Annotated in this window: 54 protein-coding genes (1 of these 54 only partly in view); 20 read left to right on the top strand and 34 right to left on the bottom strand. The window is 66.3% G+C overall.

From position 1 onward, the window contains the following. Positions 1 to 433, bottom strand: partial view of an OmpO family porin gene (locus AC27VL_RS13310; protein WP_176022450.1) — the 5' portion only. The gene continues 140 nt to the left of window position 1, outside the view; 433 of the gene's 573 nt are visible here — the first part of the coding sequence; the start codon lies at positions 431 to 433; its stop codon lies off the left edge, out of view. A 513-nt stretch (positions 434 to 946) separates the two neighbouring features. Here AC27VL_RS13310 and AC27VL_RS13305 point away from each other — a divergent pair. Both AC27VL_RS13305 and AC27VL_RS13300 read left to right on the top strand, forming a co-directional pair. Beyond that, positions 947 to 1216, top strand: coding sequence for a hypothetical protein (locus tag AC27VL_RS13305; protein ID WP_488766861.1), 270 nt, complete (start codon positions 947 to 949; stop codon positions 1214 to 1216). A 156-nt stretch (positions 1217 to 1372) separates the two neighbouring features. Beyond that, complete coding sequence (locus AC27VL_RS13300; RefSeq protein WP_100554519.1) at positions 1373 to 2074, top strand: hypothetical protein; 702 nt, start codon at positions 1373 to 1375, stop codon at positions 2072 to 2074. A 55-nt stretch (positions 2075 to 2129) separates the two neighbouring features. On the opposite strand, the gene AC27VL_RS13295 is transcribed toward AC27VL_RS13300, so the two are convergent. Together AC27VL_RS13295 and AC27VL_RS13290 are read right to left on the bottom strand one after the other, a co-directional pair. Further along, a complete protein-coding gene (locus AC27VL_RS13295) occupies positions 2130 to 3326 on the bottom strand; it encodes a GAF domain-containing sensor histidine kinase (RefSeq protein WP_100554373.1) in 1197 nt (398 codons plus the stop codon). A 243-nt stretch (positions 3327 to 3569) separates the two neighbouring features. Further along, positions 3570 to 5117 carry an MFS transporter gene (locus AC27VL_RS13290; protein ID WP_488766859.1) on the bottom strand — a complete coding sequence of 516 codons (1548 nt, stop codon included), beginning with the start codon at positions 5115 to 5117 and terminating at the stop codon, positions 3570 to 3572. Positions 5118 to 5268: 151 nt separating this feature from the next. On the opposite strand from AC27VL_RS13290, the gene AC27VL_RS13285 reads away from it, so the two are divergent. The 3 genes from AC27VL_RS13285 (at position 5269) to AC27VL_RS13275 (ending at position 7556) form a co-directional block, all read left to right on the top strand. Beyond that, on the top strand, positions 5269 to 6153 hold the full coding sequence (locus AC27VL_RS13285) for a LysR family transcriptional regulator (RefSeq protein WP_488766857.1): 885 nt from the start codon (positions 5269 to 5271) through the stop codon (positions 6151 to 6153). A gap of 134 nt (positions 6154 to 6287) precedes the next feature. Beyond that, positions 6288 to 6719, top strand: a complete 432-nt coding sequence (locus AC27VL_RS13280) for an HVO_A0114 family putative DNA-binding protein (protein WP_488766856.1) — start codon at positions 6288 to 6290, stop codon at positions 6717 to 6719. Positions 6720 to 7187: 468 nt separating this feature from the next. Further along, entirely contained in the window at positions 7188 to 7556 is a 369-nt protein-coding gene (locus AC27VL_RS13275; RefSeq protein ID WP_100554370.1) for a hypothetical protein, read from the top strand. Positions 7557 to 7586: 30 nt separating this feature from the next. Here the strand turns inward: AC27VL_RS13275 and AC27VL_RS13270 are convergent, their stop codons facing one another. Beyond that, positions 7587 to 8267 carry an Ivy family c-type lysozyme inhibitor gene (locus tag AC27VL_RS13270; RefSeq protein ID WP_488766854.1) on the bottom strand — a complete coding sequence of 227 codons (681 nt, stop codon included), beginning with the start codon at positions 8265 to 8267 and terminating at the stop codon, positions 7587 to 7589. Positions 8268 to 8396: 129 nt separating this feature from the next. On the opposite strand from AC27VL_RS13270, the gene AC27VL_RS13265 reads away from it, so the two are divergent. Further along, positions 8397 to 8852, top strand: coding sequence for a YybH family protein (locus tag AC27VL_RS13265; RefSeq protein ID WP_488766852.1), 456 nt, complete (start codon positions 8397 to 8399; stop codon positions 8850 to 8852). A gap of 96 nt (positions 8853 to 8948) precedes the next feature. Here the strand turns inward: AC27VL_RS13265 and AC27VL_RS13260 are convergent, their stop codons facing one another. The 5 genes from AC27VL_RS13260 to AC27VL_RS13240 all read right to left on the bottom strand — a co-directional run bounded on the left by AC27VL_RS13260 (position 8949) and on the right by AC27VL_RS13240 (position 12039). After that, positions 8949 to 9974, bottom strand: a complete 1026-nt coding sequence (locus AC27VL_RS13260; RefSeq protein WP_025875929.1) for an NAD(P)H-dependent glycerol-3-phosphate dehydrogenase — start codon at positions 9972 to 9974, stop codon at positions 8949 to 8951. Positions 9975 to 9994: 20 nt separating this feature from the next. After that, positions 9995 to 10513 carry a protein-export chaperone SecB gene (gene secB, locus AC27VL_RS13255; protein ID WP_025875931.1) on the bottom strand — a complete coding sequence of 173 codons (519 nt, stop codon included), beginning with the start codon at positions 10511 to 10513 and terminating at the stop codon, positions 9995 to 9997. 99 nt (positions 10514 to 10612) lie between these two features. Further along, positions 10613 to 11050, bottom strand: coding sequence for a rhodanese-like domain-containing protein (locus tag AC27VL_RS13250; RefSeq protein ID WP_025875933.1), 438 nt, complete (start codon positions 11048 to 11050; stop codon positions 10613 to 10615). A 57-nt stretch (positions 11051 to 11107) separates the two neighbouring features. Further along, complete coding sequence (locus AC27VL_RS13245; RefSeq protein WP_100554367.1) at positions 11108 to 11539, bottom strand: hypothetical protein; 432 nt, start codon at positions 11537 to 11539, stop codon at positions 11108 to 11110. Between the two features lie 32 nt (positions 11540 to 11571). Then, positions 11572 to 12039 carry a YiiD C-terminal domain-containing protein gene (locus AC27VL_RS13240; RefSeq protein ID WP_089242022.1) on the bottom strand — a complete coding sequence of 156 codons (468 nt, stop codon included), beginning with the start codon at positions 12037 to 12039 and terminating at the stop codon, positions 11572 to 11574. Between the two features lie 33 nt (positions 12040 to 12072). Here AC27VL_RS13240 and AC27VL_RS13235 point away from each other — a divergent pair, with 33 nt between their 5' ends. From AC27VL_RS13235 to AC27VL_RS13225, 3 genes are all read left to right on the top strand, one after another. After that, complete coding sequence (locus tag AC27VL_RS13235; RefSeq protein ID WP_100554366.1) at positions 12073 to 12861, top strand: uroporphyrinogen-III synthase; 789 nt, start codon at positions 12073 to 12075, stop codon at positions 12859 to 12861. Between the two features lie 104 nt (positions 12862 to 12965). Beyond that, positions 12966 to 13946, top strand: coding sequence for a uroporphyrinogen-III C-methyltransferase (locus AC27VL_RS13230; RefSeq protein WP_100554365.1), 981 nt, complete (start codon positions 12966 to 12968; stop codon positions 13944 to 13946). A gap of 6 nt (positions 13947 to 13952) precedes the next feature. Beyond that, positions 13953 to 15260: a heme biosynthesis HemY N-terminal domain-containing protein gene (locus tag AC27VL_RS13225; RefSeq protein ID WP_191078490.1), complete on the top strand. Its 1308-nt coding sequence runs from the start codon at positions 13953 to 13955 to the stop codon at positions 15258 to 15260. 157 nt (positions 15261 to 15417) lie between these two features. On the opposite strand, the gene AC27VL_RS13220 is transcribed toward AC27VL_RS13225, so the two are convergent. Continuing rightward, positions 15418 to 16713: an acetyl-CoA C-acetyltransferase gene (locus AC27VL_RS13220; RefSeq protein ID WP_100461806.1), complete on the bottom strand. Its 1296-nt coding sequence runs from the start codon at positions 16711 to 16713 to the stop codon at positions 15418 to 15420. A gap of 93 nt (positions 16714 to 16806) precedes the next feature. On the opposite strand from AC27VL_RS13220, the gene AC27VL_RS13215 reads away from it, so the two are divergent. Beyond that, positions 16807 to 17694 (top strand): hypothetical protein, encoded by an 888-nt coding sequence (locus AC27VL_RS13215; protein WP_100554363.1) that lies wholly within the window; start codon positions 16807 to 16809, stop codon positions 17692 to 17694. Positions 17695 to 17835: 141 nt separating this feature from the next. Here AC27VL_RS13215 and AC27VL_RS13210 read toward each other — a convergent pair whose 3' ends face one another. From AC27VL_RS13210 to AC27VL_RS13195, 4 genes are all read right to left on the bottom strand, one after another. Further along, positions 17836 to 18468 carry a superoxide dismutase family protein gene (locus AC27VL_RS13210; RefSeq protein ID WP_100554362.1) on the bottom strand — a complete coding sequence of 211 codons (633 nt, stop codon included), beginning with the start codon at positions 18466 to 18468 and terminating at the stop codon, positions 17836 to 17838. Positions 18469 to 18501: 33 nt separating this feature from the next. Next, positions 18502 to 19071 carry a superoxide dismutase family protein gene (locus tag AC27VL_RS13205; RefSeq protein ID WP_229980014.1) on the bottom strand — a complete coding sequence of 190 codons (570 nt, stop codon included), beginning with the start codon at positions 19069 to 19071 and terminating at the stop codon, positions 18502 to 18504. Between the two features lie 93 nt (positions 19072 to 19164). Then, a complete protein-coding gene (gene ntrC / locus AC27VL_RS13200) occupies positions 19165 to 20613 on the bottom strand; it encodes a nitrogen regulation protein NR(I) (RefSeq protein ID WP_100554360.1) in 1449 nt (482 codons plus the stop codon). Next, positions 20606 to 21667: a two-component system sensor histidine kinase NtrB gene (locus tag AC27VL_RS13195; protein WP_488766846.1), complete on the bottom strand. Its 1062-nt coding sequence runs from the start codon at positions 21665 to 21667 to the stop codon at positions 20606 to 20608. The genes ntrC and AC27VL_RS13195 overlap by 8 nt, the downstream gene beginning before the upstream one ends. Positions 21668 to 21843: 176 nt before the next feature. On the opposite strand from AC27VL_RS13195, the gene AC27VL_RS13190 reads away from it, so the two are divergent. After that, positions 21844 to 22098, top strand: coding sequence for a HigA family addiction module antitoxin (locus tag AC27VL_RS13190; RefSeq protein WP_099819523.1), 255 nt, complete (start codon positions 21844 to 21846; stop codon positions 22096 to 22098). Between the two features lie 67 nt (positions 22099 to 22165). Here AC27VL_RS13190 and AC27VL_RS13185 read toward each other — a convergent pair whose 3' ends face one another. The 4 genes from AC27VL_RS13185 to AC27VL_RS13170 all read right to left on the bottom strand — a co-directional run bounded on the left by AC27VL_RS13185 (position 22166) and on the right by AC27VL_RS13170 (position 27439). After that, positions 22166 to 24211 (bottom strand): TonB-dependent receptor, encoded by a 2046-nt coding sequence (locus tag AC27VL_RS13185; RefSeq protein ID WP_488766844.1) that lies wholly within the window; start codon positions 24209 to 24211, stop codon positions 22166 to 22168. A gap of 83 nt (positions 24212 to 24294) precedes the next feature. Then, positions 24295 to 24597 carry a hypothetical protein gene (locus AC27VL_RS13180; protein ID WP_089241703.1) on the bottom strand — a complete coding sequence of 101 codons (303 nt, stop codon included), beginning with the start codon at positions 24595 to 24597 and terminating at the stop codon, positions 24295 to 24297. 108 nt (positions 24598 to 24705) lie between these two features. Beyond that, positions 24706 to 25863 carry a murein transglycosylase A gene (gene mltA / locus AC27VL_RS13175; protein WP_488766842.1) on the bottom strand — a complete coding sequence of 386 codons (1158 nt, stop codon included), beginning with the start codon at positions 25861 to 25863 and terminating at the stop codon, positions 24706 to 24708. A gap of 67 nt (positions 25864 to 25930) precedes the next feature. Next, on the bottom strand, positions 25931 to 27439 hold the full coding sequence (locus tag AC27VL_RS13170; protein WP_488766840.1) for an alpha/beta hydrolase: 1509 nt from the start codon (positions 27437 to 27439) through the stop codon (positions 25931 to 25933). A 127-nt stretch (positions 27440 to 27566) separates the two neighbouring features. Between AC27VL_RS13170 and AC27VL_RS13165 the strand changes: the two genes are divergently transcribed. Both AC27VL_RS13165 and AC27VL_RS13160 read left to right on the top strand, forming a co-directional pair. Beyond that, on the top strand, positions 27567 to 29276 hold the full coding sequence (locus AC27VL_RS13165; RefSeq protein ID WP_488766838.1) for a histidine kinase: 1710 nt from the start codon (positions 27567 to 27569) through the stop codon (positions 29274 to 29276). Beyond that, positions 29264 to 29965 (top strand): LytR/AlgR family response regulator transcription factor, encoded by a 702-nt coding sequence (locus AC27VL_RS13160; protein ID WP_100554356.1) that lies wholly within the window; start codon positions 29264 to 29266, stop codon positions 29963 to 29965. Before AC27VL_RS13165 ends, AC27VL_RS13160 begins: the two co-directional genes overlap by 13 nt. 72 nt (positions 29966 to 30037) lie before the next feature. Here AC27VL_RS13160 and AC27VL_RS13155 read toward each other — a convergent pair whose 3' ends face one another. From AC27VL_RS13155 to glnA, 5 genes are all read right to left on the bottom strand, one after another. Further along, a complete protein-coding gene (locus AC27VL_RS13155) occupies positions 30038 to 30568 on the bottom strand; it encodes a cytochrome b (protein WP_207764223.1) in 531 nt (176 codons plus the stop codon). 81 nt (positions 30569 to 30649) lie between these two features. Continuing rightward, entirely contained in the window at positions 30650 to 31396 is a 747-nt protein-coding gene (locus AC27VL_RS13150) for an N-acetylmuramoyl-L-alanine amidase (RefSeq protein ID WP_100554354.1), read from the bottom strand. 196 nt (positions 31397 to 31592) lie between these two features. Next, the gene (locus tag AC27VL_RS13145; protein WP_089241711.1) at positions 31593 to 33023 is read right to left on the bottom strand and encodes an ammonium transporter; all 1431 of its coding nucleotides are present in this window, start codon (positions 33021 to 33023) and stop codon (positions 31593 to 31595) included. Between the two features lie 22 nt (positions 33024 to 33045). Further along, positions 33046 to 33384 carry a P-II family nitrogen regulator gene (locus tag AC27VL_RS13140; RefSeq protein ID WP_004134334.1) on the bottom strand — a complete coding sequence of 113 codons (339 nt, stop codon included), beginning with the start codon at positions 33382 to 33384 and terminating at the stop codon, positions 33046 to 33048. A gap of 349 nt (positions 33385 to 33733) precedes the next feature. Then, positions 33734 to 35143: a type I glutamate--ammonia ligase gene (glnA, locus tag AC27VL_RS13135; protein WP_099819516.1), complete on the bottom strand. Its 1410-nt coding sequence runs from the start codon at positions 35141 to 35143 to the stop codon at positions 33734 to 33736. Between the two features lie 219 nt (positions 35144 to 35362). Between glnA and AC27VL_RS13130 the strand changes: the two genes are divergently transcribed. From AC27VL_RS13130 to AC27VL_RS13120, 3 genes are all read left to right on the top strand, one after another. Continuing rightward, positions 35363 to 36157 (top strand): undecaprenyl-diphosphate phosphatase, encoded by a 795-nt coding sequence (locus tag AC27VL_RS13130; protein WP_180164621.1) that lies wholly within the window; start codon positions 35363 to 35365, stop codon positions 36155 to 36157. A 73-nt stretch (positions 36158 to 36230) separates the two neighbouring features. After that, the gene (locus tag AC27VL_RS13125; protein ID WP_488766830.1) at positions 36231 to 37058 is read left to right on the top strand and encodes an META domain-containing protein; all 828 of its coding nucleotides are present in this window, start codon (positions 36231 to 36233) and stop codon (positions 37056 to 37058) included. A gap of 140 nt (positions 37059 to 37198) precedes the next feature. After that, positions 37199 to 37660, top strand: coding sequence for an META domain-containing protein (locus AC27VL_RS13120; protein WP_488766829.1), 462 nt, complete (start codon positions 37199 to 37201; stop codon positions 37658 to 37660). Positions 37661 to 37770: 110 nt separating this feature from the next. On the opposite strand, the gene AC27VL_RS13115 is transcribed toward AC27VL_RS13120, so the two are convergent. The 9 genes from AC27VL_RS13115 to AC27VL_RS13075 form a co-directional block, all read right to left on the bottom strand. Next, a complete protein-coding gene (locus AC27VL_RS13115) occupies positions 37771 to 38382 on the bottom strand; it encodes a YbhB/YbcL family Raf kinase inhibitor-like protein (RefSeq protein ID WP_488766827.1) in 612 nt (203 codons plus the stop codon). A 10-nt stretch (positions 38383 to 38392) separates the two neighbouring features. Next, a complete protein-coding gene (locus tag AC27VL_RS13110; protein WP_488766825.1) occupies positions 38393 to 40471 on the bottom strand; it encodes a tetratricopeptide repeat protein in 2079 nt (692 codons plus the stop codon). Between the two features lie 56 nt (positions 40472 to 40527). Then, positions 40528 to 41562, bottom strand: coding sequence for a YheT family hydrolase (locus AC27VL_RS13105; RefSeq protein WP_100554514.1), 1035 nt, complete (start codon positions 41560 to 41562; stop codon positions 40528 to 40530). 7 nt (positions 41563 to 41569) lie between these two features. Next, positions 41570 to 42361: a lysophospholipid acyltransferase family protein gene (locus tag AC27VL_RS13100; protein ID WP_100461795.1), complete on the bottom strand. Its 792-nt coding sequence runs from the start codon at positions 42359 to 42361 to the stop codon at positions 41570 to 41572. A 119-nt stretch (positions 42362 to 42480) separates the two neighbouring features. Next, the gene (locus AC27VL_RS13095) at positions 42481 to 42915 is read right to left on the bottom strand and encodes a hotdog fold thioesterase (protein WP_089241726.1); all 435 of its coding nucleotides are present in this window, start codon (positions 42913 to 42915) and stop codon (positions 42481 to 42483) included. Positions 42916 to 42925: 10 nt separating this feature from the next. Next, positions 42926 to 44977, bottom strand: coding sequence for a phospholipase D family protein (locus tag AC27VL_RS13090; protein ID WP_100554346.1), 2052 nt, complete (start codon positions 44975 to 44977; stop codon positions 42926 to 42928). Continuing rightward, positions 44974 to 45591 (bottom strand): YceI family protein, encoded by a 618-nt coding sequence (locus AC27VL_RS13085; protein ID WP_089241730.1) that lies wholly within the window; start codon positions 45589 to 45591, stop codon positions 44974 to 44976. The genes AC27VL_RS13090 and AC27VL_RS13085 overlap by 4 nt, the downstream gene beginning before the upstream one ends. 4 nt (positions 45592 to 45595) lie before the next feature. Then, entirely contained in the window at positions 45596 to 46072 is a 477-nt protein-coding gene (locus AC27VL_RS13080) for a SixA phosphatase family protein (RefSeq protein WP_032977995.1), read from the bottom strand. A gap of 37 nt (positions 46073 to 46109) precedes the next feature. Further along, a complete protein-coding gene (locus tag AC27VL_RS13075) occupies positions 46110 to 46739 on the bottom strand; it encodes a ParA family protein (RefSeq protein WP_100554344.1) in 630 nt (209 codons plus the stop codon). 123 nt (positions 46740 to 46862) lie between these two features. On the opposite strand from AC27VL_RS13075, the gene AC27VL_RS13070 reads away from it, so the two are divergent. Continuing rightward, the gene (locus AC27VL_RS13070) at positions 46863 to 48347 is read left to right on the top strand and encodes an AAA family ATPase (RefSeq protein WP_100554343.1); all 1485 of its coding nucleotides are present in this window, start codon (positions 46863 to 46865) and stop codon (positions 48345 to 48347) included. A 572-nt stretch (positions 48348 to 48919) separates the two neighbouring features. On the opposite strand, the gene AC27VL_RS13065 is transcribed toward AC27VL_RS13070, so the two are convergent. Further along, a complete protein-coding gene (locus tag AC27VL_RS13065; protein WP_346559012.1) occupies positions 48920 to 49555 on the bottom strand; it encodes a tetratricopeptide repeat protein in 636 nt (211 codons plus the stop codon). 171 nt (positions 49556 to 49726) lie between these two features. Between AC27VL_RS13065 and AC27VL_RS13060 the strand changes: the two genes are divergently transcribed. The 3 genes from AC27VL_RS13060 (at position 49727) to AC27VL_RS13050 (ending at position 55151) form a co-directional block, all read left to right on the top strand. After that, complete coding sequence (locus tag AC27VL_RS13060) at positions 49727 to 53413, top strand: indolepyruvate ferredoxin oxidoreductase family protein (protein ID WP_488766820.1); 3687 nt, start codon at positions 49727 to 49729, stop codon at positions 53411 to 53413. A 154-nt stretch (positions 53414 to 53567) separates the two neighbouring features. Then, on the top strand, positions 53568 to 53825 hold the full coding sequence (locus AC27VL_RS13055; RefSeq protein WP_089241740.1) for a helix-turn-helix domain-containing protein: 258 nt from the start codon (positions 53568 to 53570) through the stop codon (positions 53823 to 53825). Positions 53826 to 53828: 3 nt separating this feature from the next. Further along, a complete protein-coding gene (locus AC27VL_RS13050) occupies positions 53829 to 55151 on the top strand; it encodes a type II toxin-antitoxin system HipA family toxin (protein ID WP_100554340.1) in 1323 nt (440 codons plus the stop codon). On the opposite strand, the gene AC27VL_RS13045 is transcribed toward AC27VL_RS13050, so the two are convergent. Continuing rightward, positions 55152 to 55766: a DUF938 domain-containing protein gene (locus AC27VL_RS13045; RefSeq protein ID WP_100554339.1), complete on the bottom strand. Its 615-nt coding sequence runs from the start codon at positions 55764 to 55766 to the stop codon at positions 55152 to 55154. It abuts the gene before it with no gap. Between the last annotated feature and the right edge of the window lie 163 nt (positions 55767 to 55929).

The following is a 55929-nucleotide window of genomic DNA, read 5'->3' as shown; positions in this document are numbered from 1 at the left end:
CGTGCTTCTTGCTGTAATCCTCGTAACCGGCCAGCGCATAGCCTTCCAGGTACGGGTTGAACGCGGTGCGCACGCCCACTTCAGTGGAGTAGCCGTTGAAGTCCAGGCCGTGCTTCATATCAAACTTCTGGTACGCAACACGAGCCACCAGGTCGGTGTTCGGTGCGATGCCGTAGTTGTAGCCGGCACCGATGCGCCACTGGGCGACATCATTCTTGAAGGTGTCGGTTTCCTGCTTGCTGTAATCACCGAAGACATGGAAGTTCGGGTGCACGGCAACCGAGCCCTTCACGCCCCAGCCATCAGCGTCGCCGCCCTTGGCATCGGTGTTCACATAGCCGCCTTCAACGTAGTTGTACGACAGACCATCGGCAGCCGATGCGGCGAACGGCAGCGCGGCCAACAGACCCAGGGCAAGCAGCGAATTCTTGATCATCGGGATACACCTTTAATTATTTTGGTTTCGTCGAACGCCCCTCGGGAGGGGAGGGATAAGGGGCGTTCGACAGGTGTGAATTATCCGTTTGTTGATGAAATCAGCCCTGAATATTGAACTGACCGGTACATGAATGAGGTTCCTGTTCAGGGAACTCTCGATACGTCATGTAGTAGCCGTCGGGCGCAGGACGAAGGGCATGACCGCTTCGTGCATCTGAGAACTGCACGTGTAGCAGTGAGGTGCGGGCGTAGCTGTTGCGCGACGCTCATCTGCGCCCATTCATTAGGACAGCGTGAGCCCGCTTCATCCTGATGAATTGGCTGTATCGAAGCGGCGCAAGGGCATCGACCGATGCAGCACAGCTCGCTTGTTCCCGCTTGTTAAGGTTGGCTGCTTGCCGCACCTTCACGGCCCATCCACGTCTTCCAACTGCAGCTGAAAGCACTTCGCAGCGCCGGGAACAAACGCCGCTATATTCCAGACTCCCCAGACGAAGGAGGGAGTGGAATGTTCCTGACCAAGCAGCACATCAACGCGGCACGTGCCGTCACCGTAGCCATCGTTGCTACCGTAAGCCTCGGTGCTTGCGCCACCTACAAAGACGAATTCGCTTCGATCAACTCACGTCTCGACCAGCTCGACGTGAAGGTGCAAGGCGCGGCGCAGAGCGCCGAATCCGCCAACCAGTCCGCACAGCAGGCCAACCAGCGTCTGGATCAGATTGAAGGCCGCGTCCAGCAGCTCGAAAGGGTCCCGGGCCGCAAGCCGCGCGGGTAACCGCTCTCCCACCCACTTTGATGAACGCTTGAACCAGACACCAGTGGCCTTCGCCGGCCACTGGTGTCTTTCAACCTCTCGGTCTTCATCCGAAGGAGCCGTCCCATTCGTACGTACTCATTCCCTGCACGCCGGGCCGTGTCGGCCGCGCTGACCATCGCGCTGGCATTGGCAGGCACCAGCGTGGCCAGTGCCAAGAATGGCAAGGAAGCAAAAGAAGCACCTGCCGCGGAAACGGCGAACGCCGCCGATGAACTTCCGCAGGGCCAGGAAGTATCCGAGACCGTCATTGCACTGGCCGGCTGGGTAGTCGCCAGCAAGGACAACCAGGGCTATCCGTTCGCGATCATGGACAAGGCCGCTGCGCAGGTCCTGGTCTTCGGCGGTGACGGCAAGCTGCGTGGCGCGGCGCCGGCATTGTTTGGTTCGGCCATCGGCGATCACTCGGCGCCCGGCGTCGCCAAGCTCGCGCTGAGCGCGATTCCAGGCCACGACCGCACCACCCCGGCCGGCCGTTTCATTGGTGGCTATGGCCCGTCCGAGGACGCCGGACGCGTGCTGTGGGTGGACTACGATTCCGCCGTGTCGATGCACCCGCTCCCCCCGGGCACCCCGAAAGAGAAGCGCAGCGAACGACTGGCATCCGCCACGCCGGACGACAACCGCGTCACCCACGGTTGCATCAACGTCTCACCCGGGTTCTACGAGCAGATCGTGAACCCCACGTTCGAGAAGGGCGGTGTGTTCTACGTGCTGCCGGACAAGGACTCGATCGAGGAAACGTTCCCAGAGTTTGCGCAGAGTCGCGCGGCTGCGAAGGGCGTGGATGAAAAAGACGCGCGACACGCCCGCAAGTGAAGGACGTTGAGGGCTGAAGACGCAGTCAGGGCGGAGCGCAGCGAGACCTGCCTCTCTACGCAAGTTCCAGCCGCGGCATCTTGAACGTGAACAAGGTGCCGGTGGCCGCGCTGGACTGCACCTCCAGCGTGCCGCCATGAGCGCGCGCAATCTCCGACGCAATGTAGATGCCGAGGCCGAGGCCGGGCCGTGGCTGCTCACTCTTCTCGCGAGAGAACGGACTGAATATGGCGTCCATCCTCTCTGATGGAATGTGTCCGTCGTTGTGTACTTCGAGCGTAAGCATTTCGGGCGTGGCGTTGACGGTCAGCGCAATTGGCGACGAGCGCGCTCCGTGTTCGGCTGCATTGGTGAGCAGGTTGGCCAGGAGCTGCGCCAATCTGCTCGGATCACAGACCACGTTGTCGTCCATCTGCATGCGGACCTTGATGTCCTGGCGGCCAGTGGCGATGGCCACCTCTTCCACAACCTTTTTCAGGTCTTCTTCCAGCGTGCTGGTCAGCTGCAGCGCGATGGGAATACCGCCGCCCAGACGCCCCCTGGCGAAATCAAGCACGTCGTTGATCAGTCCATCCATTCTGGCAACGCCTGAGGCGATGTGCGCGAGCATTCGTTGCTGACCTTCAGCGTTCAGCTCACATGCCAGCGAATCCGCGGCGATGCTGATTGCCTGCAGAGGACTGCGCAGGTCATGACCCAGCACGGCAATGAACTGGTCGCGCAGGTCGGCGACGCGGTGCGCGTCGGAGAGCGCAGTTTCCGCTCGCTCGAGGCGATCTTCCTTGTCGAGGTAGCTTCCTACCAGATCGGCCAGCAGCTCCATGGATCTCTGCACGTGGGCCACGTCGAAGCTGGCCGGTGCCGAGTCAATCGCGCAGAGTGTGCCGAAGAAACTTCCGTCCGGCCGATGGATGGGAACGGACGCATAACTCTCGAGCCCGTAGATCCGCGGCGTGTGATGCGTGGCGTAAACCGGGTGCTTGCTCGCATGCGCAAATACCACCGACGTTGCCGACTGCCTGATCTCATCGCAGATGGTTGTCTCGAGCACCAGTTGGCCACCCGGAACAAGCCCAAACCCCAGGGTGTCGAACGTGGCGCACGCGGTCCAGGTGGTCTGGGTCACGCGGGCAATGGCGGTGAAGCGCGAGCCCGTGATGTGGGCTACGGTCTCCAGGATGCGCGGCACGGCCTGGATTCGACCAATCTCGGCGATGTCGTCCAGCAGATGGGGGTCCGTCAGCTTCTGCATGGTCGTTCGTCCGGTGGGCAGCGCATCATCCCATGGAACCCGGGCGAAGGCTGATGCGAGGGCGATTGCCGCCTTTTCAGGCCAAGCCGTGGCGGGCCCCTGAGGCTGTCGCCTGAGGTAAACGAGCGGTTCTAGCTGGAAGCGGTCCCTGGGTGCCTCCCCCCAAAGACCGTAGCGCTTCAGCGCAGACCTTTTGCGCCCAGGCTACGCTGCTACGAACGTTCCGCTCGTTCCCCAGGCACCTCACAGCACTTTCGATTCGTTGGTGGACGACGCCATGGAGTGACGACTGCCCCGGAACGCAAGCGCACTGGCAACTGCCAGGACACAGGCACATGCGCCCGAGTAAGCCATGGCGAGTCGATAGCCGAAAAGCAGAGACTGATGCGCGACGTCACTGGACACAACCTGGCCAGTGGCCGCCAATTCATCCAGACGCGCAGTACCCGCGGACAAGCCCTCCGCAAGCGATCGCAGATGCGAAGGGTCGCCCCAGGGCAGGTTCGTTCCAAGTGCGTAGTCGGTACCTTTCACCAGGATCAACCCCACTACGGCGATGTTGATGGCGAGGCTGATGAATCTGGCGCTGGTATCCATGCCGGACGCCATGCCGGCACGATCGCTGGGCACCGAGTTGGTCGTTGTGTTGGTGATGGGCGTATTGATCACGCCCAGGCCTGAGCCTGCAAGAACACAGCCTGGCAGCATCGTCAGCCAGCTCGCGTTGTCCGCGCCTGCACCAATCGCCATCATGAGCATTCCGCCACCCATGACAGACATCCCGACAGGGATCACACGCTCGGGCCCGAAGCGCACAGCGAGACGCTCGCCATAAGGCGGAAGCAGCAGCGACGGCAATGTGTATGCCAGGACGGATAGGCCGGTCGCGATGTTCGAGTAGCCCAGTCCGTGCTGGAAGAACAATGGCAGGTACACCATAAGTGGCCAGAAACTGAAGTTCATGCCCATCGAGCCCAGCAATGCGCCCGAAAAGCGCCGGTTGCCAAAGATGGAAAAATCGAACATCGGGTCCGGCGCCCTGCGCTCGACCGCGATGAATACCGCCAGGCTGATGACGGCAACCAGAGCGGCCGCCATGGAAGAGGCGCTTGCCAGGCCTGCAGGAATGCCCTGAGTGATGTACCAGGTGAAGGAGAAGACGGCCACCGAGAGCGAGACGATCCCCGCAAGGTCCAGTTTGCGGCGACTTGGCGCTCGGGATTCCTTGATGCCCAGAACGGCAAGAACCATCGCGCCAATTGCCAAGGGCGCATGCACCAGAAACACCCAACTCCAGTTGCTGATGACTACGACGCCAGCACCAATGACCGGGCCGAAACCCAGCCCAACGCCAAAGACCACGCCCCAGATGCCAAATGCCTTGGCTCGCTGTGCGGAATCACTGAATTGATGGGAAAGCACGGTAAACACGCAGACCAGCATTGCGCCTCCCGCCGCGCCCTGCAGCGATCGAGCCACGATCAAGGCTGGCCCGCTGCGTGCAAGGCCGCAGGCCAAGGATGTGATACCGAACAGCAGCAGGCTGACCACGAATACACGCTTGCGCCCATAGCGATCCGCCAGTGCACCAGCCGCCATCAGCACCGTCGTGCAGGCCAGGGTGTAGGCATTCATGATCCACTGCAGGCCACTGAAGCTGCTACCCAGCTCTGCCTCCAGTATCGGCAGGATGACCGGCACGCTCGAGATTTCCAGCCCGAACATCAGGGATGCCACGCATGCCGCTGAAAGCGTCAGGCGGTCTCGAGCAGCAGGTGAAAGGGAAGTCATGGGTCTCCTCAGGCAGGTCCGGGATCTGGCACGCAGCAGCGTCGAATGAAGCTGCGCGTGTCGAATGAGCTGCCATCTTGGGGAAACCTCAAAGATGATAAAAATGATTTGATTTAATAGAATTGATCAATCTTCATCATGGATCGCTCCGGTGTTCTTTGACCCCGACCTGCTACGCGCCTTTGTCGCCGTCGTAGAGACAGGTGGCTTCACCAAGGCGGGTGAGCGCATGAGCCTTAGCCAATCCGCCATCAGCCACCAGATCCGGAAGCTGGAAGAGCAGGCGGGCAGCGCCTTGCTGAAGCGGACCACGAGAAGCGTGACACTCACCGAAGACGGCGAGGACTTCCTGCGTCATGCGGAGCAGATCCTTGCTGCCCAGAGCCTGCTGGTTCGCCGATTCCAGAAGGCTCCCGTTACCGGCGCAGTGCGCCTTGGCGTGCCCGAGACCTATGCCGGCGATCTGTTGACCGCAATGCTGTCGCGCTTCTCCCGCAGATTTCCGGCGGTGCGGTTGGATGTAACCGTGGAGCCCTACGGAGCGCTGAACGAGCAGATACATGCAGGAACACTCGATCTGGCGGTGAACCTGTTTCTGCAGGAGGACGTTGACTGGCCGCTTCTGAGGCGAACGCGTTTCGTCTGGGCCATCGGTCCGGGGTTTGAGCATGAACCGGAGAAGGCGCTGCCGCTCGCCCTCGCGCCCAGTCCGTGCATGCACCGGGACGTGTGCGTTGAAGCACTTGTTGAAGCCAGCCTGGAGTGGCGCGTCGCCTTTAGTTCGGCGAGCCAGCAGGGCTTGCGATCAGCTGCAAAGTCCGGGCTCGCCATCACTATCGCGCTTGAGGATGACATCCAGGATGGCTTGGTCATTGCCGGCGATGGCTTGAGACTTCCCGCGCTCCCCGCAGCGAGCTTTCGGCTGATGCGTAGTGCGGCCGCCGGCACACCCGCGGTAGAGGCACTGGAAGAGCAGTTGATTGGCACAGGCGACGTCGCGTCTTCGATTCGTACGCTCGCTCAGCGCAGCGGCTGAAACCCAGCGAGTGACCGGTAGGCTTGTTGATGGCCGGAAATGGATATCAGCGTGAGATCAGGGTTGTTGATCGGGAGCCGGGCGGAAGTCCGCTCCTGGCCCGAAGCTGACACGGTCCTGCAGGCGCGCCCTACATGCGCCGTTTGTTCAATCCAGCGCGTGCTCGACCAGACATGATCTATCGGTCCCAATGCAATCTCGCACCGATGACAGATTCCGACACGCGCCGTTCGCCAGTCCAAAGTACCTTCCGATGTTGTGTCATCGGCGGAGAACGAAAGGACAGATCGGCCCCGCCGCAGGTAACGGATGGGGCGATAGCCTTCTCGACCCTGTCTTCCCTGGCCGCAGTATTGAGCGATGAGAACCGCCGGTTGTTGCGACTGCTGCGCGAACTTCAACCCAGGTCCCTCACCCAGCTGTCTGAGCAATGCGGGCGCAAGGTTCCGAGCCTTTCTCGTACCCTTCGGATGATGGAAGGCTATGGACTGGTTGAACTGAAGCGGGTCGGGGCGTCTGTCGTGCCATCTGCCATGGCCACGCGCTTTCTCATAGAGCTCGATTAGAACCACGTTGTGCCGCCCAATCGCGGAGTTCTGTCGTCATTGCCTCGCTGAGGCGACAGCACACTACGCAGGCAACCACGACGCATGTCGCATATTCCTCTATCGCTTAGGGCCCTTGCGCCATCGGCGTTTGGGGCGGCTTAACAGCATGCAAGAATGCCGAAAGCGTCTTGCATCAAGCGTTGAATGCAACTCTTCTGATTGGCGCTACGCGTCGGCACAGGTACAGATGACGAGCCACCTCATCTGGGGTGGCCGGGCCTCGAAAACCCGTATCGACAATGAAGTGATTGCGCTTGCCGGCCGGCGTCACCTCGCGTGGCGCCGGTCGGCAATCCGTCTGCCGGCTACGGCGGGCGGAGCGTGGAGGCCCTGTGCCTGCCGGTTCATTGTCCCGGTTTTCGAGCCACGTCTCCGCCCGCCACCTTTGTGTGGCGGCTACCGTCTGTCCTGCACGGAGCCCCAGCCATGACTACACCGGAATTCCCTCGCCCCCACCCCTATCGCGTTGCGGGCGATGAGGTATCAGAGCAACCACCTGCGCTCGACCCCACGGCTTTCATTGCCACCCTGACGCGGATCGGCAACGGCGCAGCCGCCGACGGCCAGCCGTGGCCGGAGCGTCATCAGATGCCGGGCCGTCGCATGGCACTGGCCGATGCGGACTGCGCACTGGCAGGCCTGCGCATCGCGCTGGAGATGCTGCTGGCGGCCGAGCGCGTCCGCCAGAACGGCCCGGACGACGAATACGTGGGCGATCGGGTGATGGAGGGTTTGATGATGGCGTGCCTGGCGCTGACCGCGCAGGTCAGTGCGCGGATGCGACCGGAGGAATAACGCCGGAACTTCTTCCGGCGTTAGCGCCCATCACTCGCAGGAATCGCCTTCTTCCTTCAGCATCGCTTCGTCCACCGGCCGCTCGCGATCGATCAGGGCACGCTGCTCCGCGTTCGGCTCGCCCAGCCACCACACCTTGCAGCGGGCCGTAAGGCGGCCGACCATCTTCGACTGCGTCGGCGAGTACAGCATCGCCAACGCGGTGGTCGGGCACTGGTGCGCCTGGCAGGCGGTGTAGAGCCACCACGGCTCGCCCTGCAGCACCATCAGTTCGCCAGGCCCGCTGGGACCGCTCAGCAGGCGTTCACGCAGGGAGGGGATGCTCTTGTCGGGCGATTCGGCCGCCGCAGTGTTCTTCATCAGGGCATTGAACGCGGCCAGCACCTTCGGGTCCTTGCGGCCGCAGTCGTCCACGGTGTTGCCGCCGACCAGGGTGAAGAAATAGGTGGCCAGCGGATTGTCCTTGCAGGTGAGCTCCGCGCCGGGGGTCTCAGCTTCCGGCTCACCTTCGTTGTCCCACACAGAGGGGTCCACGCCGTCTTCGATGGACGGCTCGTTTTCGACCACTGTAGCGGTGGCGGCTGGAGCTTCTGTCGCCGGTGCGGCGGCAGCGGCAGGCGTGGCAGCTGTGCCTGCGTCCGGTGCCGGTGTCTGCGTGCAGGCGGCCAGCAACGCGACCATCGCCGCGATTCCAATCATTCGAGACTTCATTCCCTGTCCTGTGTGCATTCGCCCAGCCGGCGACCGTGTGATTCTACCCGCCGGCCAAGATGGATACTCTGGCAGTCACGCCTTCCATCGCCGCCAGGATGCAGACGCATGCGCTGTTCAAGACTTGCCGTGATTCTCATCAGTGGACTGTTGCTGGCCGCGCCTGTCGTTGCGCAGCAGGCCGCTGCGCCCTCGCCTGTCGCACGCCTTGCCGATGTCACCCTGCCCGCTGCGCTGGATCGCGTGCTGCGCGATTACGAACAGGCGTGGCGAACGGGTGATGCGAAGGCATTGGCCGGGTTGTTCGCCGAGGACGGTTTCATCCTGCAGAGCAACCAGCCGCCTGTGCGCGGGCGCGCGGCGATCGAGGCAGCGTATGCCGGCCAGGGAAGCAGCCCGTTGCGGCTGCGTGCGCTTGCCTTTGCCGCAGAGGAAACCACCGGTTACATCATCGGCGCCTATGCCTACGGCAACAACGTGGGCGATACCGGGAAGTTCACGCTTACCTTGAAGCGGGTAGCGGGTGGGCCGTGGATGATCTTTTCGGACATGGACAACACCAACGCGCCGCCGCGGCCGCGATGATGGGCGTTACGGGTTCCACAGTAGATCCACGCCATGCGTGGATGGGTTTCGCGCACGCACAAAAAAAACCCCGGCGCTGGGCCGGGGTTTTTCGATTCACTTGAACAGCGTGTCCGGATACTCCGGTTTCTGTTCGCGTGCCAACAGCGCACGCAATCCTTCTTCCGGGGTCTGCTCGCCATGCAGCACGGCGCGCACGCGGTCGGAGATGGGCAGGTCGATGCCATGACGGCGCGCCTGTCGCATCACTTCGTCGGCGGTCTGCACCGACTCGACCACCTGGCCGATCTCGCGGATGGCGTCCTGCAGCGTCTGCCCGCGGCCAAGGGCCAGGCCCAGGCGACGGTTGCGTGACAGGTCGCCGGTGCAGGTCAGCACCAGATCGCCCAGGCCAGCAAGGCCCATCAGCGTTTCCGGCTTGGCACCGATCGCTGCGGCCAGGCGCAGCATTTCGTTGAGGCCGCGGGTGATCAGGCCGGCACGGGCGTTGAGGCCCAGCTGCATGCCATCGGCCACGCCGGTGGCCACGGCCAGCACGTTCTTCATCGCACCGCCCAGCTCGGCACCGACCATGTCGTCGCCGGTGTAGGCGCGGAACGCCGGACCATGCATCGCCTCGGCCACCGTCTGCGCGAACTCGGGCACGTCGCCGTGCACGGTGATCGCGGTCGGCAGGCCCAGGGTGACTTCCTTGGCGAACGACGGCCCGGTGACAACGGCCAGCGGCACGTCCTCGCCCAGCACTTCGCGCGCCACTTCATGCAGGAAGCGGCCGGAGCCGGGCTCGAAGCCCTTGGTCGCCCAGGCCACGCCGGCACCGGCCGGACGCAGCGGCGCCAGCGCGCGCACGGTTTCACCGAATGCGTGCGACGGGGTCACCACCAGGATCCAGGCGGCACCCTCCACCGCCGACGCCAGGTCGGTAGTGGCGCGCAGCGATTCCGGCAACGGAATGCCCGGCAGGTAGCGCGGATTCTCGTGGCGCTGGTCGATGGCTTCAACCACGGCGGCATCGCGTCCCCACAGCACGGTCTGGCGACCGTGCCGGGCGAGCAGCGTAGCCAGCGCGGTTCCCCAGGAACCGGCGCCGAGTACGGCAATCTTGTCAGCGGTAGTGCTCATCCGTGACGTCGCGGCCGGGATCAGGCGTTGCCGGCCGGCTCGGAGTCAGCCAGCGACGGTGCGTCGCCCTGCTCCTGGCGCTGGCGCAGGGTTTCTGCGTACAGGCCTTCGAAGTTGATCGGCTGCAGGAAGAACGGCGGGAAGCCGCCGGCCTGGATCAGGTCGCTGACCAGCTGGCGCACGTACGGGAACAGGATGTTCGGGCACTGGGTGCCGAGCAGCACGTCGATCGACTGCGGGTCCAGGCCGACCAGGCCGAACACGCCGGCCTGCTTCACTTCGGCCACGTACGCGGTGCGCTCGCCGGCCTGGCAGGTCAGGGTCACGGCCAGCACGACTTCAAAGGCATTCTCGCCCAGACGCTGGACCTGCTGGTTCAGGTTGAGCTGCAGTTCCGGCTGCACCTGGTCGTTGAAGATCGACGGAGCATTCGGCGACTCGAAGGAAACGTCCTTGACGTAGATCTTCTCGACGGTGAACGCGGGGCCGGTGGCGGCATCGACCGGCGCGACAGCGCCGTTGGTGGTCTCTTCGGACATTTCCAGTAACTCCAGTGAATGCAATGAAAACGATGGTCGAATTACTGCGATGGGGGCGGCGGAGGGCGCAAACAAGGCCACTTCCGCCACCGCCTGCGATCAGTTGCGGCCCTTGACCAGCGGCAGTTCTGCCTGCTGCCACGCGGGGATGCCGCCGTCGAGCACGAAGACCTTCTCGAAGCCGGCCTTCTTCAACGCCTTGGCGGCGGTCTCGGACGCGTTGCCGCTGCGGCACACCAATACCACCGGGGCCTGCTTGGCGTTGGCCACCAGCTTGTGCTCGGGGCCGAACGCGCTGGCCTGGGCACTGCGGCTGCCGGCGATATGGCCCTTTTCGAAATCGGCGCTGGGCGACAGATCCACCACCACCGTGCCGCCCGCATTGATCAGCTGGGTCAGTTCGGCGGGCTTGATGCCCTTGAAGCCCCGGAACAGGCGGCGGATTTCGGTGACGATGAGGGCCACGGTCAGGCCGACCAGGGCCGCGGACAGCATCGGGTTTCGGCCTGCGAAGGCCAGCAACTCTTCGTAATTCACTCAGGTCACGGGTCGATTAAGCGGGCGCCGATTGTCGCACAAGCCGGACGCGACCCGTCACTGCCCCTGCCAGAGGTCCGGCAGGCCCGCGCTTTGCCACCAGCGCTTGGCTTCCGGATCCCAGCGCCAGCGCTCGGTCACCACCACGGTGCGCTCGGCCTGGGTGTTCTGGTTGATCACCCCGATTTCCACCCGGCGCTCGACCAGGCCGCCATCCAGCGCTGCCGTGCTGCGCTCGCGGTAGGACGACACGCGCAGCTGGGCATAGCGGTTGAGTTCGAATTCGGTCGGCGGCTTGGACTTGCGCAGCTGCGGGTCCAGATAGGCGATGGCGTCGTCCATGCTGCCCCAGCGGATGGTGGCGCCGTAGGCGATCTGGGTCTCTTCCAGCAGCTTGCGCTGCTTGCGGCTGAGGTCGTCGGCGGCAGCGCCGGCGGCGGCGCTGAGCAGCAGCAGGGAACACAGGAGGATCTGGATGAGGCGGCGCATCGGTGGGTTCCGCAGGGCGTCAGCCTGCCATCCTACCCTTTGGCGAAGGCAACGAAACGACCACTGAATTCGGCCGCGGCCTTGCCATCGGCGCCCGGCTGGGTCGCGACAATGCTGATGCGGGCCTTGCCGCGCTGGCGGAACGTGGCCAGGAAGGTGTCCCAGGCGCCGCTTCCGGTGGCTTCGGCGTGGGCGTGCAGGTCTTCATAGACCGGCGCCAGGTAGCGCAGGTTGCTGTCGGCCACGTAGACCTCGGCGTCGTGGCCGGCCAGGCGCAGGCGCAGGCTGACCAGCGCCCAGCCGGACAGGGTCAGCACCGAGGCCAGGCTGCCGCCGAACGCGTTGCCCTTGTCGTTGACGTTGGCCACCAGCGGCGCGGTGATGCGCAGCACGCCGTCGGCATAGCCATCCAGGCGGATCTGCATCGCGCGGACCGCCGGCATGCAGTCCAGCACGTCCTGCAGGGCAGCCAGCGAAGAGGTCAGGGCATCAACAGCCATCAGCAGCAACCACGACAACAAAGGGCCCGCATAATGACGGGAATGGCCAACCATACGATACCCACTGGCTGGACCCTGATCTCACTGCGCCCGCAGGGTCAGCAGGCGGCGCTGCGCCACGCCGCAGCAGCGCTGGGAGGCCGTACCGTCGCGCTTTCGCCCTGGCGGCTGCAACGTCTGCAGGACATTGCCGCATTGCAGCAATTACAACGGGCGCTGACCAGCGATCGGGTGGTGTTCACCAGCCCGGCCGCTGTCGCGGCGGCGGCCAGCCTGCTACCGCTGGCGGCAGCGCAACGCAGCCCGTGGCTGACCGTGGGTGAAGGCACCGCGCGCGCGCTGCTGGCGCACGGCGTCGCCGACGTCCATGCGCCCCAGCGGATGGACAGCGAGGGCCTGCTGGCGATGCCGGTGCTGGGCGATGTACGCGGCATGCAGATCGGGCTGGTGACCGCACCGGGCGGGCGTGGGCTGATTGCCGCCGAACTGCAGGCCGCAGGCGCACAGATCATCCGCGCCGATGTTTACCGACGGCTACCGCTGCGCTTGTCGCGGCGCATGCTGGCGCGTTTGGCCCGTTCTCCGACGCCCTGGCTGCTGGCAGTCAGCAGTGGCGAGGCATTGCAGCGTTTCTGGCAGCAGTTGCCTGCACACTGGCAGCAGCGGCTGCAGGCGAACGCGATCGCACTGGTGGCCAGCGAGCGACTGGGCGCGCAGGCGCAGGCACTGGGGCTGACCCGGGTGGTGCGCAGCGAAGGCCCCACCCATCTTCAGTTGATCGCCGCTGCACACACGGCGCTCACCGGCCCGGCAGCGACCTGAACAGGCACCCGGCAGTGGCTTGCCGGTGTCGTTGGCAACAGTGATGCTGTGCACAACGCTGCCTGCCGGATCTGTTCCGGCGTTGCCGCCGACAAGGAAGCCCGATGAACGACACTCTGCCGCCCGCTCCATCGCCCCATCGCCCCGTGCGCTGGCTGCTGCCGCTTGCCGTGCTGGCGGTGCTGGGCGCGGGCGGCTATGCCGGTTACCACTATTGGCAGAAGCAGCAGAGCGACCAGCTGGCACAGGCACAGACCACCGCCGTGCAGCTGAAGGGACTGGAGGCCACGGTCGAGGCTTTGCGCCGCGACCAGCGCGCTGCCAGCCAGCGCCTGCAGGATGCGGCCACCACCAATCGGGTGCTGCGCGATGAAATGCTGGGCCTGTCGCAGCGCAGTGCCTTGCTGGAAGAAAACCTGGCCAAGCTGGCCGACAGCGCCAACCAGGGCCGCCAGGCGGTGCAGCGCGATGAGGCCGAACTGCTGCTGACCCAGGCCGCGCAGCGTCTGGCGTTCGCCGATGACGTGGATGGCTCGCGCCGGCTGTATGCGCTGGCCGCCACTGCACTGGCCGATCTTCCCGACAGCGACGGCCTGAACCTGCGCCAGGCACTGGTGCAGGAACGCAACGCGCTGGATGCGTTGGGCGCGGGCCCTCGCGTGCAGTCGCTGCAACGCCTGGACGCGCTGGGCAAGGCCCTGCAGGGCCTGCCTTCGCAGATCGCGCAGACGCCCGCCGACAACACCGCGAAACCGTGGTGGCAGGCCGCGCTGGCGCCCTTCGTGGACATCACCCCGAGCCGTCTGAACGGTCCGCTGACCACGGCCGAGCGCACCACCATCGACACGGCGCTGCAGCTGGAACTGACCCTGGCCCGCGCCGCGATCGAGCGCGGCGATGGCAGCGGCCGCGATGCCGCGCTGAACAGAATCGATCTCTGGGCGCAGCGGCGCTGGCCGGATTCACCGGACCTGCGCGCGCAACGTGCTGAACTCCATGCCCTGCGCACGCTGCCATTGCAGGCCGATGACACCGTGCTTGGCAGCACCCTGCAACAACTGCGTACCCAGACCGACCGGAGGTAAGCCCCTATGAAACCCCTGCAATCACTGGTCGTGCTGTTACTGGCAGTGGCGATTGGCGTGGTTGCCGCGCAATGGCTCGGCACCGATGACCTGAACCGCTACGGCGAAGTGACCCTGCGCTACGCCGGCTACGACTACCACAGCAACCTGCCGAAGGTGGCACTGCTGTCGGTGATCGGCGTGCTGGTGCTGTGGCTGCTGTGGAGCCTGATCGCCGCACCGTTCCGTGCCTGGGGCCGCTACCGCCGCAAGCAGGGCCGGGTACGCCTGATCGATGGCCTTCTGGCCTACGAGCATGGCCAGTGGCAGCGCGCCGAGAAGCTGCTGGACGGCGCCGCCAAGGATCCGGAAGTGAGTGGCGTTGCGCTGGCCAATGCCGTGCGCAGTGCGCAGGTCCGCGCCGATGCACCCGCTGCCGAGGCGCTGCTGCAGCGTCTGGGCGAAAGCGATGCGACGTTGCAGGCGCTGCTGCGCGCCGAACAGCTGCTGGCCAACGATCTGCCGGTGGATGCGATCAACGCACTGGATGTGGCGGCGATCCAGCCGCTGCCGCCGCGCGGTCTGTGGCTGCGTACTGAAGCGCTGGCCCGTGCTGGCCGCGCGCATGAGGCTTACGGCCAGCTGGGCGCACTGCGCCAGACCAAGGTGCTGCCGGCCGAGGCCAGCAGCGAACTGGAAGCCCGCCTGGCCGCGCAGGCACTGCTGGAAGCCGGCGACGTCAACGCACTGGCTACGCAATGGGAAGCCACGCCGAAGGCGCTGCGACCGACCCCGGACGTGGTTGCCGCCTACGCCACCCGTGCGGTTGCACTGGACTGGGACGAACCGGCACTGCTGGCGCTTGAGCAGGCGCTGGACCATCGCTGGGATGACGAACTGGTGGCGCTGTATGGCCGTCTGCCGGCCGAACGTCTGGCTACACGCCAGGCCAACCTGCAGCGCTGGCGCAACGTGCACGACGATTCGGCCGCCCTGCGCCTGGCCCAGGGCCGCATCGCGCTGGCGCAGCAGCAATGGGATGCCGCCGACGCGTTCCTGCATGAAGCCATCGCCGCTGGTGCCGGCGCCCCTGCATGGGAAGCGCTGGGCGAAGCCTTCGCACAGCGTGGCGAGCACGTGCTGGCCGCGCAGTGCCTGACCAACGCACTGCGCCTGCAGCGCGGCGAGGACAGCGTGGCGCTGGTACGGGCATCGGCAGCGGCCACTGAAACGCCGCTGCATGCGACCGTCGAAGAGCAGTCGATTGCACCGTTGCCGCCGGTGTATGACGCCAACGAAGAGCGCGACGAGTTCGGCAACCCGCGGTTGCCGTAGCCCGCTTCGGTAGACGCCAACCTTGGTTGGCGTATGGCCGCATCGGGATAACAAGAACGCCGCCCATCGGGCGGCGTTCTTGTGTGTAGATCCACGCCATGCGTGGATGCTCATCGAGCAGTGCCAAGCGAGCTTGGCATCTACCAGAGCAGTCGCATCAACGTTCGACGATCGCCACCACGCCCATGCCGCCGGCGGTGCAGATCGACACCAGCGCACGGCCACCGCCGCGCTCGGCCAGCTGCTTGGCCGCCGTGGCGATCACGCGTGCACCGGTGGCGGCGAACGGGTGACCGGTGGCCAGCGACGAACCCAGCAGGTTGATCTTGTCCGGGTCGATACGCCCCATCGGCGCATCCAGGCCCAGGCGGTTGCGGCAGTAATCCTCGCTCTCCCAAGCACGCAGGGTGCACAGCACCTGTGCGGCGAAGGCTTCGTGGATCTCGTAGATGTCGAAGTCCTGCAGGGTCAGGCCGTTGCGCTTGAGCATCTCCGGCACGGCCACGGTCGGTGCCATCAACAGGCCTTCGCCGTGCACGAAATCGACGGCCGACACGTGTGCATCGCGCAGGTATGCCTGCGGCTCGTGGCCATGCGCCCGCGCCCACTCTTCGCTGGCCAGCAGCACGGCGGCGGCGCCGTCGGTCAGCGGGGTGGAATTGGCAGCAGTCAGGGTGCCGCGGCCGGACACCTTGTCGAATGCCGGCTTCAGCGTCGCCAGCTTTTCCAGCGAGGTGTCGGCGCGCAGGATGTTGTCGCGCTCGACGCCGCGGAACGGTGCGATCAGGTCGTTGAAGAAGCCACGCTCATAGGCGGCAGCCAGCTTCTTGTGCGAGGACACCGCCCACTCGTCCTGCGAGTCACGCGAGATGTTCCACTCCTTGGCCATGTCCTCGCAGTGGTCGCCCATGCTCTTGCCGGTACGCGGCTCGGCCACGCCCGGGAACTCCGGCTTGAGCTCGGCGAACTTGAAGCCGGAGGTCAGCGCGCGGATCTTGTCGCCGGTGGTCTTGGCTCGGTTGGCGGCCAGCAGACGTGCGCGCAGCTTCTTGCCGTACACGATCGGCACGTCGGAGGTGGTGTCCGAACCGCCGCCGATGCCGGACTCGATCTGGCCCAGGGCGATCTTGTTGGCAACGGTGATGATGCTGTCCAGCGAGGTGCCGCAGGCACGCTGCAGGGTGATGCCGGGGGTCAACGGCGACAGACCCGAAGACAGCGTGGCTTCGCGGCCCAGGTTCCAGTCGCTGGAGTGCTTGATGACCGCACCCATCGCCACTTCACCCAGCTGCTGGCCGTGCAGGCCGAAGCGCTCGACCAGCGCTCCCAGCGTGCGCACCGACATGCCGAGGTTGCCGACATCCGAATACGCGGTGTTCTGGCGGCAGAACGGAATGCGGACGCCACCGAGGATGGCGACGGGACGAGCGTTGGGCATGGAGATACCTGGCATGGATGAGGGTGTCTGCAACATGGCCTGCACGACAGAGCAGGCATAATGGGGCCAAGTGTAGCTGCCGCCCTGTGATGGGCCAACCGTGGAACCATGAGCAAACCCGACCCTGCGATGAATGCCCTTGGCGTGCTGGCCCTGGAACTGGCCGGCGGCGAAATCCCCCGCCAGGCGGTGCTCAGCGCTGAACAGGCCGGTGAACTGGCCGAACGCGTCGGCCGCGACCTGTCCAAGCTGGTGCCACAGGTGGCCGAGCTGGACCTGGTGTTCGCCGCCGCCCATTTCGATCCGGCCGAAGTGCTTCGCCCGGGCTGGCCGATCCATCGCCGCCTGGAAGAACTGCAGATGCGCGCGCCCGGCCGCAACCAGGGCCCGCGCGTGCTGGCCTTCGGCGCCGATGCCAGCGGTGATGTACCGCTGCCATTCCAGGCCGACGCCACCCTGGTAGGCGGTGGCCTGCGGGTGGTGCCGTTCCTGCTGACCGGCAGTGACGTGGCAACCACGGCGGCCGTGGCCGATGCACTGGAAGAGGTGCTGCTGGCCAATGGCATGGCCCATGCCGACACCGCGCTGATGGCACAGAACACGTTCGGTGCACGCGTCGAGCACGCACGCTATTTCACCGTGAACGACCTGGCCGCGATGATGTCGATGCAGTACGACAACCAGGGTCTGGCCGCGCTGTGGCCGCTGATTGAAACCGCGATCATGGCTCCGGGCCAGGACGAGTGGCTGAGTGACGCGCCCGAGCCGTTGCTGCGCTATACGCAGGGTGAAGCGCGCATGGCGCTGTTCGATCCGGCCGGCTGGTGCGCGCATTACAACCACGGCAAGGGTGACTGCGAACGCCTGCAGGGCATCTACGAGCAGTTCCTGATGCGCCAGCGGCAGATGGCCGCAGTGCTGGAAGCGCACGGTGTGCCGGTGCTGTTCGTGCATTGCGAAGCTGGGCAGGACGCGCGCGAACTGCTGGCGCGCTGATAGGAAACGGTGGCCGCGACGTGTTGTAGAGCAGAGCCCATGTTCGGCTCAGGGCCCCGGAAGAGCAGCCGAGCGTGGGCTCGGCTCTACAGGAAGCAGTGCAAAGAAAAACGCCGGCTTGCGCCGGCGTTTTTTCATTTCTTACGGGGCCTTGCTGATCACCGCGCACGCCAGTCGCGCACCGGCGTTGCCGGTCGGCTGGGTCTTGTAGTCGTCCGCGTCGGCGTGGACGATCAGACCGCGGCCGATGATGTCGAAATCATCACCCTTGCCGATGTTGACGTTGCTCGACACCGGGCTGTCGATGGTGGCTACGCCCTTGTCGTCGGCCTTGATGTTGGGCATGTCGCCACCGTGGTGCGGGTCGGTGGCCACGTTGCCGTGGTCCTGCTTGCCCGGGTTGAAGTGGCCGCCGGCGCTCATGCCGTCCGGCGCGCTGCAGTCACCCTTCTCGTGGATGTGGAAGCCGTGCTCGCTGCCCGGCTTCAGGCCGGTGATCTGGCCGGACGCGTGAACCTTGCCGTCGACCAGCTTGAAGGTGATCGAACCCTTGGTTTCATTGCCCTGGGTCGGTGCCAGCTCGGCAGTGGCCGAGGTATTGGCTGCCGGGGCCGCTGCGGTAGCCGGTGCAGTGGCCGGATCGGCCGGTGCTGCCGAACCTTCGGCCGGGGTGGTGGCCGGGGCTTCGGCGGCCGGTGCGGCCGGTTGCTGGTTGCAGGCGGCCAGGCCCAGTGCAGCGATGGCGGCGAACAGCGAAGTGTGGATCAGACGCATGGAAACTCTCCTTGGAAAATGCCGGGGGCGTGATCAGCGGGTTACCCGGATCACGCCGCAGGCGATGCGGACGCCGGCATTGCCGGCGGGCTGGCTGCGATAGTCGTCGGCCTTGGCATGCACCACCAGTGCACGTCCGGCGATATCCGTGGCGGCGCCTCCACCCAGAGTAACGCCCTTCAGATGCACATCGATGTTGGCACGACCCTGCGCATCGGCCTGCAGGTTGTCGATGTCGCCCAGGTGGTGCTTGCCGCTGCCGGCACGACCGTGCGCGACACCGGCAGGATTGAAGTGGTTGCCGGCGCTGCTGGCATCCACCGCGCTGCAGTCGCCGCGCTCGTGGATGTGGAAACCGGCCTGCTGCATCGGCTGCAGGCCTCCCACCAGACCGGTGAGGTGCACGCCGCCCGGTTCCACCATCAACGCCAGGCGGCCACTGACGATGCTGGCCGAGGCAGGCGCCAGGTTGGCTTCGGCCTGCTTGGCGGTGCTGACCACCGTTGCCGGAGGCGGTGTGGGCTGCGGCTTCTTCGGCGCGCTGCCACAAGCGGACAGGAGCACGGCGGCGGACAAGGGCAGAAGGGCGAAGGACAAACGCATCGAGGACTCCTTGCAGGTAACACTACGGACGGCATCGTCCATGGAGGATCAACAGTTCGGCAAGCGGGTGCGAGGATCGCGTGCAGGCACCGTTCAATGGCCACCGCGGCGGCGACCGGCGCCCAGCTTGCGGGTAAGCGTATTGCGGCCGAGGCCCAGACGCGCGGCGGCTTCGGCGCGACGGCCGTGGGTGATCTGCAGCGCGGCCTCCAGCAGGGCGTGGTCGACCCGTTCGCGTACCTGTGCGTGCAGGCCCTCGGTGCCTTCGGCCAGCTGCCGGCGTGCCCATTCGGACAGCAGCGCTTCCCATTGGCCCGGATCACCAGCGGCCGTGCTGCTGCGCCGGCTGCGGGTGCGGTTGAGCGCGGTATCGACATCGGCCACGCCAATCGTGTCTGCAGCAGCCAGTGCAGCCATGCGCCAGCACACGTTTTCCAGTTCGCGGACGTTGCCCGGCCAGTCGTGCTCGCGCAGCGCCTGCAATGCGGCTGCGGTCAAGCGCTTGGGCGGCGTATCGAGCTTGCGTGCGGCCGCGGCCAGGAAGGTGGTGGCCAGCTGCGCGATGTCCTCGCGGCGCTCGCGCAGCGGCGGCAGCTGCAGACGCACCACGTCGAGGCGATGCAGCAGGTCGGCACGGAATTTTCCCTGCGCGACCAGGCCTTCCAGATCCTGATGGGTGGCGGCGACCACGCGTACATCGACGCGGATCAGTTCGCGTCCACCCACGCGGAAGAATTCGCCCTGCGCGAGCACACGCAACAGGCGCGTCTGCAGCGGCAACGGCATGTCGCCGATTTCATCGAGGAACAGGGTGCCGCCGTTGGCCTGCTCGAAGCGGCCGATGTGGCGCCGCTGCGCGCCGGTGAACGCACCCGCTTCGTGGCCGAACAGCTCGCTTTCCAGCAGTTCGGCGGGAATCGCGGCGGTGTTCAGTGCGACGAACGGATGCTGCGCACGTGGTGATTCGCGGTGCAGCGCATTGGCCACCAGTTCCTTGCCGGTGCCGGTCTCGCCGATGATCAGCACCGCCAGCGGCGCCTGCGCGAGGCGGCCGATGGCGCGGAACAGCGCGCGCATCGGTGGCGTGTCGCCCACCAGCTGCGGCGGCTGGTCGCTGGGTGCGTCTGCGGCAGGAGTGGGCGCGGCCATGGCCGGCGCCACTGCAGGCAGCACGCGCTGGGCCAGCGCCACCGCATCGTCCAGGTCGAACGGTTTGGACAGGAACTCGTGCGCACCGCCGCGGAACGCACCGGCGGTACTGGCGACATCGGTGTAGGCCGACATCACCACCACCGGCAACTGCGGCAGCGCGGCCTTCAGCTTGTCCAGGAGCACCAGGCCATCGTCGCCGGGCATGCGTACGTCGGTGAACAGCAGCGCAGGCGGCGGGCTTTCGGCCAGCGCTTTCAATGCGGGTGCGGCGCTGTCGAAGTCGACCACCTGGTAGCCGGCCTCGCGCAGCGCGGTGCACAGTACGAAGCGCACGGCGCGGTCATCGTCGACGACCCAGATGCACGGCGCGGACGAGGAAGACTCAGACATCGCGCGGGGCCTCCTCGGCGGTGGCAGTGCCGTTGCCGATCGGCAGCAGCAGGGTGAAGACGGTATGGCCCGGGCGCGACCGATAGGTCAGCGTGCCGCGATGCTCGCGCGCGACCTGCTGGGCCAGCGCCAGGCCCAGGCCGGTGCCTTCGGCGCGACCACTGACCAACGGCAGGAACAGGTGTTCGGCCAGCTCTTCGGGTACGCCACGGCCGTCATCGGCGATTTCCAGGCGCAATGCCAGGGTGTGCAGTTGTTCGGCAATGCGCACCCCGTGTTCAACGCGGGTGCGCAGGGTGATGTTGCCGGCGCCGGCCTGGATGGCATTGCGCACCAGGTTCCATACCGCCTGGGTGAGGCGGTCGGCGTCGCCGTCGAATTCGGGGATGCTGGGGTCGTAGTCGCGCTGCAGGCGCACCGCCCAGCCGGCCTCGTTCTCGGCCAGGCGCAGCACGCGCTCCAACGCGGCGTGGATGTTCAGCGCCGCATGCGGTGCGGCCGGCGCCGGTGACAGCAACTGCTCCAGCAGGCCATTGAGCCGCTCGATCTCCGAGCCGATCAGATCGATCAGCTCGCGTTCGCTGGCATCGCGCTGCACCGCGCGGCGGGCCAGCAGCTGCGCGGCGCCCTTCAACCCGGCCAGAGGATTGCGCAGTTCATGCGCCAGGCCCTTCAGCGCCGCACTGAGCGCGCTGGGCAGGGCCTGGGTCGGGTCGAGTCCGGGAAACTCATCGACCGGATGCGCCTCCAGCAGCCAGCCGCCATCGTCGCGGCGGCTCATCCAGCCTTCGGCAAAGCGCGCGCCCTCACCGGGCAAGGCCAGCGCCAGCCGGTTCAGGCGCAGGCTGTCGCGCTCGTCGCGGGCCAGGAAATGGGCCAACGCCTCACCCTGCACTTCCAGCGCGGCCAACGGCTGGCCGAGCAGGCGCCGGCCGCTGACGCCCAGCCAGCGCGCGAAAGCCGGGTTGCAGCCGGCGATGCGGCCATCGGGCCCGGCCCAGGCCAGCGGCGTGCCGAGGGCATCGAGGGACGGCGGGGGCGCGGGGTCGGACATTGCACCAATGTAGTGCAAAAACCGGGGCACGGGGTCCGGGGTCGGATCCCTTTCCACAAGGAAAGGGCTCTGACCCCATCAAGCCGAATGCGTCGAGCGTGGTCGGATTACCCGATTCCCACAGCAACACGCCGTCGACACACTGCCCTCTGCATCAGTTTTCGAGCAGCCCTCCCATGCGAACCGTTCCCTACCCCACTCCCGGCGAGATCCTGCTCCACGAATTCCTGGAGCCGCTGGGCATCACCCAGCACCGCCTGGCCAAGGCGATCGGCGTGTCGCAGCGCCGGATCGGCGAGATCGTCACTGGCCATCGCGCCGTGACGGCGGCCACCGGGCTGCGCCTGTCCCGCCACTTCGGTGTGTCCGACATGTTCTGGATCGGCCTGCAGGCCGATTTCGATGCGGTGACGAGCAAAGCAGCGACGTGAGGTTGTTCCGGGGTCAGAGCCCTTTCTTTGAAGAAAGGGATCCGACCCCTTGCACCGGCGTTGCGGATTACAGCTTCATGTTGAGCCCAACGAAGACCGCGCGGCCCGGGGCGGGCGAGAACATCGGCCGGGCGCTGTCCCAGAAGAAGCTGTCGTACCAGGCGTAGGCGTACTCACGGCCGGTGACGTTCTTCAGCTGCAGGTCCACGCTCCAGGCCGGGGTGATCTGGTACCTGGCGCTGAGGTCGAGCACGGCGAAGCCGCCGAACTTGCCCGTGACGTTGCGCTCTTCCAGGTAGTAATCACCCTGCGCACGCGCCTGCAGGCCCAGCTGCAGGGCATCGCTGGCCTGGTAGTCCAGACCGAGGTTGCTGATGTGGCGCGGCGTGGCCGCGACTTCGCGTCCCTGCAGGGACACGCCGGGCGCGCGGTCGTCGCGGGTGATCTTCGCTTCCTGGTAGGCATGCGAAGCCCACAGGGTCCACGCGTCTCCCAGCTGCGCGCTGATCTGCGCATCCACACCGCGGCGGCGGGTCTTGCCCAGCGTGACCGTGGTGCCGGTGGCCGGCATGTTGGACACTTCGTTTTCCGCATCCTGCTGCCATACCGCCAGGCGTGCCTGGCTGCCGGCAAAGGGCTGGAATTTCAGGCCCAGCTCCATGCCGGTGTTGGTGGAGGGCTGCATCGGTGCCTGCCCCGGGGTGAGGTAGGCCGGCGCGGTGGAACCGGTCAGCACCTGGAACGTGCGCCCCCAGTTGGCGTAGACGTGAGTGTGCTCACCCAGGCTGTGGATGACGCTCAGCTTGGGCTGGCCGATGCTGCCGTGATCCTGCAGGCGGCCGGTGGTGCCATTCATCAACCGGGTGTGGCCGCTGAAACGGTCCACACGGTAGGCCGGCACGATCTTCCATGCGTCGGCTGGCTGGTAGATCGCCTGCACGTAAGCGCCCCAGTTGTCGAAGCTGTGGCGGTCGTTGTTCTGCACGCGTGCCGGCGGACGGCTGAAATCGGTGGGTTCGGCGTAGGCGTAGCGCTCACGGATGTAGCCGTTGTCCTGCTGTTCGTAGTTAACCCCGCCTTCCACGGTAAGCGTGGGGCTGGCCTGCCAGGTCAACGTCCCGAGCATGCCGGCTTGGCGCTCGTCCCACACACGGCGCTGGCGCGGCAGATTACCGGTGGGCAGGTCGCTGAAGGTCACCCGGCGGTCGTCTTCATAGCGGTTGTAGTACAGCCGCGTGCCGAAGGTGACCGCGTCGCTGAGCTTCATGTCCAGGTGCGCGGCGAACTGGCGCATGTCGCGGTCATCGCCGTCATTGGCATTGCGCAGGTCGCTGCGGCGACGGCCCACATGCAGCTCTTCCGCGGTCATGAAACCAGGCTCGTCGGCCTCGTGGTGGTAGGCGCGCGCGGTCAGGCCGATGCGCAGCCCGTCCTCCAGCGAACCGAAGAACCACTTGCCGCCCAGCGAGTACTTCTTCGAGCTGTCGTGATCGCGGTAGCCGTCGCTGGCCTGGGTGCCGACGAAGTAGTTCTGCGCGAAGCCGTTGGCTTCGCGGCCCACCGCCAACTGCGCGTCGCGGGTGTTGTAGCTGCCGTAGGCCAGGCGCGCGTCGGTGTAGGTGCCGCCCTGGCGCGTGCCGAAGTTCACGTTGCCACCGATGTTGTGCAGGCCGTAGCGCGGGTCGTTGGTACCGCGCACCACTTCGATATAGCTGATTTCCAGCGGAAACAGCATGTCGATGAAGCGCTGGTTGCCGCTGTTGACGTTGCTGGGGATGCCGTCGATCAGCGTCTTGATGGCATTGAGGTAGCCCTCGCCGTTGAAGGCGCGGAAGCTGACCTTGCCCGACTCGGCGCCCTGCCGGGTTTCGGTCAGCTGGATGCCGGGCATCTGCCCAAGCAGTTCCCAGCTGTGCGACACGTTGCGGCTTTCGATCTGGTCCGCGCCCAGCACGTCCACCGAAGTCAGCACCTGGTGCGCGCTCAGCTGACCCTCGCTGTGCTGATGCACATCGACCTTGCCCAGGGTGAGCGCGGCGTCGGCGGACTGGGCGAATGCTTCAGGGGCGAACGGGGCGGCCGCGAGCGCGGCCACCAGCGTGGGAGTCTTCATCGGGAGTCGGGCGGAAGGCGAGAAATGAAACTTTATAACATTTCGATTCCGCCAGCCATCCGATGATTGCAGGCCCCTCGACCTTAAACGGGGTAGCCGGTGGCTTCCCGGGCCTTCTTCCAGGCAATCTCAAACTCGCGTGCGCTGATCTCGTCGTCTTCATCGAAATCCATGAACGACACCGGCTGGTCAGCCAGCAGGAAACGATCATCGCTGTGGGCATGCTCATCGGCCCAGACCATCTTGGTGCCGTAGATTTCGACCTGGCGCACGATCTTCTCGCCACGGGCTTCCATCAGCACGTTGCCCTTGCCCAGGCCCGACTCGGCCCAGTGCTTGTAGTACTTCTTCGTGTTGGATTTTGCGTTGTTCTTTGCGTATTTCATTGCATTTGTCCTGGCCGCAGGTGCGGCCGGAGAGATCGGAAGGGCGCCATTATCAGGCATATGGGGTCAGATCCCTTTCCTGCGGAAGGGGATCTGACCCCTGCTGACCTACTGCGGCAGCGCCACGCCCTTCGGCCACAACATCCAGATATTGCCCTTCTGCTTCATGTCGCCGGCCAGCTTGCCGGCGGCATCGCCACTGCCCCAGTACAGGTCGGCGCGTACCTCACCGGCAATGGCACCACCGGTATCCTGCGCGGCCACCGGGCGTACCACCGGCGTACCGTCGGGGCGCGTGGTCGACAGCCACAGCAGGCTGCCCAGCGGCACCACGGTGCGGTCCACCGCCACGCTGTAGCCGGCGGTCAGCGGCACGTTCAATGAACCACGCGGACCTTCCGGGCTGTCCGCGCTGCGCACGAAGAACACGTAGCTGGGATTGCTGCGCAGCAGTTCCGGTACGCGCGCCGGATGCGCCTTCGCCCACGCGCGGATCGCGTCCATGGTGACGTCTTCCTTCTTCAGCTCGCCCTGCTCCACCAGCCAGCGGCCGATCGCGCGATAGGGATGCCCGTTCTGCTCGGCATAGGCCAGCCGCACCTGTTTGCCATCAGCCAGACGCACGCGGCCCGAGCCCTGGATCTGCAGCAGCTGCAGGTCCATCGGATCGGTCAGCCAGGCCAGCACCGGCGCCTTGGCCCCCTTGCTGGCGATGCTGCCGGCATCGTCGTATGGCTTGAGCACTTTGCCCTCCACGCGACCGCGCAGGCGCTTGCCCTTCAATTCGGGGTAGAGACTCTCCAACTGCACCACCACCAGATCATCGGGTGTGCCATAGACCGGCACCGTGGCCTTGTCGGTGCGGGTGAGGCTGCCCGGGTAGATGGGCTCGTAGTAGCCGGTGATCAGGCCGTCGGCGCGATGGCCACCGGCGCGCAGGGAATAGACATCGAGATCGCGCTGCAGGAATGCGCGGATCGCGCTGGCGTCCTTGTCGGATACGGTGCTGGCGGTCGCGCAGGCCTTGGCCCAGGTCGCATCGTTCTTCAGCCGGGTGCAGCTGCTGCGCCAGGCGGCGAAGCCTGCCTGCAGGTCGGCATCGGATACGGCCGGCAACGTGTTCCAGTCGACCTTGGCGTAGGTGGCGGCAGGCGTTGCTGCGGCCGGCGCTTCGGGACGGGTGCCGGTGGTGGAACAGCCAGCAAGCACGGCAAGCGCAAGAAGGCTCCAGCACGTGCGGTTGAAGGGGGCGATGAGGTCAGTCATTGCCCCAATGTAGTGCAATCGGGCGTGGCGCAGGACCGGGATCGCATCCTGCACCACACGACGGGCCTTATCGCTTGCCGCCCAGCAGCTCACTGCTGCGGGTGGCGAACACCGGCGGCGGCACGTCCAGCACGGTATCGCGCACGACGCGACCGGCGAGGAAGTCGACAATGCTGCGGGCGATGGCCGGGTTGCCTGTCCACAACTCGTTGTGATGGCTTGCGTTGCGCACCAGCAGCGAGTGGCCGTTGCTGAAGCCCGGCCGCAGTGCCTCGGCATTGGCCGGGGGCGTACGCCCATCCAGCGTGCCGCTGATGAACAACACCGGCACTTCACTGTGCAGCGGGCCGCGGAAGCCTTCACCCAGATCGGCCAGGCCGAGGCCATCGCCGATGGCCGGGAACGGGAAGTTCAGCCCGTCGCCGAACAGGCTCTGGCGTGCCTGTGCTTCGGCCAGCGCCCGGCGCTGCGGGCTCTGTCCGGAGGCGACGTCCATCGCCAGGCCCATGGCCGGGAACTGCGCGAACTGGGCGCGCCCGATCAGCACCAGGTCGGCCAGCGGGTCGTAGTTGCCCGTCTCGGCCTCGCGCAGCACCAACGGCAGCCACTGCTGGGTGATGCGTTGCCCGAGCATGTTGGCGATGACGATCTGCGCGTCGTACAGGCCGATGCTGACCTGGCGGCCCTCATGCATGTGGCTGCGGCCCTGCCGCGGCTGCTCGCGCAGCGCCTGCAGCACGCGGGTGGTCGATCCGGCGAGGTCATCGAAGCCGTCCTTGCGGGCAAGCACCGCCAGCTCCTGCAGCAGCACATCGCTGCTCAGCGGCAGCTTCAGCGTGTCGTCGGGACCTTCGGATCCCATCAGCACCACGCGCTCAAGACCGGCACCGTGCAGGCGCACCGTGGCCAGGGCCAGATGGGTGCCATAGCTCATGCCCCACAGGCTGATCTTCGGTACGTCAAGCGCGCGCCGCAGGTCGTCGAGGTCACCGGCACTCTCTGCCGTGGTGTAAGCGCCGAGATCGACACCGGCCTGACGCCAGAACGCTACACACTTCGCCGCCGTGGCCCGCACTGCGGCCAGGGCCGTATCGCGCTGCAGCGGTTGGGCGTCGTCGAAATGTGTTTCATGCGGACATTCCGGCGGCGGCTCGGACTGGCCAGCACCGCGCTGGTCGAGCAGCAGCACGTCGGTTTCGCGCCGCACCTGGTCGAACACCGGCCAGCGCGGACCGCGCGCGGTATCGATACCAGAACCACCCGGACCACCGGCCAGGTAGACCACCGGTGCGGCGCGACCATTGCCGGCCGTTGCGCGCAGGCGCACCACCTTCAGGTGCAGGCGCGGACCGTCCGGCTCGCTGTGCCGTCGCGGCACCTCCAGCGTGGCGATCTCGGCAGCAATATCGCCATGGCCCTTGGTCTGCAGCGTGTAGGGCTCGAAGGCCAGCGCCGCCGGACCGGCCTGCGCGGGAATGGCGGCGGCGAGGGCCAGGCAGAGCGCGGCGAGGGCGACGGCCACGACGGGGCGACGAACCTGGAAACTGCCGGAAGACGTAGAGGCGCTGCGGGTCATGTTGGGCTCCGATGGAAGGATGTGCGCCGCCAGCATCTGCTCCCGCGGAGCGCTGCGGACGCGTCCATCTGCCGAACGTCTCCAGACGCCGGTCCAATGTCTCCACGCAACCGATACGATGGCCGCCATGCAGATCCCACGAACCCTGGCTGTCCTTGCTGTACTGCTTGCGGCCGTGGCTGCGTGGCTGATCGTGTCGACGCCGCCACCGGAAATGAGGGTTGTGCAGGGAGCACAGATGGCACCTGCGAATGTCGGGGTATCCGGCGGTCTGCCAACGCACCCACCGCAGCACCTGGCTTGGCGGCCGCTGGACCAGCAGCAGCTGGCGGAGTGGCGTGGCCCGTACTGGCTGCGCTGGCAGGTGCCAGCGCCGGAAAGCGGTGACGATCATGGACGTACAGTGAGGCTGTCGTTGCGCGCTGCCAGCCAGCTGTACTGGAACGGGATGCCATGGATCAGCAATGGCGCTGTTGGTCGCACGCCGGAAGAAGAGAAGCCGGGGCGCGTAGACGTCGTGCGCGTGCTACCGCCGCCGTCGGGCAACGCCACCGATGAACTGCTGGTGCTTGCATCCAGCCAGCAGCAGCGTTTCGCCCTGCATGGCGCGGATGCGATGGTGCTGATCGCGCCAGCCCCCGTGCTGTACGGGCAGATCATCCTGCCATGGCTGATTGCGGCCTTCGCCACCGGTGCGCTGGCAGCCGCATGCCTGTATTTCCTGGCGGTACTGCGTGGGCAGACACGCACGCCCGGCGCGCGCCTGCTGCTGGCACTGGGTGTGGTGGGGCTGGCGCTGCCCGCGGTCGAGGCGTGGCGATCATTGCTGGGCTACACCTATCCTTGGCATGGTGTTCGCCTGGTCGCGCTGCTGGCCCTGCATGTGGCCGCTGCAGTGCTGCTACCGGCATATCTCGCGCGTCGCTTCGAGGTTCCCGTGCCGAGGGCTGGCTGTTTCATCTATCTGGCGCTGATCATGGCAGCGGCCATCGCGCTGCCCGGCTTCGACACCCGCTCAGCGGCGGTGCTGCTGTTGAGCCTGCTCGCCTCGGCGTGGGTGCTGATGCGCGCGCCCGCCGACCAGGAAGACCGATGGCCGATCCTGGCGCTGCTGTCTGCGGGCCTGCTGGCGCTGCTGGTCGCACGCGGCGCCTTCCTTGATGGCCCTTACTTCCTGCTGCTGGCGGTGCTGATGGTGTTCCTTCTGCTGCGCCACGCTGCCCAGTTGCAGGCGCTCGACCGCCACAACGCCTGGCTGCGCGAAGAGCGCGCACGGCTTTCGTTGCAGTTGTTGCAACGGGGTATCCAGCCGCACTGGCTGATGAACACGCTGACCTGCCTGCAGGAACTGATCGAGCAGTCGCCGATGCGCGCCAGCCGCCTGGTGGAGTCGCTGGCGGATCAGTTCGATCGCCTGCGCGACAGCAGCAGCCGCCAGAGCGTTCCCCTGCAGGATGAGTTGGCCTTGTGCCGCAGCCATCTGGATATCGTCGGCCTTGCCCTGGACCGGCGCATGGTGCTGGAGGTCGATGGCGAAGATGCGGCGCTTTCGCTGCCGCCAGGCATCCTGCATGCACAGGTGGAAAATGCACTGACCCATGCCGGCGCTGGTGCCTGTGCACTGCACCCTTTCCGCCTGCACGTGCAGCGCGACAACGCGCGCTGGATACTGGAACTGCGCAGTGCGCGAGGCTCGGCCCCGCACCGCGGCCGTGGCACGGGTACACGTTACATCGAGGCCAGCCTGGCGGCGGCCAGCCCCGCCGGCTGGAGCTTCGTGCAGGGCATCGACGGTGACCACTGGTGTGGCCGGATCGAGCTGACATGCGCATCCTGATCGTCGAGGACGAACCCCTGGTGCGACAGCGCCTGCTGCGCATGTGCAGCGAGTTGGCCGGTGCACGCGCGCGCTTCGATGCGGTGGCCGATCTGGAAGCGGCCGGCGACCGCTTGCAGCGCAGCGTCTACGACGGCCTGCTGCTGGACCTCAACCTTGGCGGCGACGACGGCTTCGAGCTGCTGCGCCGTGCGGTGGCCGGGCGCTACCAGTGCGTGGTGGTCTCGGCACACCGCGAGCGCGCATTGCAGGCGTTCGAGCACGGCGTGCTCGACTTCGTGCCCAAGCCCTTCTCACGCGAGCGCCTCGCCCAGGCGCTGAAACGGCTGCTCGACGCAAGCCGCTACCGGCCCGGCTGCGCCCGCTATCTCGGCATCTGGCGTGCGCAGGGGACTACGCTGGTCGAACTGGCCGACGTGCAGTGGATCCGAGCGGACGGCGACTACAGTGAGCTGCGCATGCGCGATGGACGTAGCGAACTGCATGACAAATCGCTTGCCGGCCTGGGGCCATTACTGCCGCCGGAGTTCGTGCGTTGCCACCGCTCCCATGTCGTCAACCTGCGGCATGTCCGCAGCCTGCATGCCGCATCAGGCAGTCGTTACTGGGTCGTACTCAGCGACGGTACGGAGCTGCCCGTGGGCCGCGCGCATGTCGCGGCACTGCGCACTGAACTCAATCTGGACTGAGCCTGCGGCCCGCCCCCTCAGGGAGCTGCGACGACGGATGCGGGGCGCTGCGGCGAGCTTGCATTCCGACGGCTACCAGCGCATCCGCTTCAGGACCGGATTGCCCGAGGCATGGTGCTTGATCACCGCAGCGATGTGCAGGACAAGCAGGCCGGCAAGCACCATGCAGGCGTATTTGTGGGCAGCGTTGAACGCCGACGTCAGCTGAACGTCGATGAGCGGCGGTGGAAGGGTCAGCACGTTGAAGACGTTGATGTCCCTGTCCATCATCAGCACGCCGGTTATCAGCACCACGATCGTGGTCAGATAGATCGCGAAGTGTGCAAGGCGGGCAGCCCACCCCTCCGTACTCGTCGGTTGCACTGCACTTGCCCGCAGCACTGCCAGCAGCACGCGAAGGGCGAAGAACGGAATCAGCGTAAAGGTCAGCGAGACGTTGAGGAAGCCGATGGCATGCCGGGTAGCGTCCGCGACATCGAACAACGCCACGTAGAAGCCACTGAGGGTTGCCCACAGAATGATGATGGCTGAGAACCAGTGCAGCAGCACCTGGATTCTGGTGTAGGTCATTGAATATTGCTCGCCGGTAAGGCCGAGCGACATTAGGGGTTTACCTATCCAGTTTGAATCGGACAGCTTGCAAAACGCAGGGTGAGCGTTCGATTCGGTGAACCTGATCCGCTTTCAGGGCGTCTGCAGCAACAGCGAATGCAGGATGCGCGCGTCTTCGGCGTCGAGTGTTTTCGGCAGGGTGTCGCTACCCCGGAAACGGCGGTGGAACGCCCGTACCGCTGCTTCGCGGTTGTCGAGTGGATAGCCGAAGCGCCCCAACGCAGCCCATGCATCGAAGCCTTCCGGCGCAGCACCGTCGGCAGCGCGCGGCCACACGCCGAAACCAGCTTCAGCCAGCTGCTGCCACGGGAAGAAGCGACTGGGATCTTCCTTGCGCGTCGGCGCCAGGTCGGCGTGGCCGATCACCTGCCGCGGTGGGATGTTCAGCCGTTCAGTGAGATCGCGCAGCAGCACGATCAGTGATTCGATCTGCGCGGGGCTGAAGGGCGTACGGCCGTCATTGTCCAGCTCGATGCCGATGGACGCGGAGTTGAGGTCGGTGATGGTGCCCCAGCGCCCGGAGCCGGCGTGCCAGGCGCGGCGCTCATCGGCCACCAGCTGGTAGCGATGGCCATCGGCGCCGATCAGATAGTGCGCGCTGACCCGCCCGCCACTGTTGGCGGTACGCAGCGTGTGCAGGCTCTGCTGCACCGATTTCTGCTCGGTGTGGTGGATGACGATGATCACCGGCGTGCGCGCGTTCTGGTTCGGCGACGGCACCCAGGTGGCAAGCGGGTTGCGGATTTCCTGCGGCGTGGAGGCGCAGGCGGCCAGCAGCAGGCAGGCCGAGAGCATCAGGGAAGTGCGGATCGGGTGCATGCCCTGATTGTGCGTGATAAGCGCGGACGATGCAGTAGAGCCACGCCATGCGTGGCTGGGCCACCGACCGTGCCGACCAACGGTCGGCACCCACCAGGGCAGAGCAGTCCGGAGCAGGAGCAGTGCCAAGCAAGCTTGGCACCTACCAGAGCAGGTGCAGTGCCGACCAACGGTCGGCACCCACCATGTAGATGCATCAGGCCTCGTAGGCCGATTCACCGTGCGAGGTCACATCCAGGCCGGTACGCTCGGCCTCCTCGGTCACCCGCAGGCCGACCACCACCTTGACCAGCAGCAGGATGGCTGCGGTCACCACGGCCGACCAGACCACGGTGAGGCCGACGCTGACCACCTGCACCCACACCTGGTGGCCGATATCCAGATCGGCCTTGGTGCCGCCCAGCGACTGCGCGCTGAACACACCGGTGAGGATTGCGCCGACGATGCCGCCCACGCCATGCACACCGAACACGTCGGCGGTGTCGTCCACCTTCAGCAGGCGCTTGAGGCCGGTCACGCCCCACACGCAGACCACGCCAGCAACCAGGCCGATGACGATCGCGCCGAGCGGGCCAACAGTGCCGCACGCCGGGGTGATGCCGACCAGACCCGCCACCGCACCTGAGGCTGCGCCCAGTGCCGACGGCTTGCCTTTGCTGATGGCTTCAACCAGCGTCCAACCCAGCACCGCTGCGGCCGTGGCCAGCACAGTGTTGAGGAAGGCCAGCGAGGCGACGGTGTCGGCGGCAGCGGCCGAACCGGCATTGAAGCCGAACCAGCCGACCCACAGCAGCATCGCGCCGATATAGGTGAACGGCACGTTGTGCGGCTTCAGTGCGGTCTGCCCGTAGCCCAGGCGCTTGCCGACGAACCATGCAGCGACCAGACCGGCTACGCCGGCGTTGATGTGCACCACGGTGCCACCAGCGAAATCGATCGCGCCCATCTCACCCAGGTAACCACCACCCCAGACGATGTGCGCCATCGGGATGTAGCTGAGGGTGAACCACAGCGCCGAGAACAGCAGCACCGCGCGGAACTTGATGCGCTCGGCGAAGGCACCGACGATCAGCGCCGTGGTGATGCCGGCGAAGGTCGACTGGAAGGCGACGAACAGGTAGTCCGGCAGGCCCTTGATCGGCGTGTTGCCCACAGACTCCGGGGTGAAGCCCTTGAGGAAGGCGAATTCGGTGAATGAGCCGAAGAACGGATTGCCGGCGCTGAACACTGCGCTGTAGCCATAGGCCACCCACAGCAGCAGCACCAGCGAGAACACCACGAGGATCTGGCTGAGCACCGACAGCACGTTCTTCGAGCGCACCAGGCCGCCGTAGAACAGGGCCAGGCCCGGCACCACCATCAACAGCACCAGCAGGGTGGAGGTGAGCATCCAGGCGACGTCGCCATGGTCATAGGCGGGCGCAGCCACCGCTTCGGCAGCAGCCGGCGCAGCGGCAGTCGGGTCCTGCAAGGGCTCGACGGCCACGGCCTCGCTCTGCAACGGCGTGACCTGGGCCTGGGCATGTGCACTGCCTGGCCAGATACCGGCGGCCAGCGCGCTGAGCAGCATCAGCAGGCACACCAGATGGAACCGGGCTTGCCACCCGGTGAGAAGGCGCATCTTCATGGGGGAGTCTCCGGAAGGGGGTTTACAGCGCGTCAGCGCCGATTTCGCCGGTGCGGATGCGGATGACCTGCTCGACAGCGGTCACGAAGATCTTGCCGTCGCCGATCTTGCCGGTGCCTGCAGACGACTGGATCGCTTCGATCACGGCGTCGGCACGCTCGTCGGTGACGACGGTTTCGATCTTGATCTTGGGCAGGAAGTCGACAACGTACTCGGCACCGCGATACAGCTCGGTGTGGCCCTTCTGGCGGCCGAAGCCTTTCACTTCGGTCACGGTGATGCCCGACACGCCGGCATCGGACAGGGCCTCGCGGACCTCGTCGAGCTTGAACGGTCGGATGATGGCGGAGATCAGTTTCATGCGCATGTCCCGATGGTGGATGGGGCCAGCGCGCGAGCGCGCGATGGCATCAGGCAACCACGGGCCATCGTGGTGATGGCCGTGGCTGTTGCACCGGACACGAACCGGGCCGGGACAGCCGTGCCTCTCTCCTTGCACGGCCGACGCGGGAGGGAGGGCGGCCCATGTCACGTATCCGGTCTCTCTCTTGCCCCTGGATCGGGGGTCCTTGGCGTGGGGTCAGAGCCCTTTCATGCATGAAAGGGATCCGACCCCGTGCAACGACCCCGATCTGACCGCGGCTCCCCAGCCGCGAAGACGGATGCGATGGCGGCGGGTGGGAGGGGTTACCCACCGCCATCGCAACCGGTCAGCTGGCGTAGTACAGCTGGTATTCCAGCGGGTGGGTCGCCGCGCGGAACTTGGTCACTTCCTGCATCTTCAGCGCGATGTAGCCGTCGATGAAGTCATCGCTCATCACGCCACCGGCCTTGAGGAACTCACGGTCCTTGTCCAGCGCTTCCAGGGCCTGGTCCAGCGAGGAGCAGACCTGCGGGATCAGCTTCTCTTCTTCCGGCGGCAGGTCGTACAGATCCTTGTCGCTCGGTGCGCCCGGGTCGATCTGGTTCTTGATGCCGTCCAGGCCGGCCATCATCAGCGCGGTGAAGGTCAGGTAGCCCGACTGGATCGGATCGGGGAAGCGCATTTCGATGCGACGCGCCTTCGGGTTGGACACCCACGGAATGCGGCACGAGGCCGAACGGTTGCGCGCCGAGTAGGCCAGCATCACCGGGGCTTCGTAACCCGGCACCAGGCGCTTGTAGCTGTTGGTACCCGAGTTGGCGAAGGCGTTGATGGCCTTGGCGTGCTTGAAGATGCCGCCGATGTACCACAGCGCCATCTGGCTCAGGCCGCCGTAGCCGTCACCGGAGAACAGGTTGGTGCCGCCCTTGGACAGCGACTGGTGCACGTGCATGCCGCTGCCGTTGTCGCCGACGATCGGCTTGGGCATGAAGGTGACGGTCTTGCCGTTGCGGTGGGCGACGTTCTTGATGACGTACTTCATCCGCAGCAGTTCGTCGGCCTTCTGCACCAGGGTGCTGAACTTGGTGCCGATCTCGCACTGGCCGGCGGTGGCCACTTCGTGGTGCTGCACTTCCACTTCGATGCCGACCTGTTCCAGGGTCTTGCACATCTCCGCACGCAGGTCATGCAGGGTGTCGGTCGGCGGCACCGGGAAGTAACCGCCCTTCACGCCCGGACGGTAGCCGCTGTTGGCGCCGTCGTACTTTGCGCCGCTGTTCCACGCCGCTTCTTCCGAATCGACCTGGAAGAAGGTGTGACCCATTTCATTGGCGAAGCGCACCGAATCGAAGATGAAGAACTCCGGCTCCGGGCCGAAGAACGCGGTTTCGGCAATGCCCGAGGACTTCAGGTAGGACTCGGCACGCTTGGCGATGCCGCGCGGGCAACGGCCATACGGCTGCATGGTGGCCGGATCGAGGATGTCGCAGCTGATCACGATGGTCGGATCGGCGTAGAACGGGTCGACGTAGGCGCTGGCGGTATCCGGCAGCAGCACCATGTCCGACTCGTTGATGCCCTTCCAGCCGGCGATCGAGCTGCCATCGAACATCTTGCCTTCTTCAAACAGCGACGGCTCGACGATGCTGACCGGGAAGGTCACATGCTGTTCGACACCACGCATGTCGACGAAGCGCAGATCGACGAACTCGATCTGGTTGTCCTTGATCAGCTTCTCTACGGTTTCCACGGACATCGGTACGACCTCGGATGGGAATGAATGCCTGCTGAGGTACAGCAATGACCGTGCCAACTTTTCGGCCTTCACAAGTCGTTGATTTCAAAGCCACCGCCCCAGCGGGGTGCAGAACCATGCGCACCAAACGGGTGCGCCGATGACAAGACGCACCCGTTTGGTGCGGCATGGATCGTCTATTCTTTCGAGCTTCTTCCGCCGCCCGCGCCCGCACCGTCCATGTCCGATCTGCTCTCCGCCCTGCTGCTGGGCATCCTCGAAGGCTTGACCGAATTCCTGCCGATCTCCAGCACCGGCCACCTGCTGATCGCCCAGCACTGGCTGGGCGCGCGATCGGACTTCTTCAACATCATCATCCAGGCCGGTGCGATCCTGGCCGTGGTACTGGTGTTCCGGCAGCGCCTGCTGCAGCTGGCCACCGGCTTCGGCCAGCGCGAGAACCGCGAGTACGTGTTCAAGCTCGGCGCGGCCTTCCTGGTGACCGCCGTGGTCGGCCTGGTAGTGCGCAAGGCCGGCTGGTCGCTGCCGGAAACCGTCAGCCCGGTGGCCTGGGCGCTGATCATCGGCGGCATCTGGATGCTGCTGGTGGAGGCCTATACCGCGCGCCTGCCCGACCGCGACCAGGTGACCTGGACGGTGGCCATCGGCGTCGGCCTGGCGCAGGTGGTGGCAGGTGTGTTCCCGGGTACCTCGCGCTCGGCCTCGGCGATCTTCCTGGCCATGCTGCTGGGCCTGAGCCGCCGCGCGGCCGCCGCCGAGTTCGTGTTCCTGGTCGGCATTCCCACCATGTTCGCCGCCAGCGCCTACACCTTCCTGGAACTGGCCAAGGAAGGAAACCTGGCCAGCGAGAACTGGACCGACGTCGGCGTCGCCTTCGTTGCCGCTGCCATCACCGGCTTCGTCGTAGTGAAGTGGCTGATGGGCTACATCAAGTCGCACCGTTTCACGGCCTTCGCGATTTACCGCATCGCCCTGGGCGCTGCGTTGCTGCTGTGGTTGCCGTCCGGCAGCTGAACAGCGCCGGGGCACGGTAACCCCGATGCCGGCCCCGATCCGTTTCCCCCTCGGTTCCCCAAGGAGAATCACCATGAACCGCAAGCTCACCCTGCTCCTCCCGCTGGCCCTGCTGGCCGCCTGCAGCCAGACCCCCGCCCCGGCCGGTACCGGTGGTGACGACCTGGCCCCGGCGGCGGCCAAGGCCGGCGACCAGAAGGCGCTGGCTCACCTGGATGCGCAGCGCCTGCAGAGCCAGCACTGGCTGCTGCAGCAGGCCACCGCGGCCGATGGCAAGCGCATCGATGCGCTGTTCGCCCGCGAAGACAAGCCGGTCACCCTGGACTTCGCTGATGGCCGCCTGTCGGTCAGCAACACCTGCAACCGCATGGGCGGCGGCTACACCCTGGCCGACGGCAAGCTGAGTGTCAGCGCCATGGCCTCGACCATGATGGCCTGCACCGACAAGGCATTGATGGCGCTGGACGAAGCCGTCTCCAGCCGCCTGCAGGGCGAACTGAAGGCCGAACAGGACGGCAACGGCGTGCTGACCCTGACCACCGCCAAGGGCGACGTGCTGGTGTTCAATCCGGAACCGACCGCTGAAACCCGCTACGGCGGCGCTGGCGAAACCGTGTTCCTGGAAGTGGCGGCGAAGACCGAGAAGTGCTCGCACCCGCTGATCCCGGATTACCAGTGCCTGCAGGTGCGCGAAGTGAAGTTCGACGACAAGGGCCTGAAGCAGGGTGAGCCGGGCGCGTTCGAGAACTTCTACGGCAGCATCGAGGGCTACACCCACGAAGACGGCGTGCGCAACGTGGTGCGTGTGAAGCGCTACGAAGTGAAGAACCCGCCGGCCGATGCGCCGTCGCAGGCGTACGTGCTGGACATGGTGGTCGAGTCGGCCATCGAGAAGAAGTAATGCAGAAGGGCGGCCGCGAGGTCGCCCTTCTTCGTTGTGGGTAGAGCCGGCCGCTGGCCGGCTGCTGCGCACAGCTCCGGCGACATACGGAACATGCCGGCCAGCGGCCGGCACTACCCATATGCATCAAGGAGACCGACATGAAACGGACGTACATGCTCGCGCTGGCCTTGCTGGCCATCGGTAGTGGCAGCAGTGCATACGCCGCCAGCACACCCACCACCGACCAGCTTGAAGCCCATCTGTGGCAGCTCGCACGCGCCACCGACGCGCAGGGCAAGCGCATCGACGCGCTGTTCGTCAGGGGCCGGGCGCCGTACACCCTGCGCTTCCAGCCCGGCTACATGAGCGAGTTGAACCTGTGCAACTACGCAAGCAGCCAGTATCAGCTGCAGGGCGACCGGCTGATCTTGGAGAACGGGGTTGTTACCACTGCCGGCTGCATACGCGCCGAGGTTACCGAGCAGCAACGGCGTGCCAGCACACTGGTCAATGGCCGGCCGGCCCCGACGCTCGCACTGGACGACAACGGCAGCCTGGTCCTGCGCAACGTGCATGGCGACACGGCGATATTCAAACCCGCGCCGCTGCCGGTGAAATGAAAAGGGCGGCCACTGGCCGCCCTTCGTCGTTTCCGGGTAGAGCCGGCCGCTGGCCGGCTGCCACGTACAGCGGATGCCGGCCAGCGGCCGGCACTACCCGAAGCCTGGTATCAGGCCAATGCCGGGTTCAACGTGTAGGTGCCGTGCAACGCTGCTTCGGCCAGCACGTGGCCGTGCATGGCGCGGTACGCATCGGCGGCGGTGAAGCGCTCCGGCAGCGGCAGCGAGGCGATGTCCAGCGCGAACACGCGGAAGAAGTAGCGATGCACGCGCTCGTCGTTGAACGGTGGGTACGGGCCGTCGTAGCCGAGGTAGTCACCGGCCATGTCCGGATTGCCGGCGAACCAGCCGGTGAAATCGTTCAGGCCCTGGCGGCTGCCGGCCGGGCCGGCCGGCGCGGTCTTGCCCTTCAGCACGAAGCCATCGCTGCAGCTGCCCGCGGCGATCTCCTGCACCGAGGCCGGGATGTCGGCCATCACCCAGTGCACGAAATCGCCGCGCGGCTGGTCGCGCGGCACGCTCATGTCATCGCGGCCCACCGTCTCCGGCACCGTCGGTACGTCCGGGTCCACGCATACCAGCAGGAACGAGCGGGTGCCGTCGGGCACGCCGCTCCAGGCCAGGTGCGGGTTGCGGTCGGGGGCGAAGCCGTCAGCATCGCCAGCGGCGAACTCACGGTCGATCGGCGCAGCGTTGACCAGGCTGTGACTGCTCAGTTGCATCTGATGCTCCTCACTCTTCCGGGTAACCCAATCGCACCGCGACCGGGGTGAGCTGGGCGAAGGCGGCGCCCATCACGTCGCGATACTTGCGCCAGTGGCCGGCAGGCAGGCGCGGCGCGCCCAGCTGTGCAGCCGGCGGCATCGGACGTCCGAACACGCGGCCCAGCAGGTCGGCCATCGCATGTGCATCGTTGCCGATCTCGTCGATGCGCAGCAGCACGTGCGGATACAGGTCTTCTTCGTGCAGTGCGGCGATCTGGGTCAGGGAACGCACCAGCCACTGCCCGGCTTCGGCCATCGAGGTCATCGCCAGCGGTGCTGCGGCACCATAGGCGACCCAGTCCAGCAGCATGTCGCGCGGGTCGCGCAGCACCAGCAGCAGGCGGCCCTGCGGCAGCTGCGGGCGCAATGCCCACAACAGCGCGTTGTCCCACCACAGCAGCCAGTCGATCACGGTGTCGCTTTCCAGGCCGCGGGCCGGCAGGTTCTCGCGCCAACGCTCGACCAGGCGTTCCGGGCTCAGCACGCCCGACGCCAGGTCCTGCAGCGTGTTGTAGTTCTGGAAGGCATCGTCGGGTGGATTGGCGGTGTAACGGTCGCTGCGCAGTACCGGGCTGGCAGCGGCCAGGCCGGTTGCCACCCGCTCCACGCCCGAACCCGGGGCGCCCCACAGAAAGATCGGTGCCGAGCCGCTGTCGCGCGTCGCTTCATCGATGCTGGCCATCTCCGGCCAGCTTGGCGGTGCCTTGGCCTGCGGCGGCAGCGGCAGCCGCTGCGAGGCCTGGTCGGTCTGCAGCGCCATCCACGTACGCAGCGCTTCTTCCGGCTGCCCGGCGCGATCCTGGATTTCGCCCAGCCAGGTCCGCAGGTCGGCGCGGTGTCCCTCCGGTGCCTGCGCGATCAAGGCCTGCACGCGCTCCACGGCGGCGGCTGGGTCACGCTGCAGCAGACCCTCGACACGACGGCTTTCACCGCTGACGCGGCCCGGTTCCAGGGTGGTGATGCGCTCGGCGATGGCTTCGCCCTGCTCGTGTTCACCGGCCATGTCATGCAGGCGCATGCGCGCTTCCAGCGCCGGCAGGTGGCCGGGCATCGCTGCCATCCAGCGCTCCACGACGGCCACGGCGCCGGCACTGCCGACGTCTTCCACGGCCAGTCGTGCCAGCCACAGGTCATGCAGCTGGTCATTGCTTTCCAGAGCCTCATCCAGGCGTGCACGGGCTTCATCTTCGCGGCCCAGGCGCTGCCAGGACATCAGCAGCAGCTGCAGCACCTGGCGCTCACCCTGCAGCGATTGCAGCAGCGGCAGCAGATGCTCCAGCGCCTGCAGCGGCTGGCCACTGCGCAGTGCCAGCTCGCCGGCCAGGCGGCGCATCGGCGGTACATCCAGCTCCGGCTGCTGCAGCGCCTGCTGCATTGCCTCGGCGGCGGCCTCGACGTTGCCCTGGCGCAATGCCAGCTGCACCACCATGCCGTGCAGCGAGGACATCTTCGGGTTCAACGCGAGTACGCGACGGAACGCCTGCTCGGCGAACGCCAGCATGTCCTTGCCCAGATAGGCAAAGCCCAGTGCGTACAGCACGCGGGTATCGTCCGGCAGCGCCTGGCTGGCCGCCGACAGCAGGGCCAGCGCGCGGTCGGCGTCGCCACGACGCAGCGCGACCATGCCATCGATGGTCAGCAGTTCCGGATGGTCCGGCTCCAGCCGCGATGCGAGGGTCGACAGCCGCTGGGCCTCGTCGAAATCGTTGCGGCCCACCGCCAGGTGCGCCTGCATCAGGTAGGCGGGGAAGGCGTTGGGGTCCAGCCCGGTTGTGCGCAGCAGGGCTTCATCTGCACCGTCGAACTGGCGCAGTGCCAGCAGCAGGCCGGCGTGCTGCAGGTGCAGCTGCGCATCATCGGGCGCCAGCTGCAGCGCCTGCTGCAGCGCCTCCATTGCGGCCTCGGCCTTGCCCTGCTGCTGCAGCGCAAGCGCCAGCCAGCGGTGGGCCTCGGCCTTGCCGGGTTCGTCACGGGTCCACGCCTGGGCCAGCTGCACGGCCTGGCCGGCATCGTTCTGGCGCAACGCTTGGAGGATCTGGTCTTGCATGGCCGTCCGGTTCAAGGTCAAACCCGCATTGTAGCGGGCCGCGCGCCGGTGCCGGTTCAGCCCGGCAGGACCCGCCGCAGACGCTGTGCGACCCAGCGTTCGGAGAAACCATCGCCGCGCCAGTTTTCCAGGAAGCCACAGTGGCCGCCCCAGCAGGCGGTTTCCAGCCGCGCCTGCTGCGGCAGCTGCCAATCGCGGAAGGTCGCGTAGGGGATCACCGGATCGTCCTGCGCCATCAGGATGTCGGCAGGTACCTGCAGCGTGGACAGGCGGTTGCCGGCGATGGAATAGCCATCGAAATAGGCCTGCAACGAACCAAACGTGGTGTGCCGTTCGACCAGCCAGGCGGTAAGCGAACGGATGTCCATGTTCAGCACGCGGTCGTCGCAGTCGCTCAGTTCGGGGAAGAGATCGCGCTTGCGACGCAGCGAGCCGGCCCACTTGCGGCGGAAATACCAGTCGTACATTGCCGGGCCGTTCTCGATGTTCTCCATGGTCAGCCCCGGGTCCAGCACCGGGCAGACGGCGGCCACGTGCTGCAGCGGCACGCCCGCGGCTGGCGCGCGCAGGGCCAGCCGCAGCACGAAGTTGCCACCCAGCGAATAGCCGGCCGCAACCAGCGGCAGATCGGGCCAGCGCTGGGCGACATCGCCAGCGGCATGCACCACTTCGTCGATGAGGTTGGAGTGGAAGATGCCGGGATTGAGGTGATGGGTGTTGCCGTGGTCGCGGAAGTTCAGCCGCACCACGTCGAACCCCTGCTCCAGCATGCGGGCAGCGGCCATGCGCATGTAGCTGGATTCGGCGCTGCCTTCCCAGCCGTGCAGCAACAGGGCGATGCCACGCGGTTCGCGCCCTTCGACATGGCTGTGCCAGCCCTGCAGGCGCACACCCTCGCCGCCATCGAGGATCAGCTCTTCGCTGACCGCGCCGGTGGCAGCCAGCAGCAGCAGGCCGCGCTGCAGGCGCATGCGGCTGGAACTGAGCATCGACTGCAGGTGCGGATTGCGCAGCCAGCGCGGCGGCTGATAGTCGGACGCGGTGAGCATCGGCGCATCAGCGTCGAGGGTGGGTGGCGGAAAAACGGCCACCATGGCCTCAGTCCCCGCTCATGGCCGCCACGATGCGCGCGCGCGAGGTCTCCGCGATGCGCCGACGGCCTTCCAGGTCCTGGGTGCCGATCGGCTCCAGGAAATGCACTTCGGTATGCCGCGCCGGCTCACCGAGCAGGCGCAGGAAATTGGCGAAGAAACTCTCGCCCGGGCCGAAGGCCACGATGGTCTGTGCATCGCCGCGCACGCCATAGACCAGCGCCACCGGCTGCACCGGTACGCTGGTTTCGACTGCCGCCTGGAAGATGCGCGCGTGGAACGGGCCAACGTCGTGGCCACCACGGGTACGCCCTTCCGGGAACACGCCCACGGCCTTGCCGGCGCGCAGGCGGTCGGCCATCACCTGCATCACCCCACCGAGTGATTCGGTGTTGCCACGCTGGTGGAAAATGGTCTGGCCGCGCCCGGCAAGCCAGCCCACCACCGGCCAGCTGGCGATCTCGCGCTTGGCGACAAAGCCCATCATGCGCTGGCTGTGCAGGATGGAGATATCGACCCAGCTGACATGGTTGGCAACGAACAGCACCGCGCCCGGCAGCGGCTGGCCGACACGCGACAGGCGGAAGCCGAAGATCCACATCAGCCCGCCCTGCCACCAGTTCACCACCTTGGCGCCGAAGGTATCGTCGCCCACGCGCAGCTCGCCCCATGGCGGAAGCATGCCGATCAGGATCAGCGGCAGGAACACGGTGATGTGGACCAACAGCAGCGGTACGCGGTACAGGTAACGGCACACACGCGCCACGCCGCCGCGGGGGGCCGGAGTGGGGGAAGTCATCCGCGCACGATACCGGAGGGCTGCCATCGCTGCCAGCCGAATTCGGCCATAAGTCTCATTGACGGCGGCCATCGGCGGGGAACGCTGGGTTCCGCCGCCGTCACTGCTGTCGCCAGGGCTCAACCGTGCCCGGCCGCCACCACGGCCAGGGTCAGCCGCGAGATGCAGACCAGCCGGCCCTGCTCGTCCTCGATGCGGATTTCCCACAGCTGGGTGCTGCGGCCCACGTGCACCGCGCGCGCGGTACCGGTGACCGTCCCCGAACGCACGGCGCGTACGTGGTTGGCGTTGATCTCCAGGCCCACGCAGATCTGCTTGGCGGTATCCACGCAGAGGTTGCCGGCGCTGCTGCCCAGGGTCTCGGCCAGCACCACCGAAGCACCGCCGTGCAGGATGCCGTACGGCTGGCGGGTGCGCTCGTCCACCGGCATGGTTGCCTGCAGCCAGTCTTCGCCAGCGGCACTGAAGACGATGCCCAGGGTGCTGATGGCGGTGTTCTGGCTGAGTGCGTTGAGCTGCTCGATGGAAACGGCTTCGCGGAATACCTGGGTCATGCGGCTACCTTCAGAGGATGGGAACGAGGCCGGCGCCGAATGCGGTCAGCATGCGTACCAGCAGCCACTTCGGCCCGACATTGACCTCGGGGAAGTCGCCCACCGCGACATAGCAGCGATGGAAATCAGCGCTCTGCCGCGGCAGTGGCTGCGGACACTCCGGGCCCGGCTTGAACTCGTAGTCGGTGGCGTAGCGCCATGGCCAGAAGTCGAGGATCGGCAGCGCCTCGGACGCCTTGCCGACGCTGTAGTTCAGGCCGGACAGGACCGGCGGCTTGGCACGCGGCGCCACCGTCCAGGAGTTCTGCGGATGGGTATCGCGCAGGATGCTCTGCGCCAGCTGCTCGGCGAAGGCCGGATCGTCGATGATCACCGCGCCTTCGGTGTTGTAGTTCTCGCTGCGCGGATCGAAGTTGTGGGTACCGACCACGCCGATACGGCGGTCGACCACCAGCGACTTGGCATGCAGGCCCATGCGCGCGCCCTTGCGGGTGACCGGCAGCGGTTTGTTGACCGCCTTGCTGCCCAGGAACGACGGGCGCGTTTCGGTACGCAGCAGGCGGGTCTCGACTTCGCTGCCGGCGGCACGCCGGCGCGCACGACCGTTCTCATAGGCGCTGCCGGTACGCGGATGGATCACCCGCGGCTGCGGGTCATCCACGTCCGCAGTAGCCACCACGTCACCGCCGCCACCGGCATTGCTGCCTGCTGCGCTGCCACCGATCAGCGGATTGCGTCCGGTATCGCTGCCCGGCGCCGCGATCGGGTCGGGCAGCAGGTTGCGGTAATCGACCGGAGCATCCAGCGGGAACGGCTTGAATTCAAAAATGTTGAAGCCCAGCTCGCGCATGTTGCGCCGCTTGTACTTGTACGACAGCGCATACACGATCGGGTTGTCGGTGGCGGCCAGACTGTTGCTGGACACCACCACGCGCGGTGGCTGCGGGCGCTTGCGCAGCTCGCGGAACAGCTTCTGTGCCGGCTTGGACAGCACCAGGTAGGGCGTCTGCAGGATCACTTCGTGCTGCGCACTGGAGATCAGTGCATCCAGCTGCGGCTCGGTGACATGCTGCCCGGCCAAGGGTGCGTCGGCGCGCTCGCGGCGATGCTTGCGCGGCAGATCGGCCACATAGCGCACCGAGGCGACCGGCAAGGCGGTGTCCACGAACGAACGGGTGACGAAGTCGACGTCGTTGGCTTCCTCGCTGACCCGCTCCACCCGCTCGGGCCTGCGGAACTGCGCGGGCGGCAACACCGGCACGCCCTGCTTGAGCAGGGTACGGCCGACATCGTTCAGGCGCTCGGCCGGTACGCTGCGCTGCGCGCGCCAGAAGGCATCGAAGTTGGCCGCCATCGCGCGTGCTTCGGGGCCGGCGATCAGCACGTCCCGGTCGCGGAAGTTGTATTCGCGGTCCCAGTCGTAATAGTCGTCCTGGTAGTTGCGCCCACCGACCACGCCGATCGCATCGTCAACCACCAGCAGCTTGTTGTGCATGCGCTGGTTGAAGCGGCGGAAGCAGCACAGCACGCTGCCGGCATAGTCGAAATAGTTCAGCCGGGCCTTGCCGAACGTCGGGTTGTAGACCCGCAGCTGGAAGTTCTGGTGGGCGCCGGCCAGTGCGCCGAGGATCTGCAGGTCGGAGATCGCCGAAAGCTGGTCGATCAGCAGCCGTACCTTCACCCCGCGCCGCGACGCCGCCAGCAGCTCGTCGATGACCAGGCGGGCGCTGTCGTCCTTGTCGAAGATGTAGGTCTGCAGGTCGATGCTGCGGGTGGCGCTGCGCAGCAGGTTCAGGCGCGCGACCAGCGCGCCTTCGCCCTCGTCCAGCAGGGTGGCATAGTGCCGCGGCTGTTCCGGGGTCGATTCGCTGAACGCCCGGCCGGCCAGGGCCCGCAGGGGCGAGTCCAGCGCGCAGCGGTCGGCCTGCTGGCAATCCACCTGGGTCGAGCGCGCCTGTACGGCGATCGCCTCGGCGCGATCACGCTGGGCATGCGACAGCGACGCGCAGCCGCTGCCCAGCAACACGGTTGCCAGCACCAGTACACGCAGCAATGGATTCACGGTTTCGACGCCTCGCTGAGACGTGCACGCAGTACGAAAGTCACTCGGTCACTCAAGGCAAGCTGCCAGCTGTCCATGCCGTACCGGCCTCGTTGCACGGTACCGCGGCTGACGACGTCGCAATCATAGCCGGGTCGGGCACATTCCGCTTTCTCGACCTTGAGCGTCTCCGGATGGCTGACGCCGCGCAGGGTCAGCCGGCCATCGATGCCGCCACCGTCGGCGACCGTCTCCGGCCAGTACGGCAGCGAGTCGAACTCGACGAAGGGGTAACGACCGGCGTCGAAGAACTCGGGGCCGCGCATCCAGCCGGTATAGCGTTCCTTGCCGGGGATCTCCACGGTGCGGGTGAACATCTTCAGGTGGACCTGGTGACGGCCATCGGACAGCACCTCGATGCGCCCCTCGAACCGCGGGAACACGCCCTCGATACGCTGGCCGAAGCGGGTGCGGACTTCAAAGCCGATCTGCGAGCGCACCACATCCAGCTGCAGCGTACGCGGCGACTCGGCCACGACCGCCGGCAGCGCGGTCGGTGGCGGTGCAGCGGCCCAGGCCGGGCCGATCGCCAGAACGACTGGCAGCAGGCAGCGGCCCGGCAACGCCAACCTCATCGGCTCACGGCCACCAGAAGGCATTCAGGCTGGCCACGCCCGGCTCGATCGTTGCCTCGCGGGCGAAACCGAGCACGGCCACGCCGCCGGGCGGCATGCCGCGGTAATCACTGCTGGTGCCATCGGTCATCAACGCCACCAGCTGCTCCAGCCCGGGGTTGTGGCCGACGATCAGCACCCGGTCCAGGTCACGGCGCTCGTCCACCAGCGCCGCCAGGGTGCCGGGGGTGGCCTCGTAGATGCGGTCTTCCAGGCGCTTTTCGACATAGCCGATGGCCGCCATCACCGCTTCCAGGGTTTCGCGGGTCCGTCGCGAGGGGGAACACAGCACGCAGTCCGGCAGCAGGTTGTTCTCCTTCAGCCACTTGCCGGCGGCTTCGGCTTCGGCGAGCCCCACCGGCGACAACGGCCGGTCGAGGTCGGCCTGGCCGGTAGTGGCAGGTTCGGCGTGGGCGTGGCGGAGCAGGATCAGTTCGCGCATTGCGGGATTCCAATAAAGGGATGGAGACCTACGGCTCTTACAGTTTCAGCCAGGACAACAGGGGTTCCCAGTCGGCCTGGTGCTCGCGCACCTGGGCGGAGCGGTAATCGAAAAGACTGCGACCCAGGCCGGTCATGACCACATAGCTCTGGCTGTCGCGCAGTTGGGCGACCACCGGATAGGGCCAGTCACCCAGCATCTGCAGGGCCTGCTGCGAGGTCTGGGTCCAGGGCTTGGTGCGGTTCAGCACCAGCCCGACCGGCAGCTTGCGGCTGTGCACGCGGGGTACCTGGGCGAGGCTGTTGAGGAAGCCAACGATGGCTTCGATGTCCAGTGCCGAGGGCAGCACCGGCACCACCACGGCATCGGCAGCGTCGAGGAAATGCGGGATATCGTCGGCCAGTGCGCCGGCCGGTGCATCGATCACCACGGTATCGGTACCGTCGGGCAGCTTCTGCACCCATTGCTTCTTGCGGTACACATCGATCGGCAGCACCGCGCTTTCCAGCCCGGCCCGGCGCTGTGCCCAGCGCGTGCTGGAGCCCTGCGGGTCGGCATCGGCGATCACCGTGGCCTTGCCTTGCAATGCCGCGTACGCGGCCAGGTGGGTGGCGATGGTGGTCTTGCCCACCCCGCCCTTGGAACCGGCCACCAGGATCGTCTTCATGCCAGCCTCGCTTCCGGGTACGTGCCCCGAGCGTACACCGCCGATGGTGACGGAAGGTAGAGCCGTGCTGAACCAGCGCCCCCGGCCTTTGCTATCGTGGCGCCCCCGAAGGACCGAACCGCCATGAGCGAACTGCAGGACCTGAGCGCACTGATCCGCGCCAACACGCCGTTGATCGTGGTCGAGACCCAGGATGAGGGTCGCATCGTCGAGCTGTTCCGGCAGACGCTGATGCATGTCTGGCGGGCCCTGCACCGCTGGTCGATCACCGAGGGCCTGCGCCGCATCGACCTGGAGCGCGAGGACGAGCCGGTCGGCCCGCCCGACGCCAGCGCCGCACTGCAGATGATCCGCCAGGCCGACCAGCGCGGGGTGTACCTGCTGCTCGATTTCCACCCCTACCTGGGCTATGCCAGCCACCAGCGCGCGCTGCGTGACCTGATCCAGCGCCGCCACAGCGAACCGCACGTACTGGTGCTGATCGGCGCCAAGGTGGAACTGCCGGCCGAACTGGAAGCGCTGGCGGTGCGCTTCAACCCGCGCCTGCCCGACGCCAATGCACTGCTGAAGATGCTGCGCGAAGAAGCCGATGCCTATGCACGCGAACACGGCGGGCGCCGGGTGGAAGTGGACAGCGAGGCGGTCAAGAAGATCCTGAAGAACCTGCAGGGCCTGAGCCTGGTCGATGCGCGGCGCATCGCGCGGCAGCTGATCTATGCCGATGGCGCGCTGCGCGACGACGACCTGCCACAGCTGGCGCGGCTGAAGTTCGAGCTGCTCAACCGCAGCGGCCACCTGTTCTTCGAGCACGACAGCGCCCGTTTCGGCGACGTGGCCGGGGCCAACCGGCTGAAGCGCTGGATCAACCAGCGTCGCGTCGCCTTCATCGCCGGCTCGGCACCGGCCGGGCTGGACCCGCCACGCGGCATGCTGCTGCTGGGCGTGCAGGGCTGCGGCAAATCGATGCTGGCCAAGGCCACCGCCGCCGGCTTTGGCGTACCGCTGCTGCGCTTGGACGTAGGCGCGCTGTACAACAAGTACCACGGCGAGACCGAAGCCAACCTGCGCCAGGCGCTGGCCTCGGCCGAGCAGCTGGCGCCATGCGTGCTGTGGATGGATGAGATCGAAAAGGGCCTGGCCACCGGCACCGAGGATGGCGGCGTGTCGCGCCGCGTGCTCGGCTACCTGCTGACCTGGATGGCCGAGCGCAAGGCGCCGGTGTTCATCGTGGCCACCGCCAACCAGGTACACGAGCTGCCGGCCGAGCTGCTGCGCAAGGGTCGCTTCGACGAGATCTTCTTCGTCGACCTGCCCTCGGCCGATGTGCGCGTGGAACTGCTGCGGCTGCATCTGGGGCGGCGCCAGCTCAATGCCGACGACTTCGCGCTGCCGGCACTGGCAGCGGCGGCCAACGGGTTTTCCGGTGCGGAGATCGAGCAGGCGATCGTGGCGGGGCTGTATTCGGCGCATGCCGAAGGCCGGCCACTGGATACCGAGCTGCTGATGGGCGAGATACGCACGTCGCGGCCGTTGTCGGTGTTGATGGCCGAGCAGGTGGCGGCGTTGCGGGAGTGGGCGTCGGGGCGCACGGTGTCCGCGGACGACTGAGGGTTTCCTGCGAACGGCACAGCCCCTCGTGGGTGGTCGCTGAAGGCGCCAGCTGTGGGTTGGCCGGGCGGATAGGCTGCGCAGGGGTCGCTGCAAGTACGTCCATGTAAGCTCGGTCGCCGCATCCATGCGGCTCACGCCCCTGCGCAGCCTACCCGCCCGGCCACGGACAGTTTCCGTGGGCGGCCAGCCACGGAAAAGAAAAAAGAAGAGCAAAAGCAAAAGCGGTTGGCTGGCCACTTTTTGTAGCGCCGAGCCCACGCTCGGCCGCATTCCGATCAGATATCGATCATTCGATTCCAATGCATATTCATCCACGCATGGCGTGGATCTGCGTGTCGACCAAGGTCGACACCTACCAACAGCACCAGGAACCTGTCGAAGGTGGGGCACTGTGGGCTTGCGGGGTGTGAGCGCCATGGATGGCGCGACCAAGCCCCCATGGATGGGTTCACGGCGGCCCCGCAAACCCACAGTGCCCCGCCATCCCCCAGCAAACCGCTTTGGCTTTGGCTTTAGGCTTTGGCCGTTGCCTCTGCGGGTGCCGGGTGCAACCCGGCCAAACCCCAACCTCAGGGCCAGGCTGGAGGCGCGGCCGCCCAGGCCTGCTGCACTTCGGCCAACGTCGCGCGTTCGTCATCGCGCCAGCCCGGCAACAGCTGCGCGTAACGACTGCTGTCGCGCCATTGCCCCGGCTCGGTCCGTACGGCAGCGGCGTACCACTTCACTGCTTCCTGCTGCTGGCCGGCCCGCCACAGCGCCAGCGCATAGCTCGGCGGAACCCAGCCGGGATTGCTGCGCAGGGTGCCGGCAGCGGCCTGCCACTGTTCCAGCGCGGCCAGCGCCTGGCCCTGCCGCAACAGGTCCCAGCCATAGTTCCAGCGTACGCTGCGGCCCAGCGCGCTCTGCACCGGCGCTTCGGCCAATGCCTCGCGATAGAGCTTGTCGCCCAGTTCCGCGCGCCCCTGCGCAATAGCCACCGACGCCAGCTGCGCCGTGGCTTCCAGCCCCTTGCGGCCACGCTCGCGGTGCTTCAGCAGCTGTGCCACCAGGTCTTCGCCTTCACCCTGCACCACTATGATCGGCGCGGCGGCGGCGTCGCTGTCGAAATAGAACTCCTGCGGTGCCGGCAATGCCGGCGCGGCCCACGCAGTGGCCGCTCCCGAGACCAGCAACACGCCGGCCAGGAACTGTCCTGCAACTGACATCCAGATTCCCCCAAGGTTGAAACACCAACCCTCCCTCTCTCACCCCGATCCTAACCCCAGCACGTCCTTGGCGCGAGTGCCGGGGCTTTTGCCCCCCACTGTTACAATTCGCGCCTTTCCCGCCGCGTGTACCTGCGCGGCCGGTGCCAGCCGATCCTGACCAGGCCAGCCATGACCAGTACCGCGCAACTCACCTCACCCGCCTCCGCCGACCTGCTCGACCGTGATTACACGCTCGACCACAAGTACACCCGCAACGAAGGACGGATCTACCTGAGTGGCGTGCAGGCGCTGGTGCGGCTGCCGCTGATGCAGCGCCTGCGCGACGAAGCCACCGGCATCGACAGCGCCGGTTTCATCAGCGGTTATCGTGGCAGCCCGCTGGGCGGCTTCGACCTGGAGCTGTGGCGAGCGCGCAAGCACCTGGAAGCGGCCAAGGTGAAGTTCACCCCCGGCCTCAACGAGGACCTGGGCGCGACCATGGTGTGGGGCACCCAGCAGACCAACCTGTTCCCCGGCGCCAACGTGCAGGGCGTGTTCGGCATGTGGTACGGCAAGGGCCCGGGCGTGGACCGCTGCGGCGACGTGTTCAAGCACGCCAATGCCGCCGGCACTTCGCGCCATGGTGGTGTGCTGGCCCTGGCCGCCGATGACCACGCCTGCCGCAGCTCAACCCTGCCGCATGGCAGCGAGGACGAATTCGTCAGCGCGATGATGCCGGTGCTGAACCCGGCCGGCGTGCAGGACATCCTCGACATGGGCCTGCTCGGCTGGGCGATGAGCCGTTACACCGGGCGCTGGGTCGGCTTCAAGACGATCGCCGAGACGGTGGAATCGTCGGCCTCGGTCGAGGTCGACCCGCTGGCCCGGCGCATCGTGCTGCCGGAAGACTTCGACATGCCTGTCGGTGGCCTCAACATCCGCTGGCCCGATCCGCCGCTGGACCAGGAGATGCGCCTGCACCGCTACGCGGTGAAAGCCGCGCAGGCCTTCGCACGTGCCAACGGCATCGACAAGGTGGTGATGGATGCACCGCGTGCGCGGCTGGGCATCGTCACCACCGGCAAGAGCTACCTGGACGTGCTGCAGGCGCTGGAATACCTGGGCCTGGACGAGCAGGCCTGCGCCGACATCGGCATCCGCGTGTACAAGGTCGGCATGACCTGGCCGCTGGAACCGGAAGGCATTGCACGCTTCGCGCAGGGCCTGGAAGACATCATCGTGGTGGAGGAGAAGCGTGCCTTCATCGAGCGCCAGATGAAGGAGCAGTTCTTCAACTGGCCGGCCAGCTGGGGCCAGCGCCCGTCCATCGTCGGCAAGTACGACGAGGCCGGCGAGTGGATCCTGCCGTCCACCGGCGAACTGACCCCGGCCACCATCGCCGGCGTGATCGGTCGCCGCATCCAGAAGTTCTTCAACAACGACTCCATCGAGCAGCGCCTGCAGTGGATGCAGGAAAAGGAAGCCGAGCTTGCGTTGCCACGCGCCAGCTTCCCGCGCGTACCGCACTACTGCTCCGGCTGCCCACACAACACCTCCACCACCGTGCCTGAAGGTTCGCGCGCGCTGGCCGGCATCGGTTGCCATTACATGGTGACCTGGATGGACCGCAGCACCGACACCTTCACCCACATGGGTGGCGAAGGCGTGACGTGGGCCGGGCAGGCCGCGTTCACCGATACCCAGCACGTGTTCCAGAACCTGGGCGACGGCACCTATTTCCACAGCGGATCGCTGGCGATCCGCCAGGCGATCGCGGCAGGCGTCAACATCACCTACAAGATCCTCTACAACGACGCGGTGGCGATGACCGGCGGGCAGCCGGTGGACGGTCCGCTGAGCGTGCCGGACATCGCAAAGCAGATGCGTGCCGAGGGCATCCACACCATCATGGTGCTGTCGGACAACATCACCAAGTGGACGCGCCAGCGCGAGCATTTCCCCAGCGACGTGGAGTTCCATGACCGCAGCGAGCTGGACGCGGTGCAGAAGCGCCTGCGCGAAGTGAAGGGTGTTTCGATCCTGATCTACGAACAGACCTGCGCCACCGAGAAGCGCCGTCGCCGCAAGCGCGGCAAGCTGGAAGATCCGCAGAAGCGGGTGATGATCAATTCGCTGGTCTGCGAAGGCTGTGGCGACTGCGGCAAGAAGAGCTTCTGCGTGTCGGTGCTGCCAAAGGAAACCGAGTTCGGGCGCAAGCGCGACATCGACCAGTCCAACTGCAACAAGGACTATTCCTGCGTCAACGGGTTCTGCCCGAGCTTCGTCACCGTGCACGGTGGCCAGCCGCGCAAGGGCAGCAAGCGCGATGCCTCCACGCTGCTGGACAACCTGCCGGCACCGGTGGTGCGCGGCACCCTGGAGCAGCCCTGGAACATCCTGATCACCGGCGTTGGCGGCACCGGCGTGGTGACCATCGGCGCCCTGCTGGGCATGGCCGGTCACCTTGAGGGCAAGGGCGCCTCGGTGCTCGACCAGACCGGCCTGGCGCAGAAGGGTGGCGCGGTGACCACGCACATCCGCATCGCCCGTCGCCCCGAGGATATCCACGCCGTGCGCATTGCCGCTGGCGAAGCCGACCTGGTGCTGGGCTGCGACATGGTGGTGGTGAACGACTATTGGGCACTGTCGAAGGTGCGTGCCGGCCGTTCGCAGGTGGTGCTCAACACCTATGAAGCGATGCCGGGCACGTTCACCACCCGCCCGGACATGCAGTTCCCCGCCGCCGATATCATCGCCGGCGTGCGCGTGGCCCTGGGTGGCGAAGAGCCGCTGCTGCTGGACGCGACCCAACTAGCCACCGCATTGCTCGGCGATGCGATCGCCGCCAACCTGTTCATCCTCGGCTACGCCTGGCAGCAGGGCCTGGTGCCGCTGTCGTTCGAGTCGCTGATGCGTGCCATCGAGCTCAACGGCGCCGCGGTGGCGATGAACCAGCAGGCCTTTGCCTGGGGCCGCCTGGCCGCGGTCGATCCGCAGGCCGTGCAGCAGGCGGCAGGCGTGGTGCGCAACCGCCATACCGACACCGAAAATACCCCAGGCCCGCTGCATGCACTGCCGCCGGGCGAATGGGAAGGCAACGAGTGGGGCGCTACCGCCGCACCGCGCAACACCGGCGACGAGCGCGAGCTGCGTGGGTTGCCGACCCATGGTGGCGATGTCGCCTTCCTGCCGTTGGACGACGCGCGCCTGTCGCGCTCGCTGGACGAGATGATCGAGCGCCGCTCGGCATTCCTGACCGACTACCAGGATGCCGCCTACGCCAACCGCTACCGCACGCTGGTCGAACGCGTGCGCGCGACCGAAGCCGAGCGCATCGGTGGGTCCACCGCATTGACCGAAACCGTGGCCCGCTACCTGTTCAAGCTGATGGCTTACAAGGACGAGTACGAAGTGGCCCGCCTTTACACCAGCGGCGATTTCCAGCGCCGCCTGCAGCAGCAGTTCGAGGGTGATTACCAGCTGCGCTTCCATCTGGCGCCGCCGCTGTTCGCGAAGAAGGACGAACAGGGCCGGTTGCTGAAGAAGGAATATGGCCCGTGGATGTTCAAGGCATTCGGCCTGCTGGCCAAGCTGAAGTTCCTGCGTGGCGGCCGCTTCGACGTGTTCGGCCGCACGGAAGAGCGCCGCATGGAGCGCAAGCTGATCGGCGATTACGAGGCGACCGTGCAGGTGCTGCTGGATGGCCTGGATGACGATCGCCTGGCACTGGCAGTGGAGATCGCCAGCGTGCCCGAGCACATCCGCGGCTTCGGTCACGTCAAGGAAGCACACTTCGAAAAGGCCAAGGCCCGCGAAGCGGCGCTGCTGGCGCAGTGGCGCAACCCGAAGGCGCTGCATATCGTGCAGGTGGCGTAGTAGCACACTACAAAAAGAAACCTATTGATTGCCTTTTGAGAAGGCAATCCATAGGTTGCCTGTGGCGCAGGAAAGAGATAGGTTGCGTGTCGTAAAGCAACCTATCCTTTGCGTACGTGATGGCGTACGGTCATCTTTCCCGAGGACTGCCGGTATGGACAGGCCGCCGCATACGGTGAGAACACCGCAGCAACTTGCGCCGCTGATGCGCGCGTTCAGACGCCAGGCCGGGCTGAGTCAAGCACAGCTTGCCGAGCGACTGGGCATCTCCCGCCAGGCAGTCGGCGCATTGGAACGCGATCCAGCGTCTGCCAGCTTCGAGCGATTGATGCGAGTCTGGGCCGTGTTGGGCCTGGAAATCAGCCTGCAGCAGCGAAGTCCCCGGGAAAACACGTCGACTTCGGAGTGGTAAGCCATGGGTACGTTGCGGGTCTGGATGAATGGTGTCGAGGTAGCGCTCTGGGATGATGCGCGGAACCGGGCATCCCGCCTTTCCTACATCAGCCAATGGATTGGTTCGACGCAGTCGCGACCGCTGTCCCTTTCGCTCCCCCTGCTGCCCGACGGTGAAAGCCATCAAGGTCAGGTCGTCAACGACTACTTCGACAATCTTCTCCCCGATAACGTCACCATCCGCAACCGGATCCGCGACCGGTTCGCCACGCGCAGCAGCAATACGTTCGATCTGCTTGAAGCCATTGGCCGGGATTGTGTGGGCGCGGTGCAGCTGTTGCCACATTCGCGCACACCGGATGCCATCCAGCGGATAACGTTCGAACCATTGAATGACTCAGGCGTCGCTGAAGTCCTGCGCCAGGTCACAACAAGTGCATTGCCTGGCACTTCTTCCAGCGACGATGCGTTCCGCATTTCCATCGCTGGAGCGCAGGAAAAGACCGGCCTGCTGCTGCACGATGGTCAATGGTGCATTCCTACCGGAAGTACGCCGTCCACGCACATCTTCAAGCTGCCGTTGGGTATCGTCGGCAACATGCGTGCGGACATGCACCAGTCCGTGGAGAACGAGTGGCTGTGCATGCACCTGCTGGCCGCCTTTGGTATTCCCGTCGCGGATACGCAGATGGGGCGTTTTGAAGATCAAGGTGCACTGATCGTCGAACGTTTCGACCGGCGACTGGCCGCGGATCGCACGTGGTGGCTTCGCTTGCCGCAGGAAGATATGTGTCAGGTCTTTGGCCTCCCCGCTGCCCGAAAGTACGAATCCGATGGCGGCCCCGGCATCGTGGCCATCATGGATCTGCTTCGGCAATCCGAGCAGCCTGAGGATCGAGCAACCTTCTTCAAGACGCAGATCCTGTTCTGGATGCTTGCCGCGACCGACGGCCACGCAAAGAACTTCAGCGTCCACATCGACGCGGGTGGGCGCTTCCGTCTGACTCCTGTCTACGACGTGCTGTCGGTATATCCCATCCTCGGCCGGGGGCCCAATCAACTCGATCCGCACAACGCGCAGCTTGCCATGGCGGTAGAGGGCAAGAACCGCCATCGAAAACTGCATCTTGTGCGACGCCGGCACTGGAACGAAACCGCACGCGCCTGTGGCGTAGCCGATGGCGCAGAACCATGGATCGAGACATTGCTGGAGACCGTGGAACCTGCCATCGAACAGGTCACACGCCAGCTTCCAAGCGGCTTCCCTTCGACCGTGTCCGAACCTGTTTTCAAGGGACTGCGTGCTGCGGCGACCCGCCTTTCCAGCATGGCCCCCGACGCCTGATCACCCCAGGCGCCACAACAACACTCGGTTGTTGGCCGGCATGGCCAGATCACCCAACCGGGTGAATCCGTTGTCCGCCGCCAGCGCCTGCACGGCTTCGGCATCACGAATGCCGCTACGCGGATCACGCGCTTTCAGCCAGCCATCGAATTGCGCGTTACTGTCGCTGCTGTAACGGCCGCCGTAATTGAAGGGGCCATACACCGCCAGCAGCGCGCCATGGCGCAGCAGGGGTGGAAGTGCGGCAAACAGGGCCTGCACGTGTTCCCAGCTCATGATGTGCAGGGTGTTGGCAGTGAATGCAGCATCGAACGTGCTGCCTTCCGGCAGGCTCAGGCCGGTCGCCGGTGGCAGCTCGACCTGCAGCGCCACCGGCGGCAGCAGGTTCAACAGCGCCGCCTCCGCGCGCCAGGCCTCGATCCCTTGAAGATGATCCGGATGGTCGCTGGGCTGCCAGCGCAGCCATGGCCAGCGCTCGGCGAAGAAGGCCGCATGCTGGCCGGTACCACTGCCGATCTCCAGCACCCGGTGGCGGTCGCCCATCCACGGGTCGAGCGCAGCGGCGATGGGTTCGCGATTGCGCTCGCAGGCTTCTGAATACGGCTTGCTCGACATCGAGACGGCGTCCAGGCGGGGTCGACTCATTGTGCACGAGGGGGTTACTGAGCAGGGCTGCGCCCTGCACCCGCAGAGGCAACGGCAACGGCCGAAGCAACAGCCCAAGCAACAGCAAAAGCTGGTTTCCTGTGGGTTGGCGGGGTGGGTCCGGTTGAGGGGG

This window comes from Stenotrophomonas sp. 14P6.2.3 (assembly GCF_057799055.1).
This window is presented reverse-complemented; position numbering and strand designations above follow the sequence as displayed.

Coding starts and splice junctions, on each gene's coding strand:
- AC27VL_RS13095 (WP_089241726.1), bottom strand. CDS start 42,915: ATGACCCAGGTATTCCGCGAAGCCGTTTCCATCGAGCAGCTCAACGCA.
- AC27VL_RS13230 (WP_100554365.1), top strand. CDS start 12,966: ATGAACGACACTCTGCCGCCCGCTCCATCGCCCCATCGCCCCGTGCGC.
- AC27VL_RS13160 (WP_100554356.1), top strand. CDS start 29,264: ATGCGCATCCTGATCGTCGAGGACGAACCCCTGGTGCGACAGCGCCTG.
- AC27VL_RS13290 (WP_488766859.1), bottom strand. CDS start 5,117: ATGACTTCCCTTTCACCTGCTGCTCGAGACCGCCTGACGCTTTCAGCG.
- AC27VL_RS13260 (WP_025875929.1), bottom strand. CDS start 9,974: ATGAGCACTACCGCTGACAAGATTGCCGTACTCGGCGCCGGTTCCTGG.
- AC27VL_RS13205 (WP_229980014.1), bottom strand. CDS start 19,071: ATGCGTTTGTCCTTCGCCCTTCTGCCCTTGTCCGCCGCCGTGCTCCTG.
- AC27VL_RS13240 (WP_089242022.1), bottom strand. CDS start 12,039: ATGGCTGTTGATGCCCTGACCTCTTCGCTGGCTGCCCTGCAGGACGTG.
- AC27VL_RS13180 (WP_089241703.1), bottom strand. CDS start 24,597: ATGAAATACGCAAAGAACAACGCAAAATCCAACACGAAGAAGTACTAC.
- AC27VL_RS13275 (WP_100554370.1), top strand. CDS start 7,188: ATGACTACACCGGAATTCCCTCGCCCCCACCCCTATCGCGTTGCGGGC.
- glnA (WP_099819516.1), bottom strand. CDS start 35,143: ATGTCCGTGGAAACCGTAGAGAAGCTGATCAAGGACAACCAGATCGAG.
- AC27VL_RS13190 (WP_099819523.1), top strand. CDS start 21,844: ATGCGAACCGTTCCCTACCCCACTCCCGGCGAGATCCTGCTCCACGAA.
- AC27VL_RS13280 (WP_488766856.1), top strand. CDS start 6,288: ATGCGCCGTTTGTTCAATCCAGCGCGTGCTCGACCAGACATGATCTAT.
- AC27VL_RS13080 (WP_032977995.1), bottom strand. CDS start 46,072: ATGCGCGAACTGATCCTGCTCCGCCACGCCCACGCCGAACCTGCCACT.
- AC27VL_RS13235 (WP_100554366.1), top strand. CDS start 12,073: ATGACGGGAATGGCCAACCATACGATACCCACTGGCTGGACCCTGATC.
- AC27VL_RS13070 (WP_100554343.1), top strand. CDS start 46,863: ATGAGCGAACTGCAGGACCTGAGCGCACTGATCCGCGCCAACACGCCG.
- AC27VL_RS13245 (WP_100554367.1), bottom strand. CDS start 11,539: ATGCGCCGCCTCATCCAGATCCTCCTGTGTTCCCTGCTGCTGCTCAGC.
- AC27VL_RS13100 (WP_100461795.1), bottom strand. CDS start 42,361: ATGACTTCCCCCACTCCGGCCCCCCGCGGCGGCGTGGCGCGTGTGTGC.
- AC27VL_RS13215 (WP_100554363.1), top strand. CDS start 16,807: ATGAGCAAACCCGACCCTGCGATGAATGCCCTTGGCGTGCTGGCCCTG.
- AC27VL_RS13125 (WP_488766830.1), top strand. CDS start 36,231: ATGAACCGCAAGCTCACCCTGCTCCTCCCGCTGGCCCTGCTGGCCGCC.
- AC27VL_RS13185 (WP_488766844.1), bottom strand. CDS start 24,211: ATGAAGACTCCCACGCTGGTGGCCGCGCTCGCGGCCGCCCCGTTCGCC.
- AC27VL_RS13065 (WP_346559012.1), bottom strand. CDS start 49,555: ATGTCAGTTGCAGGACAGTTCCTGGCCGGCGTGTTGCTGGTCTCGGGA.
- AC27VL_RS13110 (WP_488766825.1), bottom strand. CDS start 40,471: ATGCAAGACCAGATCCTCCAAGCGTTGCGCCAGAACGATGCCGGCCAG.
- AC27VL_RS13075 (WP_100554344.1), bottom strand. CDS start 46,739: ATGAAGACGATCCTGGTGGCCGGTTCCAAGGGCGGGGTGGGCAAGACC.
- AC27VL_RS13220 (WP_100461806.1), bottom strand. CDS start 16,713: ATGCCAGGTATCTCCATGCCCAACGCTCGTCCCGTCGCCATCCTCGGT.
- AC27VL_RS13170 (WP_488766840.1), bottom strand. CDS start 27,439: ATGACCCGCAGCGCCTCTACGTCTTCCGGCAGTTTCCAGGTTCGTCGC.
- AC27VL_RS13195 (WP_488766846.1), bottom strand. CDS start 21,667: ATGTCCGACCCCGCGCCCCCGCCGTCCCTCGATGCCCTCGGCACGCCG.
- AC27VL_RS13225 (WP_191078490.1), top strand. CDS start 13,953: ATGAAACCCCTGCAATCACTGGTCGTGCTGTTACTGGCAGTGGCGATT.
- AC27VL_RS13305 (WP_488766861.1), top strand. CDS start 947: ATGTTCCTGACCAAGCAGCACATCAACGCGGCACGTGCCGTCACCGTA.
- AC27VL_RS13140 (WP_004134334.1), bottom strand. CDS start 33,384: ATGAAACTGATCTCCGCCATCATCCGACCGTTCAAGCTCGACGAGGTC.
- AC27VL_RS13055 (WP_089241740.1), top strand. CDS start 53,568: ATGGACAGGCCGCCGCATACGGTGAGAACACCGCAGCAACTTGCGCCG.
- AC27VL_RS13060 (WP_488766820.1), top strand. CDS start 49,727: ATGACCAGTACCGCGCAACTCACCTCACCCGCCTCCGCCGACCTGCTC.
- AC27VL_RS13270 (WP_488766854.1), bottom strand. CDS start 8,267: ATGAAGTCTCGAATGATTGGAATCGCGGCGATGGTCGCGTTGCTGGCC.
- AC27VL_RS13045 (WP_100554339.1), bottom strand. CDS start 55,766: ATGTCGAGCAAGCCGTATTCAGAAGCCTGCGAGCGCAATCGCGAACCC.
- AC27VL_RS13130 (WP_180164621.1), top strand. CDS start 35,363: ATGTCCGATCTGCTCTCCGCCCTGCTGCTGGGCATCCTCGAAGGCTTG.
- AC27VL_RS13165 (WP_488766838.1), top strand. CDS start 27,567: ATGCAGATCCCACGAACCCTGGCTGTCCTTGCTGTACTGCTTGCGGCC.
- AC27VL_RS13115 (WP_488766827.1), bottom strand. CDS start 38,382: ATGCAACTGAGCAGTCACAGCCTGGTCAACGCTGCGCCGATCGACCGT.
- AC27VL_RS13295 (WP_100554373.1), bottom strand. CDS start 3,326: ATGCAGAAGCTGACGGACCCCCATCTGCTGGACGACATCGCCGAGATT.
- AC27VL_RS13120 (WP_488766829.1), top strand. CDS start 37,199: ATGAAACGGACGTACATGCTCGCGCTGGCCTTGCTGGCCATCGGTAGT.
- AC27VL_RS13145 (WP_089241711.1), bottom strand. CDS start 33,023: ATGAAGATGCGCCTTCTCACCGGGTGGCAAGCCCGGTTCCATCTGGTG.
- ntrC (WP_100554360.1), bottom strand. CDS start 20,613: ATGTCTGAGTCTTCCTCGTCCGCGCCGTGCATCTGGGTCGTCGACGAT.
- AC27VL_RS13210 (WP_100554362.1), bottom strand. CDS start 18,468: ATGCGTCTGATCCACACTTCGCTGTTCGCCGCCATCGCTGCACTGGGC.
- mltA (WP_488766842.1), bottom strand. CDS start 25,863: ATGACTGACCTCATCGCCCCCTTCAACCGCACGTGCTGGAGCCTTCTT.
- AC27VL_RS13150 (WP_100554354.1), bottom strand. CDS start 31,396: ATGCACCCGATCCGCACTTCCCTGATGCTCTCGGCCTGCCTGCTGCTG.
- AC27VL_RS13085 (WP_089241730.1), bottom strand. CDS start 45,591: ATGAGGTTGGCGTTGCCGGGCCGCTGCCTGCTGCCAGTCGTTCTGGCG.
- AC27VL_RS13050 (WP_100554340.1), top strand. CDS start 53,829: ATGGGTACGTTGCGGGTCTGGATGAATGGTGTCGAGGTAGCGCTCTGG.
- secB (WP_025875931.1), bottom strand. CDS start 10,513: ATGTCCGAAGAGACCACCAACGGCGCTGTCGCGCCGGTCGATGCCGCC.
- AC27VL_RS13155 (WP_207764223.1), bottom strand. CDS start 30,568: ATGTCGCTCGGCCTTACCGGCGAGCAATATTCAATGACCTACACCAGA.